We start from the raw sequence: 49,020 nt of genomic DNA on the forward strand, positions 1-49,020 counted from the left end.
CCCAGGGCCGTGCGTCGATGCCGAGCCCGGTGATGTCGCCGCCGCCACGGGTGCCGAGGTCGCGGTCATCTTCCGATTGCGCGGTGATTTTGAAGTCGATGCCGAAGCTGTCATCACTCATCTGCGCCGCCCAGGCGGAGCTGGCGCAAAGTACGCTCATGCCAAGGCCGAGGCTGCTGGCGATCCGGTTGAGGGTCATGCGAAAGTCCTTGCTCATGGGGTCTGCGCCTGCATTTCGCTGAGTTGCTGCAGGGTGATGCCGCGCACCTGGCGTTCCTCGTTGAGCATGCGGCGCGCACGCAACTGGTCGGTGGCCGGCAGGCGCAGTTCGATGTCATGGGCCAGTTCGGTGGTCTGCGGAGTGTCCTTGGCCAGGGCCAGCTGGCTGAACACGTAAGCGCTCGCCAGGTCCGGCTGAATGCCTTTGCCCTGGGAGAACATCTGCGCCAGGGTCTGGTCGGCATTGATCTGCCCGGCGCGCGCAGCACTGAGCAGATGGTCCAGGGCCTGCTGCGGGTAGATATCGCCCAGGTAACCGCGCAGGTAGATCTGCCCGAGGAAGTAGTTGGCGCTTGGCTCGCTCGGCGCGGCCTTGCGCAGGTGCTGTTCGGCCTTGTGCGGGTCTTGCGGCACCAGCTTGCCTTCATAGTACAGGCGCCCGAGCAGCAGTTCGGCGCGGGGCAGGGCGGCGGCGCGGCCGTTGTCCAGGTAGGTCATCATCTGCTCGATGTCGCCCAGTGCCGGGTAGTCGTAGAGCAGGCGCGCCAGGCTGACCCAGGCCGCCGGGTAGTTCGGTGCGATGGCTTCGAGCATTTCCTGGGCCTTGCCTTCGTTGGGCGTGCCCAGCTCGGCATCGGCGAGCACCTGGGCCACGGCGTCGACCCGTTGGGCCGGCAGTGCGCCGCTGTGGTAGCCGTTCATCAAGCGCTCCAGCAGAGCCTGCTGGCGTTCGCTATCGGCCTGTTTCTGGTACACGGTGGCCAGCTCGACGTAGCAGACATCGGCCTGGGCGAGCATGTTCTGACAGATCTGCTCGATCTCGCCGAGGTGCTGGTCGTAGGTGCCCTGGGTGCGGTAGTAGAGGATCTGCGCCAGGTCCGCGTCGGCGTGACCCTGCTGGCGCCAGGTAGCAATTTGGCTCTGCACGTTCATACCGGGAAAGTCCTGTGGATACTGCAGATAGAGCAGTGTCAGCGGCATCAGGGTGCCCGGCTCGCCAGCCGTGAAGGCTTGGTCGAGCAGGCTGGCCGCCTCACGGCGTTCCTCGCTGCTGGCGCCCGGTTTGCGCGCCAGCAGCTTGCCCAGGCGCGCTTTGGCGCGCGGCGAGCTGTCCATGGCCTGGCGGTAGGTGCGTTCGGCAGCGGCCAGGTCCTCTGGCGTGCCATTGGCCAGTTGCAGATCGGCCAGGCCAATCTGCGCGTTGACGTAGCCCAGCTCGGCAAGCTGGCGGTAATGCTGCTCGGCAGTCTGGGTATCGCCACGCTTGAGCGCTTCGGCAGCCAGGCGCTGGTCCGGCAGACCGGCGCAGCCGCCCAGGCCGACTGCCAGCGCAAGCGCTAGCAGGGGCAGGGCAGGGCCACGCGGGGCTAGGCGGGAGTCGAAAATCGGCACGGTAGCCTCCTCACAAACCAGCCGCGACGGCTTTGTCGATCATCCAGTCGAACGACGGGCCGGCATCCAGGGTGACTTCCACCGGCAGGCTGGCCAGGGAGCTGGGCAGGGGCTGGTCCGGTTCGATGATCACGCGGATGTCGCTGGCCAGGCCGTTGTCATGCAGGGTGCTGCTGACAATGGTGCCCTGACGCACCTGCTCGTCACCGGCCACCCAGAAGGTCGCGCGGGTGCCGGGGCGTGCTTGTTCAAGCTTGCGGTAGGGGAAGCTGGCGAGGATGGTGGCCTTGGTGTCCTGGGGTACCAATTCGAAGATCACATCGCCCTTGCTGGCGAACTGACCATCGGCCACCAGTTGGCGCGAAACCTTGCAGTTGCAGGGGCTGGTCAGGGTGCCTTTGACCTGCTTGCCGAACAGCGTCTCGATATTGGCCGGCTCGAGCTGTTCATCGCTCAGGTGGCCTTTGAGCATTTCCAGCATGGAGGCCGAGAAGGACGCCAGTGGGGCGCCTTTGTCGACGCTGGCATCCGGGCCGATCAGGCTTTGTACCGTGCCCTCACGCGGCATGGTCACTTGCAGGCTGGGCACGTTGACCTGGGCGGACTTGGCGTGGGTAACGAAGTACAGGCCGTACACCGACTTGAAGATAAAGCCGAATGCCGCCAGGCCGACGAGAAACACCGCCAGGCTGAAGCTAACGGCGCGCAGGCGGCCGAGGGCGTTCATGCCATTGCCCGCGCCACCTTGTTTGCGTGCCTTGGTGAAGTTCTCGCGCTGCAGGGTGTTGAGCAGGTCGCCGACGCTGACCAGCTCACCGCCCAGGTAGGCGCTGATCAGGTAGCGCAGGGTGGCTTGCTCGCGGGGTTTGAGGTTGTGGAACTGGCAACCGATACGCGCCTGGGCGTTGTCGACGCTCTGCACCTGGAATTCCACATCGATGCCCAGATCGAGGCTGTCGAGCTGAAACTGCAGGCGGCCTTTGTGATGCTCGCCGACCGTGACCGGCACTTTGCCGGTGCTGAAGCTGAAACCACCGGCCGAGATGTCGAGGATGCGCGCTTCCACCCGTTCGCGGTTGGCCGCCGTGTAGCGCAGCACCGCCGGTAGTTTTACGCGGGCGTGCTGGCGCTGGGCTTCGGATTCATGAACCACATTGATGTTCTGGGCTGTACTCATGCTTGCAAATTTCCTATTCGAAAGTTCCGATCACACCAACACCAGAAGGGTGGCGATAAACACGCTGGCAGCAGAAAAGGTCATGGCGCGCGAGGACCAACTGTTGAACCACAGCTGGAAGCTGCGCAGTCCACGGTCGAGCTTGGTGTTCTGGCGGGTCCAGGACTGCTGGTCGAGGCGGAAGAACACGTAGATCTTCACCAGCGCGCCGACGATCTGGTTGTAATAGAGGATGGCCGGGTAGGCCGGGCCAATCGGGTGGCCGCTGAAGCTCAGCAGCAGGGTCAGCAGCAACCGTGTGGTACCGATCCACAGCAGGTAGATCAGCAGGTAGACGATGCTGTACTTGATGCTGGCGATGATCGCCACGGCCAGGCCCAGCAGGCATGTCCACATCGACACGCGCTGGTCGAACAGCACCACGCTGGTGAACAACCCCAAACGGCCCATACCCAGGCGCAGGGCGCGCGAGTTCTGCCGCAGGTTGTTGCCGTACCAGCGGAACATCAGCTTGCGACTGGCCTTGATGAAACTCTTCTCCGGCGGGTGCTCGACCGTGTTGATCGCCGCATCCGGCACGTAGAAGGTGTCGTAGCCCAGGCGCATCAGGCTGTACCAGCTGGACTTGTCGTCGCCGGTGAGGAACTGGAAGCGCCCCAGGCGCCAATGGTCCAGGTGGTCGCTCTCCACGTCGCGGATGAACTCGGGGTCGGTGACCACCTTGGCGCGGAATACCGACATGCGCCCGGTCATGGTCAGCACGCGCTTGGACAGCGCCATCGAGCACATGTTGATGTGCCGTTGAGCAAAGCGCAGCTTGTGCCACTCGCTCATGATGTAGCTGCCGCGCACCTCGCAGAACTCGTTGGTGGTCAAGCCGCCGACGTTGCTGAACAGCTGGAACCAAGGCACGGTCTTCTTCACCACGCCTTCGGCCAGAACGGTGTCGCCATCGACTACGGCCACCACGCCGCGGTCATCGGGCAGGTGCCGGGAAATGGCGCGAAAGCCATAGGCCAGGCCGTCGCGCTTACCGGTACCGGGAATCCGCACGAAGTCCAACTTGACGTGCTCGGGCGGGTTCATGCGCGTCCACAGGTTCTTCACCAGCAACTCATCGGACAGCTCGACGATCGAGCACACCACGGTGGTCGGGAAGCCACACTCGATGGCCTCGCGGATCACCGAGCGGTAGACCTGAGCAGTGGTCAAAGCGTCGATGCGAAAGCTGGTCACCAGCAGGAACACATGAGAGGGGTCGGCGTCCTTGCCGAGTTTTTTTACCTTACGGCGGTAATAGGGGTACACCACGTACAAAAACAGCATGCCGCGCACAAAGTGCAGGGCACCCATGGAATAGCGCCAGATGCCGACCAGGCCGATGAGCAGGAGGAAATCCCTGGACTCGGGGTCGAACACGCTCCTGGGCAAGGCCAGGGCGAGGAGCATCAGCAGTGATAGGTAAAACAGCCATCCGGCGGCCTGATTGAGACCGGTCTTCAGCGTGTGCATAGGGTCCATCCGCATTCTGGGTTAGGCCCCGGCAGCCGCGCAGGCGTACCGGGGCAGGCAGTTAGGGTCTGTTGACGTTTCGTCGCACGCCGCGTTGCCGCGAAAAATCTCGCCAGGCAAGGCGGAGGACGCCGGTAATGGTGTTCCCTTGCCAAGTCCTCCAACACCGCATGGCGAGATTTTCCGCGCAACCCGAAGGGCCGGGCCCGTTTTAGCGCGATGCTGCGTTTCTCGATGGCTCATTTAGTTCACTAAACCTCGCATCTCGTGCCTTGCCTCGCGCTAAAACTGGCTCCGGCGCGGCCGCGACCGAAGCGTCAACAGACCCTCGCGTTACCAGCAAATGCCTTCACTGCCCTCGCGCGAGGCGGTGGGCATGAAACCGACCAGATCGACCACGTGTTTGCCGGCCAGGGCTTGCTGCGCCAGCGGCGCGAAGTCCTGATCGCCATTGCCCAGGATGATCACATCGGCCTCGCGTACCACGGCGTCGAAGTCGCTGTTGAGCAGCGAGGAGACGTGCGGGATCTTCGACTCGATGTACTCCTTGTTCGCTCCGTAGACACGGGCATACTCGACGTTGCGGTCGTAAATGCTCAGGTCGTAACCCTTGCCGATGAGCATTTCTGCCAGCTCCACCAGCGGGCTTTCGCGCAGGTCATCGGTGCCGGCCTTGAAGCTCAGACCGAGCAGGGCAACTTTGCGCTTGTCGTAGCTGGTGATGATGTCGAAGGCGTTCTGCACCTGGATGCTGTTGCTGCGCATCAGCGAACCAATCAGCGGGGCATCGACATCCAGGCTGCCAGCGCGGTACGACAGGGCGCGCACATCCTTGGGCAGGCAGGAGCCACCGAAGGCGAAGCCGGGCTTCATGTAGTACTTGGACAGGTTGAGCTTGTGGTCCTGGCAGATCACATCCATCACCTCACGGCCATCGACGCCGCAGGCCTTGGCGATGTTGCCGATCTCGTTGGCGAAGGTGACCTTGGTCGCGTGCCAGACGTTGCAGGTGTACTTGATCATCTCGGCGACATCGATGCCCTTGCGGATCACCGGCGCGTCGAGCTCGCTGTAGATGCTTTCCAGCAGGTCGCCGGAGGCGCTGTCGAGTTCGCCGATCACGGTCATCGGTGGGAAATCGTAGTCCTTGATGGCGGTGCTTTCGCGCAGGAACTCGGGGTTGACGGCCACGCCGAAGTCGACGCCGGCCTTCTTCCCGGAGCTGGCTTCGAGGATCGGGATCACCACGTTTTTAGCGGTGCCTGGCAGTACGGTGCTGCGTACCACCACGGTGTGACGGCCCGGCTTGTCGCGCATGGCTTCGCCGATTTCACGGCACACGCCTTCGATGTACTCCAGGCCCAGGTCGCCGTTCTTCTTGCTGGGCGTACCCACGCAGATGAACGATACCTCGGTGTCGCGTACCGCATCGGCGACATCGGTGGTGCCGCGCAGGCGGCCGGTGTCCAGACCTTTTTGCAGAAGTTCTTCCAGGCCAGGTTCGACAATCGGCGATTTGCCCGTGTTGATCAGGTCGATCTTGGTCGTCGAGACATCCACGCCGACCACGTCATGGCCACGCGCCGACAAACAACCGGCGCAGACGGCACCCACATAACCCAAACCAAAGATGCTGATACGCATCACAATCACCTCGTCCATTTAACGCAATTAAAAGTGGCTATAAACGGCCACCACTGAGTGTCCATTCACGTCTGTAAGAAACAGCGTGGTGAATGAAGCAGGCATACAAGATTAAGTGACTCCCCATCATCAGGAAGTCCAGCGGGCTTATAGTTGAAACATGCCCTTGAAGTTGTCGCGCATAGCAATGCCACTTGGGCGCGCGCTTGAGAAGTTTGCAGTGTCTATGACGGTTTAACGCTCTCCTTACTTTCGCAGACACAGGTGTCGAGTAATACGCTGCCGTGAACAATTAAGTCCATAAATGGCGGCAGTTTGGTATCACGCAGACATCAGCGTGAGGAAGTATTACGCGGAAGTAAGAGTGTGTAGATTTTTGGTTAGTTCCTACCGTTCGTCCCCTTTCGTAACGATTGGAAATATGCAAAGTGCCATGATGGCCAGCATAATGCTGGCACTTTTGCAGAGTTCTGGAAGTGCCGGGCGGCAAGGTGGGAGTGCTGACGTGCAGGCTATCCGCGGGGGTTATAAAGATTGTTGGACAATTAAAGCCTGGGCTCGGCCCGTTGCGGGCCGAGTTCTGCAAGTTGCAAGTTTGTGATCTATTTGGCAGGTCGTGCCGGTATTAAATTGAACCGCGCGTTGATCAAGTCGAAATACCCCGCTGCGGACTGTGGTTAATCCGTCAATTGCTCACGAAGAAATACCAAATTATTGGCGTCAGAATTTTGTTGGGAGTAATAGTAACCATCCAGATTGAAGTCTTTGAGACCCTGAGGATCTTGCAGTCTTTCTTTGATGACATAACGCGCCATTAGCCCGCGTGCCTTCTTGGCATAGAAACTGATGATCTTGTACTGACCATTTTTCAGATCACGAAACTCGGTATTGATGAGGCGCGCATTCAATATCTTGCGCTTGACCGCAGCGAAGTATTCGTTAGAAGCGAGATTGAGCAGAACATCATCGCCCTGGGCCTGCAGGGCGGCGTTCAGCCAGCCGCTGATATGCTCACCCCAGAACGCATACAAGTCCTTGCCGCGCGGATTGGCCAGCTTGGTGCCCATCTCGAGGCGATAAGGCTGCATGAGGTCCAGCGGGCGCAGCACGCCATACAGGCCCGAGAGCATGCGCAGATGGCGCTGGGCAAAGTCGAAGTCAGCTTCGTTGAAGTCATCGGCGTTGAGGCCGGTGTACACGTCACCTTTGAAGGCCAGCAGGGCCTGCTTGGCATTGTCAGGTGTGAAGGGCTCGCTCCAGCTGCCGAAACGGGCCGCATTGAGTCCCGCAAGTTTGTCGGAGAGGTGCATCAGCTCGGCGATCTGTGCCGGGCTGAAGTCACGCAGCTGATCGATCAGCTCGTGCGAGTGGGTCAGGTGTTCGGGCAGGGTGTAGCGCGTGGTGGCCGGTGCGCTGTCGTAGTCGAGGGTCTTGGCCGGGGAAATCACCATCAGCATGGAGGCTGCTCCTGAAAGTCAGGCGGCGATTCTAGAAGCTCCCCTTAGACAAGGCCACCTATCAGCCCAATAGTGAGGGCAGAGCGCCTTGCTGAATGAGCCCGCAGGGGTAATCCAGAAAGGCGCTTCAGGCCTGGCTTGTGAGCGAATTCAGTTGCGCCCAGGCAGCATGGCGCGCAGCACGCCGTCGCGGTGTACATGGTGGTGCCACAGGGCCATGCCGGCATGGCCGAGGATCATGGCGAACAGCAGATACTGGGCGGTTACGTGAAAGAGCTTGGCCAGTTCGCGCACGCTGTCACTGACCGCGACTGGGCCTATTTCCACCAGCCAGAACAGGTCCAGCGGACGCTTGCCGAACAGAATGCCGGTCAGCGGCATTAGCACCAGCAGAAGATAGAGCAGGGCATGGCCGGCCTTGGCCGCGCGCTGTTGCAGGGCGCTGTGGGCACCAAGCAGATTGGGTGCGCCCTGACGTGCGCGCACCAGCAGGCGCAGCACGGTCAGCACCAGTACGGTAATGCCGAGCGACTTGTGCAGAGTAAATACTCCGCCTGTGCCGCCCAGCAGTGGGCCAAACAAATCACTGCCGTAGGGCAGGGCGATGATGATGAGTACCAGAAGTGCACTAAGCCAGTGCAGGGCGATTTGAGCGGGGCTGTAGCGTGTAGGTGTCACGGCAAAGGTCCTTTTAGGTTTAGTTATCAGTGAGGGTGCAGGTCGTTAGGGTCTGTTCCCGTTTCGTCGCAAGCCCGCGAATGAAACGGGAACAGACCCTAGTAGCGAGCACCGCGCCTCGACAGCAAGGTGTCGACTCACCGGGCTGGACGGTTTGTACAAGAAACAGGCCAGGGGTTCACCGCCGGCTGCGGTTGCCAGGATAAAAAGCGTTGCGGGGTTTTTCGAGAGTGGACAAGTGCAGCGGTAGGACTTCGGACTCTAACGGCGCCTGACGGGGACGCCAAGGGCTATTTGTCGCAGGTGCAAATAAAGTCCTAAATAAACAAAAGGTCTTTTGCCTGTCATGAAAATTGGCGTATTAAACAAACAAGACCGCCGAAACCTGCAGACAGGTGGCGGCCATTGGCCTCCACCTTTTCTGCATCTTCACGAGCCTGGCTCGTGCGACTCGGCGGCCCCGCGCCACAGACTTTCAGGTCTGTCGCTTGGCTCCCAGCAGAAGGTGACCGAGTATGGATGACAACGGACGCTTCAAGCCCACCGCCCCGACCCTGTATGCACTCGACACCAACGTCCTGATTCATGACCCCAATGCGTTGCTGAACTTTCAAGAGCATCACGTCGCCATCCCCATGACCGTGCTGGAGGAGCTGGACAAGCTCAAGACGGGCAAGCAGGGCGTTGCCGCCGAGTGCCGGCAGGCGATCCGCCTGATCGACAAGATTCTCGGTCAGGCGACTCCGGAGGAAGTGGAGCATGGCGTGCCGATCCAGCGTGATAAAAGCGGCCCCTGCGGTTTCCTCTCCATCCTTATGAGCAAGAGTGCGGCGCCAGTGACCTGGTTGCCCGAAGACCTCAACGACAACAAGATCATCAACCAGTTGGTCGAGCTGAAGTCGCGTCGCCCGGGCACCTCCGTGGTGCTGGTGACCAAGGACATCAACATGCGCCTGAAGGCGCGCGGCTGTGGCCTGGATTCGGAGGATTACCATACCGACCAACTGGTCGATGACGTTTCGCTGCTTTCCAAGGGCTACCACAGCATGACGGGGGCGTTCTGGGACCGCGTGAGCAAGGTCGAGACGCGTCAGGAGCGTGGGCGGACCTGGCATCGCGTGCAACTGACCGACAACCTGCCGGCGGTGCACGTCAACGAGTTCATCGTCGACGAGCAGGGCTTTGTGGGCTGGATCAAGGCGATCCGCGAAGACGAGTTGGTTATCCTCGATCTGCACCAGGAGCCGCTGATGCATCAGGAGGCCTGGGGGCTCAAGCCACGCGATATCTACCAGGCGTTGGCGCTGTATGCGCTGCTCGACCCGGACATCCACCTGGTCAACCTGTCCGGCGCTGCCGGTTCTGGCAAAACCATCCTGGCTCTGGCGGCTGCCATCGAGCAGACCATGGTCACCAAGCGCTACCGGCGCATCATCGCCACCCGCAGCGTGCAGGGCCTGGATCAGGAGATCGGCTTTTTGCCCGGCACCGAAGCCGAGAAGATGGAGCCCTGGCTCGGTGCGATTACCGACAACCTCGAAGCCCTGCACATGGACGACGAGAATACCCATGGCAGCGTCGATTACATCCTGCAGAAGGTGCCATTGCAGTTCAAATCACTGAATTACATCCGTGGGCGCAGCTTCCAGCAGAGCCTGATCCTGATCGACGAATGCCAGAACCTGACCCCGCACCAGATGAAGACCATCATCACCCGTGCCGGCACTGGCTCCAAGGTAGTGTGCCTGGGCAACCTGGCGCAGATCGACACCCCTTACCTGTCGGCTCCGAGTTCGGGGCTGACCTACCTGACTGAACGCTTCAAGGACTTCCCCCACGGCGTGCACATCACCTTGCAGGGCGTACCGCGCTCGATCCTGGCGGAATACGCGGAAACCCATATGTAGTACCCCAGGGCTGCTTGCAGCTGCCAAGGCCTGTCCTTGGGTTTACAATCGGCGGATTCCCATCAGGAGTCCGCCCGTGCTGACCCATCTCGATTCTCAAGGCCGTGCCAACATGGTCGACGTCAGTGACAAGGCGTCGACTGTGCGCGAGGCCACCGCCGAAGCGCGTGTGCGCATGCTTCCCGCCACCCTCAGCATGATCGTTGCCGGCGGCCACCCCAAGGGCGACGTCTTCGCTGTGGCGCGTATCGCGGGCATTCAGGCAGCGAAGAAGACCAGCGACCTGATTCCCCTGTGCCACCCGCTGATGCTTACCAGCGTCAAAGTCGAGTTGCAGGCCGAAGGCGAGGACGTCGTGCACATCACCGCCCGCTGCAAGCTCAGCGGCCAGACCGGGGTGGAGATGGAAGCGTTGACCGCGGCCAGCGTTGCGGCCCTGACCCTGTACGACATGTGCAAGGCCGTCGACCGCGGCATGGTCATCGAAAGCGTGCGCCTGCTGGAGAAAGTGGGCGGTAAGAGTGGCCATTTCGTTGCGCAGGTGTCGGCATGATTCGCGTGCAGTATTTCGCCCGCTACCGTGAAGTGCTGGGCCTGGATGGCGAGCAGGTCAGTGACGAATTCGCCAGCCTCGATGAGCTGCGCCAGCATCTGCTGGGCCGTGGTGGCGTCTGGGAGGTACTGGCTGAGCAAAACCTGATGTGCGCGCGTAATCAGGAGCTGTGCAGCCTGGCCGAGCCGCTGCAACCGGGTGACGAGGTGGCGTTTTTCCCCACCGTAACCGGCGGCTGAATGGGCTACATACAGGTGGGCAGTTGCAGGGCCATGTAGCTTCGCGATAAAGCTTTTTATCTATATTCCATACGAGCATCTACATGAGCATTCGCGTCCAGTCCCAACCCTTCGACCCTGGCGTCGAGTTGAACGCCCTGCACGCCGCCAACCTGGGCGTGGGCGCGGTGGTCAGTTTTGTCGGGTATGTGCGGGACTTCAATGAAGGACGCGAGGTCGGCGGGATGTTTCTCGAGCATTTTCCTGGCATGACGGAAAAGGCCTTGGGCAAGATCGTCGAGCAAGCACAGCAGCGCTGGCCTTTGCTGGGTATTGGCGTTATTCACCGGATTGGCCGTCTGGAGCCTGGCGAGCCAATCGTCTTCGTCGGTGTCAGCAGTGCGCACCGTCAGGCCGCTTTCGATGCCTGCAATTTCGTTATGGATTACCTGAAGACCCGCGCCCCCTTCTGGAAAAAAGAAGACACCGCCGACGGCCCGCGCTGGGTCGAGGGGCGGGCCAGTGATCAGGATGCCGCCCGCCGCTGGTGATGCAGCGTTGCCTGGAGCCGGCGCCACGCCGACGGATTTAGCTAAAGCCCAGGTAGAGGCGAAACATAAGCGGGGCGAACATCGACACCAGGCCCAGGCTGGTCAGCCACAGACTCCAGTCGTGTTCGCGCTGACTGAAGCCGATGGCCAGCAGGATGAACCCGCTGACCAGTAAGGCGATCATGATGTGCACTTCGTCCATGGCCAGCTCCTCGCACTGATGGCTTATTGTGCCTTCAGTCTAGTCGCCAGGACGGATCAGTGATTGATCATGGTCAATACATGTCGGTGATGGGCGCAGGATACCGCTGCGCCCGGCTGGTGCCGGGCGAGCGGTGGGCTCAGTGCTTGCGGGGAACGGGCTTGAGCAGGGAGTCAGGTGGCATTTCGCAAGCGATCTTGCGACCGACCAGGGCTTCGATACCCGGCAGGGCGTAGGCATCGTCCTCGCCCGCGAAGCTGATCGAGGTACCACTGGTGCCGGCACGGCCGGTGCGACCAATGCGGTGCACGTAGTCGTCCGGGTCTTCCGGCAGGGTGAAGTTGATCACGTGACTGATGGCGTCGACATGGATGCCACGGCCGGCCACATCGGTGGCGACCAGAACGCGAATCTGGCCTTCGCGAAAGCCTTCGAGCACCTTGATGCGCTTGTGCTGGGGCACGTCGCCGGACATCTGCGCCGCGCTGATGCCGTCACGGGTGAGCTTCTCTTCGATACGCCGCACTTCGTCCTTGCGGTTGGCGAAGACCATGACCCGGGTCCAGTCATTTTGTGCGATCAGGTTATAGAGCAGCTTGTACTTGTCGCTGCCGGCCACGGCATAGACATGCTGCTCAACGGTTTCGCTGGCGACGTTCTCAGGCTCGATCTCGACGATCGCCGGGTCCGTGGTCCATTGCTTGGCCAGGTTCATCACGTCTTCGGTAAAGGTCGCGGAGAACAGCAGGGTCTGGCGTTCGCTCTTGGGTGGGGTCTGGCGGATGATCTGGCGGACCTGGGGGATAAAGCCCATGTCGAGCATACGGTCGGCTTCGTCCAGCACCATCACCTCGACCATATCCAGGTGCACCTCGCCGCGCTGGTTGAAGTCCAGCAGACGGCCGGGGGTGGCCACGAGGATGTCGCAGTAGCGCGACTCGAGCAGCTTGAGCTGTTTGTCGAAGTCCATGCCACCGACAAACTGCATGACGTTGAGGCCGGTGTATTTGGTCAGGTCGGCGGCGTCCTTGGCAATCTGTACCACCAGCTCGCGGGTCGGCGCGATGATCAGGGCGCGCGGTTCGCCCATGTAGCGTTCCCGGGGTGGAGGGGTCTGCAGCAGCTGGCTGATGATCGAGATCAGGAATGCAGCGGTCTTGCCGGTGCCGGTCTGTGCGCGGCCGATGGCGTCCTGGCCCTTGAGGGTGTGGCCCAATACCTGCGCCTGGATCGGCGTGCAGTACGGAAAGCCCAGGTCGTGGATGGCGTGCATCAGGGACGGCGCCAACTTGAAGTCGTGGAAGCGGGTCTTGCCTTCGGCTGGCTCGACCTTGAAGTCATCCAGGGTCCAGGTGTCGACAGGCTTGCTGGCGCGTGGGCGACGTGGCTTGTCCTGGTTACGCGGTGGCGTACTGGCCTCGACAGGCGCGTTGGCCGCTTCCGCAGCGGGTCGGGGCGGCACTGCAGGTGCGGTGCGGCTGGCATCGGGTGTAGGGGGCGCAATGGGTGTAGCAGGCTGGCTGACTGGGCTGGGCTGCTCGCCCTCGGCTTTGCCGAACATTTTTTTGAGTGCTTTGAGCACGGTCATCTCGTCAATTGGCTAAGGAGTGAACGACGGCCAGTGTAAAGCAAGAACGCGGCGCGGCGAAGTGCCGCGGCCGCGGGTGACCAGCATCGATAAAGTTATCTTGATAGATGCACCCAGAGGGCGCCTTTGACCGCTAGCAGACGCAGTTGCGGCCCTGTTGCTTGGCCCGGTAGAGCGCGGCATCGGCGCGGGCGATCAGGCTTTGCAGGCTGTCCTTGGGTGCCATCAGCGCCAGGCCGATCGACATGGTGACACCTGGCAGCATGCCCACAGGTGAATAGAAGGAGCTGACCTGCTCGAGTGACTGGCGCAGGCGTTCGCCAATGGCCCGCGACTGCTCTTCGTCGACCCCCGGCAGCATGATCACGAATTCCTCGCCACCGAAGCGCACCAGGCTGTCCTGGGGGCGCAGTTGTTTGCGCAGGGTGTGGGCGACCAGGCACAGGGCATAGTCCCCAGCCAGGTGTCCGTGTTGGTCGTTGTAGGCTTTGAAGTGATCGACATCCAGCATCAGCAGGCCCATCGGGCTGGCATTGAAAGAGCAGCGTGTGCTTTCGCGCTCGTAGGCGTGTTCCAGCCAGCGTCGGTTGAAGGCGCCCGTAAGCGTATCGACATTGGCATGTTGCTCACTGCTCTGGATCAGCCGATTGCCCTGGCGTACCCGCTCGCAGAGCAGGGCCAGTAGGTTCTGCATCATTTGCGGTGACTGATGGAACAGGTTGATCAGCGACTCGCGGTGCAGGCGCAGCACCTGGCTCGGGACCGTGGCCACGACATAGGCAGAGGGGTGCTCGTTATCGATAAAGCTGATTTCGCCAGCGCAATCGCCCACTTCCAGGGTGCTCACCGGTGGGTTGTCGAGCGACCCCAGGTACACCTTGAACTGCCCCTTGAGCAGCAGATAGAGGTACTGGTTGCGGTTGAACGGTGACAGCAGGACTTCCCCAGCCTGTAGATCGCAGGCGCGAAATTCCTTAAGCAGCTGGGCAATGCTGCTGGTGGCGAAATTATTGAACAACCGCAGCTCGCGCAGCTGCTGCAGGTCGGCTTGCCAGGATGCGCTTCTCATCGTGACGGGTCGAACCATTGTTCGCTGCAAAGTATGGGCATCGCTAACGCTCCCTGTCGGTGGGCGAAACCAGAGATGACAGTATTCCTGCGCTCTAGGACTGGCAATGAATTGTAAAAGCTCTGCCGACAGGCGGTCTTGCTCAGTCTTGTGCGCGGCGTCACAAGCCCGCCAGACGAGGGGTTCAGGCTGTGCGCTGGGTGTGGTCGGGCGCGCCTGGGGCAGTGGCGCGCCGATGGGCGGGTCAGCTCAGGCGTGCCTGCAGCCAGGTGGCGATATCGCCGATTTCCGCTGGCAGTACCTCGTGGGCCATTGGGTAATCCTGCCATTCCACGCTTACGCCGCGCTGGCTCAGCCAGTCGTAGGCGGCGCGGCCCATGGCGGGTAGCACTACATCGTCTTGGCTGCCGTGCAGGCAATAGACCGGGATTGTCCGGCGCGCCGGCTCAAGCGTCAGCGCGGGATCGAATGTTGGGCCATAGGTAGAGAGCGCCAGAACACCACCGAGAGGGCCGTTCCAGCGCAGGAAAGCGGTGTGCAGCACCACCGCACCGCCTTGGGAGAAACCCGCCAGGATGATGCGTGATGGATCTATGCCGCTGTCTCGCTGCGCTTCGATCAGGTCCATGACCTGCTGCGCCGAGGTCTCGAGCTGATCCTGGTTGATCGCCCGAGCCGGGCTCATGGCGAGAATGTCGTACCAGCTTGGCATGGCCCAGCCGCCATTGATGGTGACCGCTTGCGTCGGTGCCTGAGGCAGTACGAAGCGGGTGCTCGGCAAGATGGCCTGCAGCGCTTCGGCAACCGGCAGGAAGTCATAACGGTCAGCGCCGAGGCCGTGCAACCAGATGACGCACGCATCGGCGGGCAGTGTGGGCTGAAGAATCAAGGGTTCGCTCATGAGGGGCTCCTGCTTGGTGCGCGCGCTCTTATTTGGTGCGCTGCGCAAAAAATGTCATGGTCAATCTGTGAAGAAGATGTCGCAAGGCTACAAGTTTTGCTCTTGACCTGCCCGTATGGTGCTAGCGGCAGGTGCGATGGTATGGCCTTTGCTATGACCTACCTGACTGATGTCGTAGTCCCGATAAGGTAACACTTATGCCGAGTCGGGCTCGGAGCAGACGGGAAGCCAATTTGATGGGGTTTTCCAACAGGTTTGCCAGGCCTCGGCCTGGTAATTGGCAAATTGCTAACCGTCTCAGGCCCATTCGACCAATGGGCGGGCAGAGAGGCTATAGCCGACACAGAATTCGGCAACTAGACTCTCGCCGAGGTTCGACCCCGGTCACCCACGTTGCTGCCTGCGTGTGTGACTCGCCCCACGAGGGCACGGTGGCGAGCTGAGACTCCAACACAACAAAAGCAACTGGAGGTTTTTGATGAAGATGGTGAAATCCACCCTGGCAATTCTCACAACCGCAACCGTTCTCGGTGTAAGCGGCTTCGCGCAAGCGGGCGCTACGCTGGACGCGGTACAGAAGAAAGGCTTTGTACAGTGCGGGATCAGTGATGGTCTGCCTGGCTTCTCCTACGCCGATGAAAAAGGCAACTACATGGGCCTCGACGTCGATGTATGCCGTGCCGTGGCAGCGGCCGTTTTCGGCGACGCGACCAAGGTCAAATACAGCCCGCTGACCGCTAAAGAGCGCTTCACCGCGCTGCAGTCCGGCGAAGTCGACATCCTGTCGCGCAACACCACCTGGACCAGCTCGCGTGATGCGGCCCTGGGCCTGAACTTCACCGGCACCAACTACTACGACGGCCAGGGCTTCCTGGTGAACAAGAAGCTGGGCGTATCCAGCGCCAAGGAACTGGATGGCGCAACCGTCTGCATCCAGGCCGGTACCACCACCGAACTGAACCTCTCCGACTACTTCCGTGCCAACGGCCTGAAGTACACCCCCATCACTTACGATACCTCCGACGAATCGGCCAAATCGGTTGAAGCCGGCCGTTGCGACGTGCTGACCTCTGACCAGTCGCAGCTGTACGCACAGCGTATCAAGCTGGCCAACCCGGACGACTACGTCGTGCTGCCGGAAGTCATCTCCAAGGAGCCACTGGGCCCGGTCGTGCGCCAGGGTGACGAAGAGTGGTTCGACATCGTGCGCTGGACCCTGTTCGCCATGGTCAACGCTGAAGAGCTGGGCATCACCTCGGCTAACGTCGAAGAAATGGCCAAGTCGACCAAGAACCCGGACATCGCTCGTCTGCTCGGTGCTGAAGGCGAGTTCGGCAAGGACCTGAAACTGCCGAAGGACTGGGCAGTGCATATCGTCAAGCAAGTGGGTAACTACGGCGAAAGCTTCGACCGCAACGTCGGTTCTGGTAGCGAGCTGAAAATCGAACGTGGCCTCAACGCCCTGTGGAACAAAGGTGGTCTGCAATACGCACCGCCAGTGCGCTGACCGTCTGTGCTGATGCCTCGTCCTGAGGCATCACTCGTGTTCTGATGAAGTGAACCTCATGCCCGCGCGAGCGGGCATGAGTGTTCAAAGAGGGCTCCTATGCAAACCACTGCAAACACCTCGCGTCCCGGCGGCTCGGTCTGGACCGATCCGAAGGTGCGTGCCTGGGTCTTTCAGATAATTGCCGTCATCGCCATCGTGGCGCTCGGCTGGTTTCTGTTCGACAACACCCAGACCAACCTTGAGAAACGCGGCATCACCTCGGGTTTCTCCTTTCTTAATAACAGTGCCGGTTTCGGCATTGCCCAGCACCTGATCGACTACACCGAAAGCGACTCCTACGGGCGTGTGTTCCTGGTGGGTTTGCTCAATACCCTGCTGGTGTCGGTTATCGGTATCGTGCTGGCGACCTTGCTGGGCTTCCTGCTGGGGGTGGCGCGGCTGTCACCGAACTGGCTGGTGCGCAAGCTGGCCACCGTGTACATCGAGATCTTCCGCAACATTCCGCCGCTGCTGCAGATCCTGTTCTGGTACTTCGCGGTGATGCTGACCCTGCCAGGGCCGCGTCAGAGCCACGCGGTGCTCGAGAGCTTCTTCCTCAACAGCCGTGGCCTGTACATGCCGGCACCCGTACCGACCGATGCCTTCTCGGTCTTTCTGGGCGCTGTTGTGGTAGCGATTATCGGCTCGATCCTGTTCGCCCGCTGGTCGAGAGCGCGCTTCGAGGCGACCGGTAAGCTGTTCCCGATCTCCCTTGGCGTTATCCCGCTGCTGATCGTGCTGCCGGCCCTGGCCGTGCTGATCGCCGGTAACCCGGTGAGCTGGAGCGTTCCTGAGCTGACGGGGTTCAACTTCCGCGGCGGCTGGGTGCTGATCCCGGAGCTGATGGCCCTGACCCTGGCGCTGACCATCTATACCGCTGCCTTTATCGCTGAAAACGTGCGTTCGGGTATTCAGGCCGTCAACCACGGCCAGACCGAAGCTGCGCGCTCTCTCGGCCTGCCGGGTGGCAAGACCCTGCGTCTGGTGATCATCCCGCAGGCCATGCGCGTGATCATCCCGCCGCTGACCAGCCAATACCTGAACCTGGCGAAGAACTCGTCCCTGGCCGCCGGTATCGGTTACCCGGACATGGTTTCGCTGTTCGCCGGTACGGTACTCAACCAGACCGGGCAAGCCATCGAGGTGATTGCCATCACCATGAGCGTCTACCTGGCCATCAGCATCAGCATTTCCATGTTGATGAACTGGTACAACAAGCGCATTGCGCTGATCGAGCGGTAAGGAGCAGCCATGCAGACCCATACGTTCAAACCTGATCTACCGCCACCCGCGCTCAGCGTTGGTGTGGTCGGTTGGCTGCGCGCCAACCTGTTTTCCAGCTGGTTCAATAGCCTGCTGACGCTGTTCGCGGCTTACCTGGTGTGGCTGATTCTGCCGCCGCTGATCCAGTGGGCGTTTATTAACGCTGACTGGGTGGGTGAGACCCGTGCCGACTGCACCAGTGGCGGCGCGTGCTGGGTGTTTATTCAGCAGCGCTTTGGCCAGTTCATGTACGGCTTCTACCCGAGCGAGTTGCGCTGGCGTGTCGACCTGACCCTGTGGCTGGCGATCATCGGCGCTGCGCCGCTGTTCATCCCGCAGATGGTGCGCAAAGGCCTGTATGGCCTGGCATTTTTGGTGGTCTACCCGGTTGTGGCCTATTGGCTGCTGCACGGCGGCAGCTTCGGCCTGGAAGTGGTGCCGACCAGCCGTTGGGGCGGCCTGATGCTGACCCTGGTGATCGCTGCCGTCGGTATTGCCGGTGCTTTGCCGCTGGGGGTGTTGCTGGCCCTCGGGCGGCGTTCGGACATGCCGGCGATCCGCGTGATCTGCGTAACCTTCATCGAGTTCTGGCGCGGCGTACCGCTGATCACCGTGCTGTTCATGTCTTCGGTGATGCTGCCGCTGTTCCTGCCCGAAGGCATGAGCTTCGACAAGCTGATGCGCGCGCTGATCGGGGTGATCCTGTTCCAGTCGGCCTACATCGCCGAAGTGGTCCGCGGTGGCCTGCAAGCGATCCCCAAGGGTCAGTACGAGGCGGCTGCCGCCATGGGCCTGGGCTACTGGCGGATGATGGGCCTGGTGATTTTGCCGCAGGCCATGAAGCTGGTCATTCCGGGCATCGTCAACACCTTCATTTCGTTGTTCAAGGACACCAGCCTGGTGATCATCATCGGTCTGTTCGACCTGCTCAACAGCATCAAACAAGCCACCACCGACCCCGCCTGGCTGGGCATGGCCACTGAAGGCTATGTGTTCGCCGCGTTGGTTTTCTGGATTTTCTGTTTCGGTATGTCCCGCTACTCCGTACACCTGGAGCGCAAGCTGGACACTGGCCACAAGCGTTAGGAGCGACCTCATGAGTGAAGCAATCAAACAACCCGCGGTCACCGACGGCATGATCCAGATGCAGGGCGTGCACAAATGGTACGGCCAGTTCCATGTGCTCAAGGACATCAACCTGGACGTCAAGCAGGGCGAGCGCATCGTCCTGTGCGGCCCGTCCGGTTCCGGCAAGTCGACCACCATTCGTTGCCTCAATCGCCTGGAAGAACACCAGCAGGGGCGTATCGTGGTCGATGGCACCGAGCTGACCCACGACCTCAAGCAGATCGAGGCCGTGCGCCGTGAAGTGGGCATGGTGTTCCAGCACTTCAACCTGTTCCCGCACCTGACCGTGCTGCAGAACTGCACCCTGGCGCCGATGTGGGTGCGCAAGATGCCCAAGCGCAAGGCCGAAGAAATTGCCATGCACTTCCTTGAGCGTGTGCGCATCCCGGAGCAGGCCAACAAGTACCCCGGTCAGCTTTCCGGCGGCCAGCAACAGCGTGTAGCGATTGCTCGCGCACTGTGCATGAAGCCCAAGGTGATGCTGTTCGACGAACCGACCTCGGCCCTCGACCCGGAAATGGTCAAGGAAGTACTGGATACCATGATCGGCCTGGCCGAAGACGGCATGACCATGCTCTGCGTGACCCACGAGATGGGCTTTGCCCGCACCGTGGCAAACCGGGTGATCTTCATGGACAAAGGTGAGATCGTCGAACAGAACGAGCCTAATGCCTTCTTCAGCAATCCGCAGAACGAGCGCACCAAGCTGTTCCTCAGCCAGATCATTCATTGATCCGCTTGTTCGCATAGCGCAAAGGCTGTACGAAAACGCCGCGCCCCCTAATGGGATCGCGGCGTTTTTCGTTGGGTTGCAGTTGGACGCCGTAGGGTGCGCTGCGCGCACCGGCAATTATTGGTGCGCGCGGCACACCCTACCTATTGCGCAGACGGCGGCGAAAGGCGCCGGGCGTTTCGCCGCAGACCTGCTTGAAGCGTTTGGCGAAGGTTGCGCGGTCGGCGTAACCGAGCTGCTCGGCAATCTGCTCCAATGATCGGCTTGGGTCACGCAGCGCCTGGCGGGCCCGCTCGATGCGCGCGTGATGCAGGTAGGTGTTGGGCGGCATGCCGGTTGTTTCACGAAAGCGCCGCAGCAGGGTACGTGGTGAGCAATGGGCCTGTTGGGCCAGGTGCTTGAGGTCGAGCGGTTGGTGCAGGTGCTGTTGCAGCCAGCCCAGCACCGCCGCCATGCCAGGGGCTGGTTCCGGGTGTGCCGGTAGCAGCGGGGCGAAACGTGTCTGGCTGCCGCGTTCGCGGTCCAGCACCAGGGTTGCCGCGACTCGGTCGGCCAGCTCTTCGCTGGCAAAGTGGGCGATCAGGTGCAGGCACAGGTCCATACCGGCGTGGGCGCCGCCGGAGGTGAAGATGGGACCGTCCTCGCAATACAGCGCATCAATCTGCAGATGTGCTCGCGGTATGCGTTGGCGAAACGCATCGGCCAGCGCCCAGTGCGTGGTGGCCCGTCGGCCATCCAGTACACCGGCGGCGCCGAGCAGAAAGGCGGCGCTGCACAGGCTGCCAAGTGCCTGTCGGGCAGGGCGCTGGGCCAGCCAGGGGAGCAGGGCGGCATTGCGCGTCTGGGTCGCCTGCAGATCGCTGCCGGTCGCCGGCAGTAGCAGTAGATCGGCGCGCTCGGCCAGGCGTAGATCGCCATCGACCTGGATATGGGCAAAGCCAAGCTGCAGTGGCCGGCCATCCTGGCTCACGCGCAGCACCTCGAACACTCGGCGACCGGCCAGGCGGTTAGCCAGGGTGAAGGCGTCCATGGCCATGCTCAGGCTTGAGCATAGGGTGTCGGGGCAGAGCAGCAAGGCAACGGTTGGCATAGCGATGTCGTTAAAGGTGAGTGGCGATTATGGACACAAAGTTGTCGTTATCGCCAGCTGGCGCACAGGCAAGGTGGCGCCGATACTGAACGCGTTAACTCAGTGGAATGACCCCTATGGCCCATGCCAACGCCGAAACCCTTACGCGCTTTTATCAGGCTTTTCAGCGCCTCGATGCTGACACCATGGCCGCCTGTTACGCACCTGATGCGGTGTTCAGTGACCCGGCCTTTCCCGCCCTGCGCGGTGCTGAAATTGCGGACATGTGGCGCATGCTGAGCAGCCGCGCCCAGGACTTCTCCCTGCAATTTGAAGGGATCGAAGCCGACGATCGGCAGGGCCGAGCGAGCTGGACTGCAAGCTACCTGTTCAGCAAGACCGGTCGGCCGGTGATCAATGTCATTGATGCGCACTTCACCTTCCGCGATGGGCTGATCGTCACCCACCGTGATCATTTCGATCTGTGGCGCTGGTCTCGTCAGGCGCTTGGGTTGAAGGGCCTGCTGCTCGGCTGGACGCCGTTGGTGCGCGCTGCCATTCAGCGTCAGGCGGCAGCTTCGTTGGCCTATTACCGTGACAGCCGATGAGACTTGGCTGCAGATAGTCGACTCGGGGAGGCGCAAGACGGAACGCAGTGATAGGCTTGTGGGTCAGAACCTATTAATGCAGATCGGATGAAACCCGTTCGTCCGACCGCCCGCCGCCGAGAGCAAGCTGTGACCCAAATGATACTGACCATGAACAAGGCCCGTGCCTGGGGCGTCCACGCCGTCACCGCCAGTGGCGTGATCCTCGGCCTGCTCGCGTTGCTCGCCGTGATCGATGGCAACCCCAAGCAGTGTCTGCTGTGGCTGGGCATGGCGCTGCTGGTCGATGGCCTGGATGGCACCCTGGCGCGGCGTTATGACGTCAAGGGTGTGCTGCCGCACTTCGATGGCTCGACCCTGGATCTGGTGATCGATTACCTCACCTACGTATTTATCCCGGCGATCTTCGTTTACCGCTTTATCCCGCTGCCTGAATACACCCTGCTGCTGTCGGTTGGCTTGATTCTGCTGTCCTCGCTGTTCTGCTTCTGCAACGTCAACATGAAGAGCAAGGACAACTACTTCGTCGGCTTCCCCGCTGCCTGGAACGTGGTGGTTGTGTACTTCTATCTGCTCGACTTCGGCCCCTGGCTGACCTTCGGCACCATCCTGCTGTTGTCCGCCCTGACCCTGACCCGTATGAAGTTCCTGCACCCGTTCCGGGTCAAGGAGCTGATGCCGCTGAATATCGGCGTGACCATGGTCTGGATGCTCGCCTGCGCGGCGCTGATTGTGCAGTTCCCACAACAATCGCTGGCTCTGACGGTGCTCTGGCTGGCCGCTTCGGCCTACTTCGTCGGTATCTGCGTGTGGCGCACTGCGCGTGAATGGCTCGCCTGAGCCGCTAAGCGCGACAGCACTGCCCGCTGCCGATGCCGTCTCACTCGCCGCCGAGGTGAGTGCCGAGAAACCCTGGTTCGTCTACCTGGTGCGCGCGCAGAACGGCGCACTGTATTGCGGGATCAGTGATGACCCGCAGCGGCGCTTCCTCCAACATCAGCGGGGCAAGGGCGCGCGCTTTTTCTATTCCAGCCCGGCCATGGCCCTGGTGTATGTCGAAGCCTGTGCCGGCAAAGGCGAGGCGTTGCGCCGTGAGCGGGCGATCAAGCGCCTGGGCAAACCCGCCAAAGAAGCGCTTATTCCGGCCAGTGATACGCTGCTATCAGGCTGAGCCGGTGGGCGCGTGTGGGGGAGCCAGGTAAGCTGGTGTTTTCCTTGCTGCGGAGCCCACCATGCATGAGTTGATCCTGCACCATTACCCCACCTCGCCGTTTGCCGAAAAGGCGCGTCTGCTGTTGGGCTTCAAGCAGCTGTCGTGGCGCTCGGTGACCATCCCGCCGATCATGCCCAAGCCAGACCTCACCGCGCTGACCGGTGGCTACCGCAAGACCCCAGTGCTGCAAGTGGGCGCCGATATCTATTGCGACACCGCGCTGATCGCCCGTCGCCTGGAAGCCGAAAAGGCCACCCCAACGCTGTTCCCCGAAGGCCAGGCTTTCAATGTCGCCAGTTTCGCCCAGTGGGCCGATTCGGTGGTGTTTCTGCACGCGGTGAGCCTGGTGTTCCAGCCAGAGTCTATCGCCGCGCGCTTTGGCAAGGCACCGCCGGAATTTCTCAAAAGCTTTATCGCCGACCGCTCGACGCTGTTCAACGGTGGCCTGGCCACTCGTCTGCCGGCTGAGATCGCGCGTCACCAGTGGCCTGCGCTGATGGCGCGTTTGCAGCAGCAATTGGCGACCCAGAGCGGTGACTACCTGTTCGGTGAGCCGTCGCTGGCCGACTTCGCCATGGCCCACCCGCTGTGGTTTCTGCGCGGCACGCCGGTGACCGCGCCGCTGGTTGATGACTACCCGGACGTTGCCGCCTGGCTGGCCCGAGTGCTGGGGTTTGGCCATGGCTCGGCGAGTGAAATGAGCGGCGAAGACGCGGTCAGCGTGGCCCGCGAGGCGACCCCCGCGGCGCTGCCGGAGGAAGCCTTCAGCGACCCGAACGGTTTCAGCGCCGGTCAGGCGGTGGCGATTTCCGCTGTCGATTACGGCGTGGATGCGGTGGAGGGTGAGCTGCTGTTCGCCGGCACCGAGTCGCTGATCCTGCGCCGCGAAGACCCGCGAGCCGGCACCGTGCATGTGCATTTCCCGCGTATGGGCTTTCGTATCGAAGCGCGTTAATCGCTACGCTATCAAGCTCGCGGCTAAAGCCCCTCCCACAGACTGTATAACCCTGGGAGGGGCTTCAGCCGCGACAGCAGTAGGGTGAATGACGCTCTTTTCATCCACCATCGTTTTCGCCGCTTGGTGGACGGGTGAGGCGTCGTCCACCCTACTACCGCCAGCGTTAACGCTGATCCGGCAGCAGGAAGTTGCCGGTTTGCCCGCCTTCGAGCGTAGGGGTTTCGGCTTCATCCTTCAGATCCACGCCCGAGAGCTGGCGGCGGCAGGCTTCGCGCATCAGGTACATCAGGCGAAAGGTCGCCATGCCGTAGCTCAGGCCTTCCAGACGCACGTTGGAGATGCAGTTGCGGTAGGCGTCGTTTAGCCCAACGCGCGGCGCGTAGGTGAAGTACAGGCCCAGGCTGTCGGGTGAGCTGAGGCCGGGGCGTTCGCCGATCAGAATCACCGTCATCTTCGCGCCCAGGCGCTCGCCGACCTCGTCTGCCACGGCGACGCGGCCTTGTTCCACCAATGAAATCGGCGCCAGGCTCCAGCCTTCGGCGGTCACCTGTTCGAGCAGGCGTTCGAGAAACGGCAGGCTGTGGCGGTGTACGGCGAGCGACGACAAACCGTCGGCGATGACGATGGCCAGGTCCTTGCCGGTGCCATGTTGCGCCGCGTAGGTATCGAGCTGGGCGCCAGAGTCGGCGTGCAGGCGGCGGCCCAGATCCGGGCGCTGTAGATAGGTGTGGCGATCTTCGGCTGCGCTGCGCAGGTGCAGGGTGTCGAGGCCGCGTTGTTGCAGGGCGTCGCTCAGGGGCTTGGCGTCGAAGGGCAGGTGCACCGCATCACGGGCCTGGGCATGGGCAAACTGAAAATCCAGCTGCGCACGGGTCGGCAGGCTGGTGCCGGCGCGGCCCAGGGCGATGCGCGCGGGGGTCAACTGGCGCAGCTGCTGCCAGGGGTTCTCGGTGGCGGGTGGCCGTTCGGACATGGGAGCCTCGTTACGCAAACGTGAGCGGGTCAGTTGAGGTGAGCCAGGGCCTGGCGGAACGCTGCGGGCAGCTCATCGCCCAGGCGCAGTTGGCCGCCTTGCTGGTGCAGGATGTTCATGCGTTGCAACCAGCCCTCGAACTCCGGCGCGGTGCGCAGGCCGAGCACCTGGCGCGCGTAGAGTGCGTCGTGGAAGGAGGTGGTCTGGTAGTTGAGCATCACGTCGTCGGAGCCGGGAATGCCCATGATGAAGTTGATGCCGGCGGTGCCGAGCAGCGTCAGCAGGGTGTCCATGTCGTCCTGATCGGCTTCGGCATGGTTGGTGTAGCAGATGTCGCAGCCCATGGGCACACCGAGCAGCTTGCCGCAGAAGTGATCCTCCAGGCCGGCGCGGATGATCTGCTTGCCGTTGTACAGGTACTCCGGGCCGATAAAGCCGACCACGGTGTTGACCAGAAACGGGTTGAAGTGGCGGGCTACGCCGTAGGCGCGGGTTTCGCAGGTTTGCTGGTCGACGCCATGGTGGGCATTGGCCGACAGCGCGCTGCCCTGGCCGGTCTCGAAATACATCAGGTTGTTGCCCTGGGTGCCGCGCTTGAGGCTCAGGCCGGCTTCGTAGCCTTCCTGCAAAATCTTCAGGCTAACGCCGAAACTGGCGTTGGCCGCCTCTGTGCCGGCAATCGACTGGAACACCAGGTCCAGCGGCGCACCGCGCTCGATGGCAGCGATGGAACTGGTGACGTGGGTCAGCACGCAGGATTGGGTGGGGATCTCGTAGCGCTGGATGATCGCATCAAGCATCTCCAGCAAGGCGGTGATCGAACCCATGCTGTCGGTGGCCGGGTTGATGCCGATCATGGCATCGCCGTTGCCATACAGCAGGCCATCGAGAATGCTCGCGGCGATGCCGGCCGGGTCGTCGGTCGGGTGGTTGGGTTGCAGCCGCGTGGACATGCGCCCGCGCAGGCCTTGGGTGTTGCGAAAGCGGGTGACCACACGGATTTTCTGCGCCACCAGGACCAGGTCCTGAATGCGCATGATCTTCGACACCGCCGCGGCCATTTCCGGCGTCAGCCCGGGCGCCAGGTGGCGCAGGCTGGTTTCATCGGCTGCCTCGCCGAGCAACCAGTCGCGCAGCCCACCGACGGTCAGGTGGCTGACCGGAGCGAAGGCGGCGGCATCATGGCTGTCGATGATCAGACGGGTGACTTCATCCTGCTCGTAGGGAATCACCACCTCCTGCAAGAAGTGCTTGAGCGGCACATCGGCCAGGGCCATCTGCGCGGCGGCGCGTTCGGCATCGCTGCTGGCCGCCACGCCCGCCAGAAAGTCACCTGAGCGCGCCGGTGTGGCCTTGGCCATCAGCTCGCGCAGGCTGTCGAAGCGCCAGGTCTGGCCAGCGATGGTGTGGGCAAATTGAGCCATCAGTCATTCTCCTGTGGCGGCCACCACCGGGGTGGCCGCTTGGGGCAAATCAGCGCAGCGAACGCTCGGCGGCCTGGATCGCAGCGAACTCTTCCTCAGGTGTGCCCGAGACCAGGTGGTGACGGCTGTACAGGGCGAAGTAGGCAATGAACAGCGCATAGATGATGGCTGCACCGATCACCACCCGTGGGTCGACCAAAAAGCCCGCCACCAGTGCTACCGCCGCCAGTACCAGGGCCACGCTCGAAGTTGCTACACCACCAGGGGTGCGATAGGGGCGCGGCATGTCCGGACGACGCACGCGCAGGGTGATGTGCGCAGCCATCATCAACACATAAGACAGCGTTGCACCGAATACCGCCACCAGAATCAGCAGGTCACCCTGGCCACTCAGTGACAAACCAAAGCCGATAATGCCAGGCACGATTAATGCCATAACCGGCGCCTTGTTGCGGTTGGTCAGTGACAGGCTGCGGGGCAGGTAGCCGGCGCGCGACAGGGCGAAGATCTGCCGCGAGTAGGCGTAGATGATCGAGAAGAAGCTGGCAATCAAGCCTGCCAAGCCCACCAGGTTGACGAACTGGCTCATCCAGGTAGAGCCGCCGTAAACCTTGACCAGCGATTCCACCAGCGGGTTACCGGATGCGACCAGCGATTGCGCACCGGCTGCACCAGGACCGACCAGCAGGATCAGCCCGGCGAACGCCAGCAGCACCAGCATGGCGCCGATCAGGCCGCGTGGCAGGTCGCGCTGTGGGTCTTTGCTTTCTTCGGCGGCCAGCGGTACGCCTTCAACCGCGAGGAAGAACCAGATGGCGTAGGGCAGCGCGGCCCAGATGCCGAGGTAGCCGAACGGCAGGAAGGCGCTGGCGCCCGTGGCCTCGCTGGCGGGGATGTCGAACAGATTGGCGACCTGGAAATGCGGCGCCATGGCGACGATATAGACGCCCAGGGCAATGGCTGCGACGGCCGTGATGGCGAACATCAGCTTCAGCGCTTCACCGGCGCCGAGAATATGGATGCCGATAAACACCACATAGAACACCAGGTAGATGATCCAGCCACCGATACCGAACAGCGACTCGCAATAGGCACCGATAAAACAGGCGATGGCCGCCGGCGCGATGGCGTATTCGATCAGAATCGCCGTGCCGGTGAGGAAACCGCCCCAGGGGCCGAAGGCCGTGCGGGTGAAGCCGTAGCCACCGCCGGCGGTGGGGATCATCGAGGACAGTTCGGCCAGGGAGAAGCACATGCACAGGTACATGGTCGCCATCAGCAGCGTGGCGATAAACATGCCGCCCCAGCCGCCTTGCGCCAGGCCGAAGTTCCAGCCGGCGTAGTCGCCGGAAATCACATAGGCCACGCCGAGGCCTATCAGCAGAATCCAGCCGGCTGCGCCTTGCTTGAGTTGCCGGTTGGCAAAGTACTCGGCGTTGACCGTCTCAGTTGCCACACCGGCCTGGGCGGGTGTGGTCAGTGTCTCTTTGGACATTCAAGTCTCCTTCACGCCCCACTGCGGTGCAGTGAGGCGCTGCGTTAAGGGGGTGGCTATCGATGGCAGATCAGAAGAAGCCCAGCGGGTTGATGTCGTAGCTGATCAGCAGATTCTTGGTCTGCTGATAGTGGTCGAGCATCATCTTGTGGGTCTCACGCCCGACCCCGGACTTTTTGTAGCCGCCAAAGGCAGCGTGCGCCGGGTACAGGTGGTAACAGTTGGTCCACACGCGACCGGCCTTGATCGCCCGGCCCATGCGGTAGGCGCGGTTGATGTCGCGGGTCCACAGGCCGGCGCCGAGGCCGAACTCGGTGTCGTTGGCAATCGCCAGGGCTTCGGCTTCGTCCTTGAAGGTGGTGATGCCGACCACCGGGCCAAAGATCTCTTCCTGGAACACGCGCATCTTGTTGTTGCCCTTGAGCAGGGTCGGCTGGATGTAATAACCGCTGGCCAGGTCGCCTTGCAGGCGCTCGGCCGCGCCGCCGGTGAGCAGCTCGGCGCCTTCCTGCTGGGCGATTTCCAGGTAGCTGAGGATCTTGTCGTACTGCTGCTCGGAGGCCTGGGCGCCGACCATGGTTTCGGTGTCCAGCGGGTTGCCGCGCTTGATCACCTTGATCTTCTTCATCACCTCGACCATGAAGGCGTCGTAGATCGACTCCTGCACCAGCGCCCGCGACGGGCAGGTGCACACCTCGCCCTGGTTGAAGAACGCCAGCACCAGGCCTTCGGCGGCTTTTTCGATAAACTCCGGCTCGGCGTTCATGATGTCTTCGAAGAAGATGTTCGGCGATTTGCCGCCCAGCTCCACGGTCGACGGAATGATGTTCTCGGCAGCGCACTTGAGAATGTGCGAGCCCACCGGGGTGGAGCCGGTAAAGGCAATCTTGGCAATGCGCTTGCTGGTGGCCAGGGCCTCACCGGCTTCGCGGCCGTAGCCTTGCACCACGTTGAGCACGCCCGGCGGCAGCAAGTCGCCAATCAGCTCCATCAGCACGGTGATCGACAGCGGGGTCTGCTCGGCGGGCTTGAGCACGATGCAGTTGCCGGCGGCCAGGGCTGGGGCGAGTTTCCAGGCGGCCATCAGCAGTGGGAAGTTCCACGGGATGATCTGCCCGACCACACCCAACGGCTCGTGGAAGTGATAGGCGGCGGTGTGTTCGTCGATCTCGGCGGCGCTGCCTTCCTGGGCGCGGATGCAGCCGGCGTAGTAACGGAAGTGGTCAGCGGCCAGGGGCACGTCGGCGTTGAGGGTTTCGCGCACGGCCTTGCCGTTGTCCCAGGTTTCGGCCACGGCCAGCAGTTCGAGGTTGGCTTCGATACGGTCGGCGATTTTCAGCAGCACCATGGCGCGGTTCTGCACGCTGGTCTTGCCCCAGGCATCGGCGGCCGCGTGGGCGGCGTCGAGGGCGAGGTCGATATCCGCGGCATCGGAACGCGGGAATTCGCCGATCACCGAGGCATCCACCGGGCTGGTGTTGGTGAAGTACTGGCCACCCACTGGGGCGACGAACTCACCGTTGATGTAGTTGCCATAGCGCGGCTTGAGGGTGACGACAGCGCCTGCGGTACCTGGTTTGGCATAGATCATACGAATTCTCCCAGCGACAGTTTTTGTAGTTGTAGGGTGAGCCGGTATAGGCACGGGACTCAGCCGAAGCATGAGCCGAATTCATCTGGCCGACTTGACGCTGGGCGAGGTGGGCTGTCCTGCAAAGTCAAATTTCGCACCTGGCTATCGCCGCGCGGCGATGGGTCGAATAGCGCGCTGTTTCGGTGCGAGTGTTTCCGAATGACTCGTTTTAGGGCTCTCACAAAACGGGCATCGCGGGCCAAGGCGGTGCATGGGCCTGCTTATGGCGCAAGATAGGGCGGCGTGCTTCTTGCTTCGTGTCATGGATTGTTACGAAGGGGGCACCCATGAGCTTCGTTATCGCACCGCCCAATGCCTCGGGCGGTCTGTCATCCCTGGCCGGCGGGCAATCCAATACCGGTGTGTTGGCCGCCGCGGCCAGTGGCCTGTGCAGTTTTATTGAAAAGCATGGCGGTGACCCGGACCGTGTTCTCGGGGTGTCCGGTATCGACCCGGAATCGCTGCGCCACCCAACCCTGAGCCTGGCGCTGCCCAATTATTGCCAGGTGCTTGAGGAAGCGTCGCGCCAGTCCGGCTGCGACAATTTCGGCCTGTATTACGGGCAGCAGTTCAAGCCCCAGGCGTTGGGCCTGCTCGGTTATATCGGGCTGTGCTCAGCGACCGTCGAGCAGGCGCTGATCAACTTCGCGCGGGCCTTTCCCCTGCATCAGCGCAACAGCCTGATTCGCCTGGTGGACGAGGGCGAGTGCTACCGCTTCGATTATCAGGTGCGCCATGGCGCCATCCTCTGCCGCCGTCAGGACGCCGAGTTGACCCTGGGCATGGTGCTTAATCTGGTCCGTCATGTACTGGGCCACCAATGGGCGCCGCGCGCCGTGCACTTCGAGCCCCCGCGCCCGGAGCACTGGCAGGACCACTGCAAACTCTTCGATGCACCGGTGTATTTCGAGCAACCGTTCAACTCGCTGGTGATCCCCAAACGCGGCCTGAATCGCGCCATGCCGCAGAGCGATCCGGTGTTGCTGCTGGTCATGCAGGACTCCCTCAGCCAGCTCAGCAGCCTGAGCGGTCGCGGCGAGCGTGGCGTGGTCGATGAGGTGCGTGAGCAGATTCGCCAGCAACTGCTGCTGGGCGAGCCGGTGCTGGAACAGGCCGCCGAGCAACTGGGCATGAGCAGCTGGTCCCTACAGCGCAGGCTGCGCGAGGAGGGACTGAACTTCTCCACAGTGGTGGACAAGTTGCGCTGCGAGCTGGCAACCCATTATCTGCGCCAGCACCAGCTGCCCATTTCCAACCTGGCGCCGTTGCTCGGCTATTCAGAAGTCAGCGCCTTCTCGCGCGCCTTTCGCCGCTGGTTCGGCGTCAGCCCCCGACAGTGGCGACATGACAGCGATGGCGTGGGCCGTCCGCAGCGCACGCACTGAGGCGCTTACGGCGGCGATGCCGCTTGAGTAGGAGCGAAGGGGGCGCCTAGTCTTTATTCGCGATAAATCTTGAAAGCGCTGAAAGCATCGCGGCTAAAGCCCCTCCTACGCGACCTAGCCTTACGCTCTGCGTCCGTTGTAGCGAGACGCGGAGCGTCTCTGGCTGCATGCCCACGGGGGCGGTTCGACGTGGGGACGATCAAAGCCCTTGGCGTACTCAGTCCTTGCGGCGTTTGAGCTGATCGGTCAGCTGGGTTGGCAGGTTGCGAATGGTCAGGGTGTCTGACGCCTCGTCGTATTCGACCTTCGAGCCCAGCAGGTGTGCCTCGAAGCTGATCGACAGACCCTCGGCGCGGCCGGTGAAGCGGCGGAACTGGTTGAGGGTGCGCTTATCCGCGGGGATTTCCGGCGACAGGCCGTAATCCTTGTTGCGGATATGCTCGTAGAAGGCCCGTGGGCGTTCTTCGTCTATCAGCCCTGAAAGTTCTTCCAGGCCCATGGGTTCGCCCATTTTTGCCTGGCTGCTGGCGTAATCGACCAGGGTCTTGGTCTTCTCGCGGGCCGACTCCTCCGGCAGGTCCTCGCTCTCCACGAAATCGCTGAACGCCTTGAGCAGGGTGCGGGTTTCGCCCGGGCCGTCGACGCCTTCCTGGCAGCCGATAAAGTCGCGGAAGTACTCCGAGACCTTCTTGCCATTCTTGCCTTTGATAAAGGAGATGTACTGCTTGGAGGTGGCGTTGTTGCGCCACTCGGAGATGTTGATCCGTGCGGCCAGGTGCAGCTGGCCGAGGTCCAGGTGCTTGGCCGGAGTCACGTCCAGCGCATCGTTCACCGCCACGCCGTCGCTATGGTGCAGCAGGGCGATGGCCAGGTAATCGGTCATGCCTTGCTGGTAATGGGCGAACAGCACATGGCCGCCGGTGGACAGGTTGGATTCTTCCATCAGCTTCTGCAGCTGCTCCACGGCCTTACGGCTAAAGGTGGCGAAGTCCTGACCTTCGTCCAGGTAGTGCTTCAACCAGCCACTAAACGGGTACGCCCCGGATTCCTCATGGAAAAACCCCCAGGCCTTGCCCTGCTTGGCGTTATAGCTCTCGTTGAGGTCGGCAAGCATGTTCTCGATGGCCTGCGACGCCGCCAGTTCGGTATCACGGGCGTGCAGCACGGCAGGCGTGCCGTCGGGCTTCTTGTCGATCAGGTGGACGATGCAGTGGCGGATCGGCATGGCGGTCTCGGGGGCAAGTCAAACAGGGGCGCAGTTTACCCGAAGCGGGTGATGGATTCCGGGGCTGGGCGTGGATCTATCCGTGAAAAGCGCTGGAGATCATGAAGCAGGTCGCGGCTAAAGCCCCTCCCACGGGCGTTCGTGATACCCGTGGGAGAGGCTTTAGCCGCGATGAGTTTTTACTGTCGCCGTTGCTGCAGCGTGCGCAGCCGTTCGATCACATAGCGCAGGTGCATGTGCAGCTCGTACCACTCGTTGGATTAGGACAGCGGCACGTCGATCTTGGCCAGCTCGTCTTTCAGCCTCTCGGCAAACTGGCAGTAGGCGCTGCTCTGGGTGCCGGTCGCCAGGCTGGCACTCATATGAGTACGCGGGGCATGCAGGCATCCTAATGGCTGCGATGGGGCGAATAGAACGCACAACGCGAGGCACTTGGCAGGTCGTTTATCAACGGCCTGTTAACCCTGACGGTAGGGCGGCGGTGTGTTGCACAGGCGGGCGACCAGCTCAGGTAGCGCACGCATGTCATCGAACACCTGCTCAACGCCAAGCTGTCGCAGCACCTCGCCATGCTCGGGCGGAATATGGCTGGCACCGAGAAAGCCCAACACACGCATGCCTGCGGTCAGCGCTGCCGTGGCGCCCGTGGTGCTGTCCTCGATCACCAGGCAGCGCGCAGGCTCGACGCCCGCGCTTTGCGCTGCCAGCAGATACACATCCGGCGCCGGTTTGGGCCGCGCCACCTGCTCGGCGGTGAATAGCCCTCGGTTGACCCGCTCCGTCAGCGCGCAGCGGCGCAACGCGCGCTCCACCGCCGCAAGATGACTGTTGGACGCCACCGCCAGAGGCAGCTCGATGGCCATCAGTGCCTCCCGCGCGCCGGGGATCACCGCCACCTCGTCACGCAACAGCGCCTCGGTACGCGCCTGCAACTCGGCGCGAAAGGCCTCGGGCAACTGCACGTCAAAGTGCCGCTCAACCCGCGCGAGAATATCGCGCCCCTGCAAGCCGAAGGTGCCGGCCAGCACCTGCAGCACCTCATCCTTGGGAAAGCGCAGGATCAGCGCCTCATGCAGCACACGTTCGGCGATGATTTCGCTGTCGATCAACACGCCGTCGCAGTCACTGATCAACAGGTCGATATGGGCGTTGGCTGGGCTGGGCATTGCACCTCCTGGGCAGAATTTCATCGGCAGTCTAACGCAGCTAAATGAGCGGGCAGGCTACCGCGCGCGGGTTTGCCTGCCAGCGGCGGACAAAACAAGGTCGGCGCCTGAACCGACGAGTGCCCCCCCCGTATGCGCATTCTCCACACTTCCGATTGGCACCTGGGCCAGCACTTTATGGGTAAGACGCGCCAGGCCGAACATCAGGCCTTCTGTGCCAGGTTGCTTGAACAAGTGGAGCCACTACCAGCGCTGCCGGTGGCCAAGCGGGCATGCATGGGCGGTGGTGGGGCGACAAAGTAGAAGAGGGCAGCGATCAAGGCGGCTACTACGGACACGATCCTCAGGTCGGTCAACAACCTGATCTTTAGGCCGCGCAGGGTTCTTCGCGGTGCAGTTCCTTGGCCGTGCTCTGAGTGCTTAAAGATTAACCGTCCGGCGCCTTTTTCGCCTGTTGCCCCTGTGCACCTGCGTCGTGCGGGGTTGTACTCGGCACCCGATTTAGAGCGGAAACGAAGCGTCAGACAGCTTTATAAGCTTCTGGAACGCGTTTTTCAGGGTTTCCCTATAGCGAATTCGTCTTTATGGGCAATGAAGGCATTGTGATATCAATATTCTGGCGTCAATAAAACGAATAACAACCGACCGTTGCCCCATGACGGTTTAATCTGTTCCGCGGTCTGTCAGGGATGCTCTTCCGTGGTTTCGCTCTAACCCGGCTGTAGCGGGTTGAACGTAGGAAGGTGGCCTATGCCCCGAACCCTGCTCTATGTAGCGGTAGCCCTGCTTGCCTCAGGTGCCACGCTTGCATTTTTACTGCACGAGCCTTCACCGGCCAACGTCGCTGTTCTTCCTTCTGGTCCGTTACCTCCAGCCCTGGCTGCTCCAGCGCCGGCCACTGGTTTGCTGCCCTCCAAACCGTTGGTTGCCGCAGCGGGTATGGTCGCGAGCACGCCACGCAAAGACGTAACGGTACAAGCAGCTGCACCGGCTGACGACGTGATTGAGCTTTGGGACAGCCGTTCGCTGGTGCCCGAGCAGCAAGACGAAATGACCCTGTACCGCACCCATATGCCGGTTTCCGCCCTGGGCTCTCTGGCCGTCGGCAAGACCCTGCAACTGGCCGTGCCTGGTCGTAAAAAACCGCTACGCGCCACGTTGGACGAGACCCACAACACCGGTGCCGCAGTTTGGATCGGGTCGGTGCAAGGGGGGCAGCCGGAAGACTCGCTGATCGTCGTGCGCGGGCAATTGGAGACCCATATCACCCTGGCGACCCGCGATAAGACCCTGTCGTTTGTGGTGGACAACGCCACCGGCAGCACGCTGATGACCGACCAGAACGAGCTGCTGATGCGTGCCACCCCGGACGCCCTTGTTACACCTGAATCCACGCCGTTGCAGCCGCTGCCACCGCCAACCCGCGGCTGAGCGCTACAGGATTAGAAACCATGCAAAAACTATTCGTCTGCCTGGCCATGCTCTTGCTGGCCCCGTTGACTCAAGCTGCCACCGAACCGCGCACCGTCGATCTGCTGGTGCTCTACACCAAAGAGGCGCAAGCCCTGCCTAATGGGCGTGACATTGACGCGCGCATCGCCAGCTACATCGAATTTGCCAACAACGCGTTCAAAAAGAGCAACGTCAATCTGCGTCTGCGTTTGGTCAACCGGCAACTGCTGAGCTGGGCCAGCTACCCGACCATATCCGGCAAAGATTTGTCTGCGTTCGCCGCCGACCCACGGGTACAGCAACTGCGTGAAACCTACGGCGCCGACGTGGTGCAACTGATCAGCCGTACCCAAGTGGGCCAGGGCTATGGTGTGTGCGGCATTGGCTACGTGCTCTCCGGGCCGAAGAACGGCGGTACGTTCCTGAATGGCGCCTGGGCCAGTGCCTACGGCATCACCGGCGTGGATTGCAGCCTGAGCACCATGGCTCACGAGATCGGTCACAATCTGGGGCTGCGTCACTCGTACGAGCAGGACCAAACCGAGGGTTACTACACCTACCTGGCCCGCGGCATTCACCAAGGTACCTATGAATGGGGCCGCGGCTACGGTGTGCAGGGTCGTTTCGCGACCATCATGGCCTACCCCCAGGTGTTTAATGCGTCGGTGCAGGCGCCGTTGTTTTCCAGCCCAGCCCTGGTCGACAGTACCTGTGCCAACCAGGCGTGTGGCCGTGCCAGCTCTGCTGACGCCGCTCGTGCGCTAAACGACATGGCCGCACAGATCGCCGCACTGCGTCCGACTAAAGTGCCCGAAACGGTCAACCCCACCAGTAAACCGACCACGCCCACTAAACCAACCACACCAACCCCGCCCGTAAAGCCGCCGGTTACGGCTTGGTGCGATAAACCTGCACTCAAAAGCCTGGTAGCTAATGGTGAGTTCCGCACCTTGGATGGATGGAAAACCCTGCTTAATGTGGCCAAGCTGAGCCAACTGAACGTCGGCAAAAACTGCCGTGATGACGCGTTGCAATTCGCCCTGCCGGCTGGCCGCGACGATATGCTCGCCACCTCTGTCGGCGCGCTCAATGTTGGCGCCACCTACCGCTTGAAAGCCAAGGTCATGCTCAAGGGCACCAACGTGCGCGGCAACCTGTACCTGGGCATGGTCCATGAGGGAAACGCCGGTATCAGCTACAGCAACGCCAACGGCGTGATCAAGTCGGTGACCAGCAGCGAGTTCACGCCCATCGACATGACCTTTATCTACCAGCCGCCACCCAGCGTCATCCGTAACACCTACCTGGGCCTATTAAGCATCAACCGTTTGGGTGTGCTACTGGATGAAGTCCAGCTCAGCGAAGTGACGCCCACCACCGCGATCACGCCGGTTACGCCAGCGGCATTCAGTTGGACGTTCGACAGCGCGATCGGGGAATGGAGCGGCTTCTACGGCAGCAATCGGCTCACCGCGCTGGCGAAGACCGGTAAGTCGCTGGAGGTTTACGCGCGTAAGGCCAATGGCACTGGCGCTAGCCTGTTGCTAGCCGGCAAGGTGCAGCCAGGCTTGTCGTATCGCTTTAGCGCTGACGTGATGGTAAGCCGTACTGCCAGCGTCGCTGCGCTGTCGTATGCCTACCTCTACCTTGAAGACACGTCCGGCAATGCGCGTACGCTGTCACTAGGTATGGTGAATACCAAGGGCGGCGTTTGGAGCAAGTTGCAGCAGAGCTTCCAGGTGCCGACCGGTACTTATCGACGCATGGAACTGCTGCTGCTTGGTACTCGCCCAGACCAATCGCTGTACCTGGATAACATCAAACTTAACCGGCTCTAGCCGAAAAAAAACCTGGTGCCCGTGGTTGGGGCGCCAGGTTTTTTGCCTTCGGTTAATGCGCCGAATAGGGTGAAGTCTGCGCGCGACGGCTGCGAATATAGTCCAGCGCCGCCAAGGCCAGCAGCAGGCCCACGGCGTACCAGGCGTCGTTACCCAGGGCGATCATCACCAGGGCACAGAGCAGCGCGCTAAACGCCGCCACCCACCGCCACATCCCTTTTAACAGCACCCAACCAGCGGCCATGCTGAACAGATAAATCAGCACAAAGTTGCCATTGGCGTAACGGATGAGTTGGTCCACCGACAGTTGCATCACCGCTGCCAAGCTAGCGCACAGGGCGCAGATAATCACGACCAGCAACAAGGCGCGAGCCGGCACACCGTGATGGTTGCGCTGGGCCAGCGGGCGCGGCAATTTGCCTTCATCGGCCAGGCTCCAGATCAACCTCGCAAAGCCCTGTAAATAGACATTCATCGAAGCAAAGCAGGCCAAGTAGCCGATCAGCGCACTGAGCCAAAGGGCCTTGGCGCCGAACAGTTGGTCGAGCATACGCGGCAGGGACGCGGCATCGGTCTGCACATCGCCGTAGGCATGAAAGCTCAACACCGCCAGCGAACAGGCCCAATACACCAGCCCAGCGAGCAACACGCCGAGCAGCAGGGCGAGGGGAAAATCACGTTTCGGGTGTTTGAATTCTTCGCCCATATGGGTAAAGGCCTCGATGCCGACAAAGCACCAGAACATCACCCCCAGCGCCGCCGGCAGCAGGTGCCAGGAGCCGCTGATTGTGGGCAATAACGGCTGTTTGCTGCTGGGTAGATCGCCAAACCACCAGATCAGCGCGATGGTGCCGATAATCGCCACGGCGATAGCGCCCTGGATCAAGCCAGAAGCCTTGGCCGGGCGTTGGCCAAGTAACAGGATCGCCGCCAGGGTGGCCAGTTGAATAATCAGAGCTTGTCCGTGGCTGAGGGTGAACAGCGCCTGCCAGAAGCCGCTGGCGATACTCAGCGCTGCCGGCAAACCCACCGGCAGCACGGCGAGGAATAGCCATGCACTGATGCGCTCCATACGTGAGCCAAAGGCACGGCCAATCAGGTGCGGTGCGCCACCGGCATGGGGGAAGTGGCGGCCCAGTTGGGCAAAGGTAAACGCCACCGGCAGTACCAGGGTGATCAGTAACATCCAGGCCCATAACGAAGCCTCGCCCGCTGCAGTTGCTGCTAGTGCTGGGATGACGAAAATTCCGGTGCCAAGCAGTGAGGTACTCAGCAGGCCAATCCCTTGCAGCAGGCCCAGTTCCTGGTTCAGACGACTCATGTTGTATGCTCTGGTGATTTGCCGACTATGGTAAGGCGCAGCCCTGTAAAGCACTGCTGTTGAAGCGTCGGCGTTACCCAGCAAAGTGACGGTATTAGCCGTCGAATTACCTCGGATCTACTCGCAGGCTGCAGCGCTTCGGCTAAACGGCGTTGAAAACTGCCTCGGAATGCTCATTTACAACACGTAAACTGCGCTTCCTCGGCTTCTTTGCCACCGTTTATCGCTAGCTAGCCTCTGAGCAGATCCTTATTGTCGAGAAAGCCCCGTGGACAAGTTTGATCAGCAGATACTCGCCCTGTTGCGTGCCGATGCGCGCTTACCTGTCAGCCAGATTGCGCGCGAGGTTAATCTGTCGCGTTCGGCGGTCAGTGAACGGATTCGTCAGCTGGAAGAGGCTGGTGTGATCAGTGGCTATCATGCTCACGTCGCAATGCCGGGCGAAGCGGCGATCAAGGTCTATCTGGAGCTGTTCTATAGCGGTGGGCGTTGCGAGCACTACGTCGAGTTAATGCAGGTATTCCCGGAAGTACGCCGTTGCAGCGGAATCAGCGGCGAGACTGACATGCTGGTGTATATCGAAGCGCCATCAATGCTGCGTTTCAGCGAAGTGCGCGGTGAGATCGAGAACTTCCCCGGCATGCAGAAGGTGAAGACCCATATGGTGGTCAAGGATTGGCAGTTTTGACTCAGCCCATACGCATTCTGCACACCTCCGACTGGCACCTCGGCCAGCACTTTATGGGCAAGACTCGCCAGGCCGAGCACCAAGCCTTTTGTACCTGGCTGATCGAGCAGGTGCGCGAGCAGGCGATCGATGCCGTGCTGATCGCCGGTGATATTTTCGACACCGGCGCGCCGCCCAGTTATGCCCGTGAGCAGTACAACCGCTTTATCGTCGAGCTGCGCGCCAGCGGCTGTGCACTGGTGGTGCTGGGTGGCAACCATGATTCGGTGGCCATGCTCGGTGAAAGCAAAACGCTGCTGGCGCAGCTCGGCACCCGCGTGATTCCCGGTGTGTGTGAGCAGCTTGAGGAGCAACTGCTGGTGCTGCATACGCGTGATGGCGCGCCGGGGGCGATTCTTTGCGGCATCCCCTTTATTCGTCCGCGCGATGTGTTGCTCAGCCAGGCCGGGCAGAGCGCCCAGGATAAGCAGCTGTCTTTGCAGCAGGCTATTCAGAAGCACTACCAGAATTTGTATGCCCTGGCGGTCGCCAAACGCGCCGAGTTGGGCGCCGAGCTGCCGATTATCGCCACGGGGCATCTGACCACCGTCGGCGCCAGTGCCAGCGACTCGGTACGGGAAATCTACGTCGGCAGCCTCGAAGCCTTCCCCACCAATGCCTTTCCGCCAGCTGCCTACATCGCCCTGGGGCATATCCACCGGCCGCAGAAAGTCGCGGGGCTGGAGCACATCCGCTACAGCGGCTCACCCATCGCCCTGAGCTTCGACGAGGCCAAACAGCAAAAAGAAGTGCTGCTGCTGGAGTTTGCCGCCAGCACGCTGCAGTCCGTCACACCGCTGGCCGTGCCCTGCTTTCAACCCCTGGCCAGCCTGCGCGGCTCGCTCAAGGAGCTGGCCGCGAGCATCGCCACCCAAGCCAGCCTGGGCACACCTGAACGGCCCGTGTGGCTGGAAATCCAGGTCAGCACCGACGACTACCTCAACGACCTGCAAAGCCATATCAACACGCTCTGCGAAGGGCTGCCCGTTGAAGTGCTGCGCATCCGCCGAGAGCGCGGCACCAGCGCCGCCAACCTCGCCAGCAGCGCCCGCGAAACCCTGGATGAACTGACCGCCGAAGACGTCTTCACCCGCCGCCTGCAACTCGAACAGCTGGACGATGCCGACACTCAGCGCTTGCAAGGGCTTTATCGGGAAGTGCTGGAGGGGTTGGACAGGATTTAGGCTGAGGCGAAGTACGCAGCCTGATTCATCCCAGTAAACCGCCCGCGGAACCCGGATTACGCCTATGGCTAATCCAGGCTACGGTGTAATTGCCAGTTGCCAGCATGCTGTCGGGTTGGTGTATAACATGCCAAACACCCCACAGATGGCCTGTAACCTGCGGCCTAGACAGAGGTAGTGAGGGAGGGCAGGAATGTTATACACCACGCCCGTTCGGGGAGTTATACACCAGTTGGTGTCTATTTATAGTTAGATTTTTATGCCAACCCAGAAGAAACTTGATTCGTATAAAGGCAAATTATCTGCATCAGAAATTGCAGCCGGCATGAACGCAGCCAACGCAAACGCCATGCGTTTAGCTAACGATGCTCAGAAGCTGCTGGAGACAGGAAGCTTTCCAACTGCGGCATCGCTCGCAGCCCTATCGATTGAGGAGTCCGGAAAGGTTTCAATCCTACGCCAACTCTCAACGGCCAGTACCGCAGAAGAAATCAAAGCAAGTTGGAAAAACTATCGCTCTCATACCAGCAAGAATGCCCAGTGGTTACTTCCTGAGCTTGCAATAAAAGGGGCAAGGAAACTAGAAGACCTTCGCCCTCTCTTCGATGAAGGAGCAGAGCATCCCTTCATCCTTGATCAGCTAAAGCAATTAGGTTTTTATACGGATTGCCTAGGGAATAAAAACTGGTCAATACCTAGTATTGTCGTCAACGAAGAGCTCTCCAAATCACTTGTTCAAACAGCAAAACTCCTTGCAGGCAAGAGGGAAGTTACTACAAAAGAAATTGAGTTATGGATTGAACATGTCGGCAAAGCTTCGAAAAACGACTTCAATGCCATGAAAAAGGCCTTGATCACATGGTATGCAGCAATGCAGGATGCTGGGCTCAAAGAAGGCGGGGTCAATTCAATGAAAAATTTTATTGAAAACGGCGTAGCATTCCCAAAAATCTAACAAGTGGTTCAAATCACTCGCTTCGCTCGCTGGGACGGGCTAAAGCCCGCCCCTTAACCAAACGTTATGCACCTTCGGAGTAACACCGTGAAAATCCTGAAGGAACAGAACATCTGCGAATGGAAGAATGTTACCCCTCAGAAACCAGAGAGCGGGTCAAAACTTGGAATCGCATTAAGTACCATAGGGCAGTTACCCATTAACGGGCTAAGGCATAAACCAGAAAATGGTACTAACGGCTGGTACATCTGGTGTGGCACCGAGCTGCCTGACGCTGACGATTTCTTTTCTCCGTTGCATATAGAGCACATCGACAGCTATCTTCCAGAGGTGGCAGGCTACCTTGATCTACCTGCCGGCTACCGCTTTCTTATCGACGGCAATAATTTTGAAGACGTATGGTTTGACTCCGAGTTGCTCAATGCATAACAACTGGTTCAAATCGCTCGCTCCGCTCGCTGGGACGGGCTAAACCCGCCCCTTAACCAAACGTTAGGGAAAACGGAAACCATGACCAGCACAAGTACCTTTATCTCTGATCAGCAACACAAAGAAAATTTGGAATTGCAGCTTTCCATGTCACCGCAGACGCTCGAACAGCTATATGAGTATGGAGTATCTAGCTCGCAAAGCCTGAAACTCGAATATTTCTATTACACCAATGAACAGAATAAGGCTTTATCACTTTCCGAACCTCTAGTAAGCCTTGGCTATACATCAGAATTCCGCCAACTCGAAGACGCCCCCGGAATTTATCTCATTACAGGCTGGAGCACTCCAGTCCAAGCAACGAGCGATAAAATCAATGAATGGACAGCTTACATGTGCTCTTTGGGCTTCAAACATGACTGCGAGTTTGATGGCTGGGGCACTAACCCTGAGCAGTAAACCCTAACAATTGGTTCAAATCGTTCGCTTCGCTCACTGGGACGGGCTAAAGCCCGCCCCTTAACCAAACGTTATGCATATGAATGAATACACCACCACAATGACAATGCTTGCACCTGAGCTGTTAATCCTTGCAGCAGGATTTTCTTTGCTTGGTATTGCATCGTTGATATTTGCAATCAGGCAACGCTCAGCTATTGCCTTTTTATCATTCGCGCTATTCATGCTCTGCGCCATTATAAAACTCACAAAATTCTCAATAATGGCGTTCATTCCAATGCAATGCCCTAATGGCCAGTGCAATCCAACAGAATTCAACCAGCAAATTCTAAATTTCTCGTCACTAATAGAACCTTATTTATTCCTAGCAGCTGCCACTTGCACAATCATTTACATGACCAAAAATAAAGGCATAAACCGTGTGTAAATGCATAACAATTGGTTCAAACCGTTCGCTTCGCTCACTGGGGCGGGCTAAAGCCCGCCCCTTAACCAAACGTTAGGGAGCCCATGGGTACAATCCGAACACTCACATACTCGATCATCGCATCGATAACTGTATTTTTACTCAACAACTTACTTACTGTGCTATTTCTTCCAAGCTTGAGAGATTACATCAATATGGCCTCATCACTAGGGTTTAGCCTAATTGTCTGGGGCGCTCCCGCGCTAGCTGTCTCTCTATTCACAGCGAAGGCATACCCAGCAAACGCTACCATAAAAGCAATATCAATTGCATTCTTTACATGCGCGCTAATATTTTCAACAACAGAAGTAGTAAATTACGCACCAGAAGCACCAGCAAGCATGCTATCTAACCTTATCTATCTACTTCCGTTCATTTCGGTTGCAGCGGCAGTAATGCTAGGTTTTTACTTTGGGCTTAAGCGAACGATCCCTAACTAGTGATTCAAGCCGTTCGCTTCGCTCACTGGGACGGGCTAAAGCCCGCCCCCTTAAGAAAACGTTAGAGGCTACTCACATACATCGAGGCCAACAACCATGAAATACGAAGACCAGAAAATTTCAGAAGTTGTTCTAGCACTGCTTGGAGTGTTTGAGTTTGAGAACGGCAGGGTATGGAAGAGAATTGAATTCAGCGTCATGGACGAACTATTTGAAAAAGGCTATATCACTGACCCCAAAGGCAAATCTGAGTCTGTTTACTTAACAGAAGAAGGTTTGCAACTGGCTAAAGAGCTTGCTAAAAAGCACTTCTCAGCACAAGAGTAGCCTCTAACAATTGTATATGGACTCTCCCCACAAGTAGTGAGCAAAGCTTTTCTTCTGCACCTGTCGTCAGCGCGGTTGCATGCGTATATCCGGCCTGTGATGGGCGCTTGGCCCTGGCCATTCTGTAGTTCGCGCAGCGGGGGCCAAGCGTTCAATCGATCACGCAGATCATGATTGTTATCGACCTTATTCCGCTGCAGGACTCGCCTGTTCCGACAGTGCTGCTGCTCACCACAACCACATGAAAACCATCACACCTCTCTGACTACTCCCGACGTCAGGCGGGCTTGATGCTTTGCCCGAATAACCCCTTGGTTTTGAACCGTGCTGCGTGACCGGCTCTGAGGCCGGTCGTATGCGGTGTGGCGTTTGTGAACGCGATGGGTTGCTGAGCTGGAGGGCGGGTGGTGTCGTGAGTTATCGCGAATGAATTCGCTCCTACAGGTTGGTCAACGTTTGGTGGGCTCTCTGGTCATCTACGCGCCCTCATCTTTGCCGCTGCGCATTAACCTGAACTATCGGTCACCTCCGGCAATCCCCTCCTATGACCCGTCAGCGCGAGCCTGGCGAAGCGGCGCGCATGGTGCGCGCGCAGCGGCCAGGGGCGCCCAGCGATCAGGAGTTGTCATGACTGCCACTACGCACTATCACTACCGCAGTACCCCCAATCCACTACACGCGGTGTTACTGGCCGGTACGGTGCCGCTGTTTCTTGGCGCGCTATTGAGCGACTTTGCCTACTTTCGCACCTACCAGATTCAGTGGAGTAACTTTGCCTCCTGGCTGATTGCCGGTGGGCTGGTGTTTTGTGGTTTGGCGCTGTTGTTTGCGTTGGTCAATCTGCTGCGCGCCGGGCAGAAACGCGGCCGGCCGCTGACCTACTTTTTGTTGCTGTTGGCGACTTGGGCGTTGGGTTTTCTTAATGCTCTGGAGCATGCCAAGGACGCCTGGGCGGTGATGCCGGTTGGCCTTGCGCTGTCGGTGGTGGTTGCCGTGCTGGCGGTGGTGGCGACCGGCCTTGGCCTGAGCAACCTGCGCAATGGAGGTGAAGTATGAAGTCTGTTAGCGCATTGACTGCCCTGAGCCTGGCAGTGCTGTTGAGTGGTTGTGGCGGCGACGAGCCTGATCGCGCCCAACTGTTGGGTGCTGACCCCAAATTGCCTGAACCTGAGCGTGGCCTGTTGCCCAGCATGAAGATCGCCGAGCCGGCGGACTGGGGCGATGAGCTGCCGACCGTGCCGGAGAATTTCACCATCACCGCGATTGCCACCGACTTGCAGATCCCGCGGCAGACGTTGGTCCTGCCCAATGGCGACATCCTGGTGGCGGAAGGGCGCGGCGGTAATGCGGCGAAGCTCAAGCCCAAGGATGTGATTGCCGGGTATATCAAGGCCCAGGGCAATACCTCGGTCGACAGCGGCAATCGTCTGACCCTGTTGCGCGATGCCGACGGCGACGGCACCTACGAGCTGAAAACCGTGTTCGCCGACAACCTCAACGCGCCCTACGGCCTGGCCCTGGCCGATGGAAAGTTGTACGTGGCCAATCAGGATGCGCTGGTGCGCTTTGATTACACCGAGGGCCAGACCGAGGCCAGCGGCGAGCCGACCAAGGTCACCGACCTGCCGTCAGAGATCAACCACCACTGGACCAAGGCGCTGACCGTCAGCCCGGACGGGCGCTACCTGTATGTCGGCATCGGCTCCAACAGCAACATCACCGAGCGCGGCATGGAGGCCGAGGTCGACCGTGCCCTGGTCTGGCAAATCGATGCCGAAACCGGCGCCCATAAGCCCTATGCCACGGGGTTGCGCAACCCTACAGCGCTGGCGATTCAGCCCGGCAGCGGTCAGTTGTGGACGGTTGTCAACGAGCGAGACGAGCTGGGCGAGGACCTGGTGCCCGATTACCTGACCTCGGTGCAGGAGGGGGGCTTCTATGGCTGGCCCTACAGTTACTGGGGGCAGAACGTCGACACCCGAGTGAAACCGCAAAACCCGGAGAAGGTCGCCGCGGCGATCAAGCCGGACTACAGCCTGGGCGCCCATGTCGCGGCGCTTGGCCTGGACTTCTCCACGGCGGCCATGGGCGAGCAGTTCGCCGAGGGCGTATTCGTCGGTGAGCACGGCAGCTGGAACCGCAAGAATCCGGTGGGTTACAAGGTCAGCTTCGTGCCGTTCAGCAATGGCCGTCCCTCCGGCCCGCCGGTGGACTTCGTCACTGGCTTTCGCTCTGCCGACGGCAAGACCCGTGGCCGCCCGGTGGGGGTGACGGTCGACCCGCGTGGTGCGCTGATCGTGGCGGACGATTTGTCCAACACGGTGTGGCGGGTGGTGCGCACGCAGTAAGCCATCTTAGGTGGACGATTGCGCGAAGGTGTCGCTACGCATGCCTTCACGGCTTGTTATGGGCTATGTCCCTTGGATGTTGCATAGGGACGAGCGGCACGAATCGCCGAGTAGGGTGCGCCGCGTGTTCAGCCAGCGGCGGTGCGCACGCCGCACCCTACGGCTCCACCCTTACAAGCCTGCGAGCAACTTGCCAGCCAGCGCGTGCAACTGGTGTTGCTCGGCTGCGCTGAGGCCGCCGAGGACGCGCTGCAGGTTGGCGACGTGGGCGGCGAGCATGCCGTCGATCAGCTCGAAGCCGGCAGGCGTCAGGGCGACCAATACGCCGCGGCGGTCGCTGGGGTGTTTGCGACGTTCGATCAGGCCGACCTTTTCCAGGCGGTCGATGCGGCTGGTCATGCCGCCGGATGAAATCATCGCGCTCTCGTACAACGCCGTGGGCATCAGGGCGTAGGGTTCGCCTGCGCGGCGCAGGGTGGCGAGCAGGTCGAATTCGCCTGCCTGCAGGCCATGCGCGGTGAAGAACGGCAACAGGTGATCACGGCTGAGGACCTGTGTCAGTTCACTCAGGCGGCCAATCACCGCCATGGCGAACCCGTCCAGGTCGGGACGGTGCTGTTGCCACTGTTGTGCGGCCAGTGTTGCGCGGTCTTGCATATCGCCCTCAATTTATCTTGCTATCAAGATACTTTTCCAAAAGAATGTCGCCATCGTAACGTATCCCCAGTATGGAGACAGCCCATGCCCTCATTAAACCGCCGCCCGGTGTTGGCGTTAACGCTCTTGCTGATTATCGGTGCGCTGATGGGGCTGACCAGCAACCTGGTGAAGCTGGCCGTCGGCGCCGGCTGGTCGCCGCTGGCCTTCCTGTTGTGGAGTCTGCTCGGTGCCAGCCTGCTGCTTCTGTTGCTGACCCGCCTGCGTGACAATATGCCGGGGCTGGCGCCGCGTTTGCAGCGTTACTACCTGGCCTCGGGTCTGCTGAGCATCGCGTTGCCCAATGCGCTGTTGTTCAGCGCCATTCCCCATGTCGGCGCCGGCTTCGCGTCGATGTGTTTGGCTTTCCCGCCGCTGATCACCTACCTGCTGGCGCTGGCCTTACGCATGGAGGCGATGAGCCGCGTGCGCCTGCTGGGCATCTGCATCGGCCTGGGCGGCAGCCTGCTGCTGGCCCTGGATAAACTGCACAGCGGCGACAGCCCGTTGGCCTGGGTGCTGATCACCTTGTGCGTGCCGCTGTTCCTCGCTGTGGGCAATATCTACCGTTCGCTCTGCTGGCCGCCGGGTGCCAGCCCGCTGTCACTGGCGCCGGGCATGCTGCTCGGCGGCGCCTTGTTGATTGTGCCACTGGGGTTGTTCGGCATGGAGCTGCGGCCGACCTTCGGCAGTGCGTGGGCCTTGACCCTGTTGCTGCTGCAGACGGCGCTGTTCGCCATCCTTTACGCCCTGTACTTCGTCCTGCAGAAGCTGGCCGGGGCGGTATTTCTCAGCCAGATCGGCTCGGTGGCGGCGATTCTTGGCGCCGCCATAGCCATCACCTTGCTGGATGAGCGCGGCAGCCTGTGGATGCTGTTGGCCGCGCTGTGCATTGTCGGCGGGGTGCTGCTGGTGGCCTGGCGTGGCGCCCAGGAGTCGCGACCATGAAGCGCGAGACGCTGTTGCTGCTGGCGATTGTGCTGCTGGGTCTGAACTTGCGTCCGGTCCTGGCGGCCATCGGCCCGCTGCTTGACCGTATCCAGGCCGACAGCGGCCTTGGTCATCTCGGCGCCAGTTTACTGACCAGCCTGCCGGTGGTGGTCATGGGCCTGGGGGCACTGGCGGGCGGCCAGTTGAGCCGGCGTCTGGGCGAGCGGGCCGGGATCTTCTGCGGCCTGCTGCTGATTGCCCTGGCCTGTGGTTGGCGCGGGCTGATGCCCGATAGCCTGTCGCTGATCGCCAGCGCTTTGCTGGCTGGCGCCGGCATTGCCTTTGTCCAGGCGTTGTTGCCGGGGCTGATCAAGGCGCGCTATGCAGCTGACAGTGGTCGCCTGATCGGTTTTTACAGTTGCGCAATCATGGCCGGCGCGGCCCTGAGTGCGGCCCTCACGCCCTGGTTTGCGGCCTGGCTGAGCTGGCCGCTGGCGCTGTCTGTGTGGGCATGGCCGGCATTCGCTGCCGCCGGTTTGTGGTGGCGCACCGCGCCGATCGACCTCGTACCGCCGCAGGCTGCGGGCAGCAGACTGAACCTGTGGCGTTCACCGCGTGCCTGGTTGTTGATAACGTTTTTCGGCCTGGGTACCGGGGGCTACACCCTGGTGCTGGCCTGGCTGCCGCCGTACTACACGGCCCTGGGCTGGAGCGCTCAGGCCAGCGGTCTGCTGCTGGCGGCCCTGACCCTGTGCGAGGTTGTCGCCGGGTTGCTGGTCTCCAGCCTGTTGCCGCGTTTTACCGATCGGCGGGTATTGCTGGCGGTGGTACTCAGCGCCTTGCTGGCGGGCCTGCTGTGTCTGCTGTGGGCACCTCTGGCGTTAGCTGGGCTGAGCTGCTTGTTGCTGGGCGTGGGTATCGGGGCGTTGTTCCCGCTGTCACTGGTGGTCGCCCAGGATCACCTCGACGACCCACGGCAGACCGGTGATTTGCTGGCCTTCGTGCAGGGCGGCGGTTACCTGATCGCCGCCTGCGCGCCCTTGCTTGCCGGCCTGTTGCGGCTGTACGCCGATGACCTGCGCCTGAGTTGGTTGGCCATGGCCGTGGTGACGCTGGGGCTGATGGTGATGGCGGTGCGCTTCAAACCGGGCAGTGGGCATTTTCATCTGCACCGGGCTGCGCTTAGCTAAGGGCGTGCGCCGTAGAAGTTGCCCCGCGCTGCTGTTGGCAGTGTGGGGCAGGGTGGCTAGGTTACTGGGGCTTACGCGCTATACAGCGGGTAATCCACGTAGCCTTCAGCATTGCCGCCATACATGGTGGCGGGGTTCAGTGGGTTCAGCGGCCAGTCATTGGCGATGCGCGCCGGCAGGTCCGGGTTGGCGATAAACGGGCGACCAAAGGCAACCAGGTCGGCCATGCCAGAGTCCAGCAGTTGCGCGCCGCTTTGCGCGGTGTAGCGCCCGGCATAGATGATTGCCCCGCTAAAGGTGGCACGCACATCACGGCGGAAGGCTTCGGGCATGGGCGGTGCGTTGTCCCAGTCGGCTTCGGCGATGGACAGGTAGGCGATGCCGGCATTCTCCAGCACCTTGATCGCTTCGATATAGGTGGCGTGCGGGTCTTCTTCGACCAGGCCCAGGTAGGTGCGCGCTTCATCGGTGCTGGTGAACAGCGGGGCGAAACGCACACCGACTTTTTCTTTGCCGATGCACTCGGCCACGCCGGCGACGATCTCGCGCAGAAAACGCAGGCGGTTGTGCAACGAGCCGCCGTACTGGTCGTCGCGGTGGTTGCTGTGCGCGGAGATAAACTGGTTGACCAAGTAGCCGTTGGCGCAATGCAGTTCGACACCGTCGAAGCCCGCCTCCATGGCATTGCGCGCGGCCTGGATATATAGCTGCACCAGCTCCTCAACCTCGGCGGTGCTCAAGGCGCGAGGTGCGGAGGGCGGCACCAGCTCGCCGGTGCCTGGTCCGGTTTCGATAAATACGCTGACGCGGTCGGTGGCAATCGCCGAGGCCGAAACCGGTGCAGCGCCGTCGGGTTGCAGCGCGGTGTGGGACACACGGCCCACGTGCCAGAGCTGGGCGAAGATCACCCCGTCCTTGGCGTGCACGGCCTCGGTCACCTTGCGCCAGCCGGCAATCTGCTCGGCCGTATGGATGCCCGGTGTCCAGGCATAACCCTGGCCGCGCGGCTCGATTTGCGTGCCCTCGGTTACCAGCAAGCCGGCGCCAGCGCGCTGCTGGTAGTACTCGGCCATCAGCTCGTTGGCCACGTTGCCGGGCTGGCTGCTGCGCTGGCGGGTGAGCGGGGGCAGCATGATTCGGTTCTTGAGCGTATGGCGGCCGAGGGTGACGGGGGTGAAGAAGCTGCTATTTTCCATGGGGACTGCCTGTGTGGGTAAATGTTTGAAGGTTAAATTAGACCGGTCGACTATTTGTTGGGTAAAAATTAAAGCTGTGCCTCACCGCGTAGCCTGGGTCGAGCGAAGCGACACCTGGGGCATCCATACCCGGGTATCGCGGAGCTCAACCCAGGCTACCGGCTGTGTGCAC

At 61.0% G+C, this 49,020-nt stretch carries 47 protein-coding genes (1 of these 47 cut by a window edge); 26 read left to right on the forward strand and 21 right to left on the reverse strand.

Annotation, left to right across the window (positions count from 1 at the left end):
- The 7 genes from BMW49_RS07195 to BMW49_RS07225 all read right to left on the reverse strand — a co-directional run.
- On the reverse strand, positions 1–199 hold the 5' portion of the coding sequence (locus BMW49_RS07195) for an alginate export family protein (protein WP_069520055.1). The gene continues 1,253 nt to the left of window position 1, outside the view; 199 of the gene's 1,452 nt are visible here — the first part of the coding sequence; its start codon is at positions 197–199; its stop codon lies off the left edge, out of view.
- Positions 200–213: 14 nt separating this feature from the next.
- Complete coding sequence (gene algK, locus BMW49_RS07200; protein ID WP_279627080.1) at positions 214–1,611, reverse strand: alginate biosynthesis TPR repeat lipoprotein AlgK; 1,398 nt, start codon at positions 1,609–1,611, stop codon at positions 214–216.
- A 10-nt stretch (positions 1,612–1,621) separates the two neighbouring features.
- Entirely contained in the window at positions 1,622–2,788 is a 1,167-nt protein-coding gene (locus tag BMW49_RS07205) for an alginate biosynthesis protein Alg44 (protein ID WP_069520032.1), read from the reverse strand.
- 30 nt (positions 2,789–2,818) lie between these two features.
- Positions 2,819–4,300, reverse strand: a complete 1,482-nt coding sequence (gene alg8, locus BMW49_RS07210) for a mannuronan synthase (protein ID WP_069520033.1) — start codon at positions 4,298–4,300, stop codon at positions 2,819–2,821.
- 333 nt (positions 4,301–4,633) lie between these two features.
- Complete coding sequence (locus BMW49_RS07215) at positions 4,634–5,944, reverse strand: nucleotide sugar dehydrogenase (RefSeq protein ID WP_069520057.1); 1,311 nt, start codon at positions 5,942–5,944, stop codon at positions 4,634–4,636.
- A gap of 677 nt (positions 5,945–6,621) precedes the next feature.
- Positions 6,622–7,401 carry a peroxide stress protein YaaA gene (gene yaaA / locus BMW49_RS07220; RefSeq protein ID WP_069520034.1) on the reverse strand — a complete coding sequence of 260 codons (780 nt, stop codon included), beginning with the start codon at positions 7,399–7,401 and terminating at the stop codon, positions 6,622–6,624.
- Positions 7,402–7,551: 150 nt separating this feature from the next.
- Positions 7,552–8,079: a cytochrome b gene (locus BMW49_RS07225; RefSeq protein WP_069520035.1), complete on the reverse strand. Its 528-nt coding sequence runs from the start codon at positions 8,077–8,079 to the stop codon at positions 7,552–7,554.
- Positions 8,080–8,594: 515 nt separating this feature from the next.
- On the opposite strand from BMW49_RS07225, the gene BMW49_RS07230 reads away from it, so the two are divergent.
- The 4 genes from BMW49_RS07230 to moaE all read left to right on the forward strand — a co-directional run bounded on the left by BMW49_RS07230 (position 8,595) and on the right by moaE (position 11,308).
- Entirely contained in the window at positions 8,595–9,986 is a 1,392-nt protein-coding gene (locus BMW49_RS07230; RefSeq protein ID WP_069520036.1) for a PhoH family protein, read from the forward strand.
- Positions 9,987–10,062: 76 nt separating this feature from the next.
- The gene (moaC, locus tag BMW49_RS07235; RefSeq protein WP_069520037.1) at positions 10,063–10,539 is read left to right on the forward strand and encodes a cyclic pyranopterin monophosphate synthase MoaC; all 477 of its coding nucleotides are present in this window, start codon (positions 10,063–10,065) and stop codon (positions 10,537–10,539) included.
- A complete protein-coding gene (locus BMW49_RS07240; RefSeq protein WP_069520038.1) occupies positions 10,536–10,778 on the forward strand; it encodes a MoaD/ThiS family protein in 243 nt (80 codons plus the stop codon). Before moaC ends, BMW49_RS07240 begins: the two co-directional genes overlap by 4 nt.
- An 83-nt stretch (positions 10,779–10,861) precedes the next feature.
- Positions 10,862–11,308: a molybdopterin synthase catalytic subunit MoaE gene (moaE, locus tag BMW49_RS07245; RefSeq protein WP_069520039.1), complete on the forward strand. Its 447-nt coding sequence runs from the start codon at positions 10,862–10,864 to the stop codon at positions 11,306–11,308.
- A 37-nt stretch (positions 11,309–11,345) separates the two neighbouring features.
- On the opposite strand, the gene BMW49_RS24780 is transcribed toward moaE, so the two are convergent.
- The 4 genes from BMW49_RS24780 to BMW49_RS07260 all read right to left on the reverse strand — a co-directional run bounded on the left by BMW49_RS24780 (position 11,346) and on the right by BMW49_RS07260 (position 15,068).
- A complete protein-coding gene (locus BMW49_RS24780; protein ID WP_167362786.1) occupies positions 11,346–11,510 on the reverse strand; it encodes a hypothetical protein in 165 nt (54 codons plus the stop codon).
- A 139-nt stretch (positions 11,511–11,649) separates the two neighbouring features.
- Positions 11,650–13,092: an ATP-dependent RNA helicase RhlB gene (gene rhlB, locus BMW49_RS07250; RefSeq protein ID WP_069520058.1), complete on the reverse strand. Its 1,443-nt coding sequence runs from the start codon at positions 13,090–13,092 to the stop codon at positions 11,650–11,652.
- Between the two features lie 139 nt (positions 13,093–13,231).
- Positions 13,232–14,167 (reverse strand): GGDEF domain-containing protein, encoded by a 936-nt coding sequence (locus BMW49_RS07255; RefSeq protein WP_069520040.1) that lies wholly within the window; start codon positions 14,165–14,167, stop codon positions 13,232–13,234.
- Between the two features lie 244 nt (positions 14,168–14,411).
- Positions 14,412–15,068, reverse strand: coding sequence for an alpha/beta hydrolase (locus tag BMW49_RS07260; protein WP_069520041.1), 657 nt, complete (start codon positions 15,066–15,068; stop codon positions 14,412–14,414).
- A 478-nt stretch (positions 15,069–15,546) separates the two neighbouring features.
- Here BMW49_RS07260 and BMW49_RS07265 point away from each other — a divergent pair, with 478 nt between their 5' ends.
- The 4 genes from BMW49_RS07265 (at position 15,547) to BMW49_RS07280 (ending at position 19,741) form a co-directional block, all read left to right on the forward strand.
- Positions 15,547–16,575 (forward strand): amino acid ABC transporter substrate-binding protein, encoded by a 1,029-nt coding sequence (locus tag BMW49_RS07265; protein ID WP_069520042.1) that lies wholly within the window; start codon positions 15,547–15,549, stop codon positions 16,573–16,575.
- Positions 16,576–16,674: 99 nt separating this feature from the next.
- Positions 16,675–17,859: an amino acid ABC transporter permease gene (locus BMW49_RS07270; protein ID WP_069520043.1), complete on the forward strand. Its 1,185-nt coding sequence runs from the start codon at positions 16,675–16,677 to the stop codon at positions 17,857–17,859.
- A 9-nt stretch (positions 17,860–17,868) separates the two neighbouring features.
- Positions 17,869–18,966 (forward strand): amino acid ABC transporter permease, encoded by a 1,098-nt coding sequence (locus tag BMW49_RS07275; RefSeq protein WP_069520044.1) that lies wholly within the window; start codon positions 17,869–17,871, stop codon positions 18,964–18,966.
- Between the two features lie 10 nt (positions 18,967–18,976).
- On the forward strand, positions 18,977–19,741 hold the full coding sequence (locus tag BMW49_RS07280; protein WP_069520045.1) for an amino acid ABC transporter ATP-binding protein: 765 nt from the start codon (positions 18,977–18,979) through the stop codon (positions 19,739–19,741).
- A gap of 139 nt (positions 19,742–19,880) precedes the next feature.
- On the opposite strand, the gene BMW49_RS07285 is transcribed toward BMW49_RS07280, so the two are convergent.
- Entirely contained in the window at positions 19,881–20,831 is a 951-nt protein-coding gene (locus tag BMW49_RS07285; protein ID WP_069520046.1) for a GlxA family transcriptional regulator, read from the reverse strand.
- Positions 20,832–20,947: 116 nt separating this feature from the next.
- Between BMW49_RS07285 and BMW49_RS07290 the strand changes: the two genes are divergently transcribed.
- From BMW49_RS07290 to BMW49_RS07305, 4 genes are all read left to right on the forward strand, one after another.
- Positions 20,948–21,418 (forward strand): nuclear transport factor 2 family protein, encoded by a 471-nt coding sequence (locus tag BMW49_RS07290; protein ID WP_069520047.1) that lies wholly within the window; start codon positions 20,948–20,950, stop codon positions 21,416–21,418.
- Positions 21,419–21,568: 150 nt separating this feature from the next.
- Positions 21,569–22,258 carry a phosphatidylcholine synthase gene (gene pcsA / locus BMW49_RS07295; RefSeq protein WP_371850883.1) on the forward strand — a complete coding sequence of 230 codons (690 nt, stop codon included), beginning with the start codon at positions 21,569–21,571 and terminating at the stop codon, positions 22,256–22,258.
- A 19-nt stretch (positions 22,259–22,277) separates the two neighbouring features.
- The gene (locus BMW49_RS07300) at positions 22,278–22,589 is read left to right on the forward strand and encodes a GIY-YIG nuclease family protein (protein WP_371850884.1); all 312 of its coding nucleotides are present in this window, start codon (positions 22,278–22,280) and stop codon (positions 22,587–22,589) included.
- Between the two features lie 61 nt (positions 22,590–22,650).
- Positions 22,651–23,586, forward strand: coding sequence for a glutathione S-transferase family protein (locus tag BMW49_RS07305; RefSeq protein ID WP_069520048.1), 936 nt, complete (start codon positions 22,651–22,653; stop codon positions 23,584–23,586).
- Positions 23,587–23,752: 166 nt separating this feature from the next.
- Here the strand turns inward: BMW49_RS07305 and eutC are convergent, their stop codons facing one another.
- The 4 genes from eutC to exaC form a co-directional block, all read right to left on the reverse strand.
- Positions 23,753–24,562, reverse strand: a complete 810-nt coding sequence (gene eutC / locus BMW49_RS07310) for an ethanolamine ammonia-lyase subunit EutC (protein WP_069520049.1) — start codon at positions 24,560–24,562, stop codon at positions 23,753–23,755.
- Between the two features lie 29 nt (positions 24,563–24,591).
- A complete protein-coding gene (locus BMW49_RS07315) occupies positions 24,592–25,986 on the reverse strand; it encodes an ethanolamine ammonia-lyase subunit EutB (RefSeq protein WP_069520050.1) in 1,395 nt (464 codons plus the stop codon).
- 49 nt (positions 25,987–26,035) lie between these two features.
- The gene (eat, locus tag BMW49_RS07320; protein WP_069520051.1) at positions 26,036–27,481 is read right to left on the reverse strand and encodes an ethanolamine permease; all 1,446 of its coding nucleotides are present in this window, start codon (positions 27,479–27,481) and stop codon (positions 26,036–26,038) included.
- A gap of 70 nt (positions 27,482–27,551) precedes the next feature.
- Positions 27,552–29,072, reverse strand: a complete 1,521-nt coding sequence (exaC, locus tag BMW49_RS07325; protein ID WP_090390890.1) for an acetaldehyde dehydrogenase ExaC — start codon at positions 29,070–29,072, stop codon at positions 27,552–27,554.
- 329 nt (positions 29,073–29,401) lie between these two features.
- Here exaC and qhpR point away from each other — a divergent pair, with 329 nt between their 5' ends.
- Positions 29,402–30,499 carry an AraC-like transcriptional regulator QhpR gene (qhpR, locus tag BMW49_RS07330; protein WP_069517779.1) on the forward strand — a complete coding sequence of 366 codons (1,098 nt, stop codon included), beginning with the start codon at positions 29,402–29,404 and terminating at the stop codon, positions 30,497–30,499.
- 217 nt (positions 30,500–30,716) lie between these two features.
- Here the strand turns inward: qhpR and yejK are convergent, their stop codons facing one another.
- Both yejK and BMW49_RS07345 read right to left on the reverse strand, forming a co-directional pair.
- Positions 30,717–31,724, reverse strand: a complete 1,008-nt coding sequence (yejK, locus tag BMW49_RS07335) for a nucleoid-associated protein YejK (RefSeq protein ID WP_069517777.1) — start codon at positions 31,722–31,724, stop codon at positions 30,717–30,719.
- Positions 31,725–32,182: 458 nt separating this feature from the next.
- Complete coding sequence (locus BMW49_RS07345; protein ID WP_069517775.1) at positions 32,183–32,890, reverse strand: HAD-IA family hydrolase; 708 nt, start codon at positions 32,888–32,890, stop codon at positions 32,183–32,185.
- A gap of 750 nt (positions 32,891–33,640) precedes the next feature.
- Between BMW49_RS07345 and bamI the strand changes: the two genes are divergently transcribed.
- Positions 33,641–34,321, forward strand: coding sequence for a biofilm-associated metzincin protease inhibitor BamI (gene bamI, locus BMW49_RS07355; RefSeq protein ID WP_139133807.1), 681 nt, complete (start codon positions 33,641–33,643; stop codon positions 34,319–34,321).
- A 20-nt stretch (positions 34,322–34,341) separates the two neighbouring features.
- A complete protein-coding gene (mep72, locus tag BMW49_RS07360) occupies positions 34,342–36,180 on the forward strand; it encodes a biofilm-associated metzincin protease Mep72 (RefSeq protein WP_069517771.1) in 1,839 nt (612 codons plus the stop codon).
- A 52-nt stretch (positions 36,181–36,232) separates the two neighbouring features.
- Here the strand turns inward: mep72 and yjeH are convergent, their stop codons facing one another.
- The gene (gene yjeH / locus BMW49_RS07365; RefSeq protein ID WP_069517769.1) at positions 36,233–37,501 is read right to left on the reverse strand and encodes an L-methionine/branched-chain amino acid transporter; all 1,269 of its coding nucleotides are present in this window, start codon (positions 37,499–37,501) and stop codon (positions 36,233–36,235) included.
- A 268-nt stretch (positions 37,502–37,769) separates the two neighbouring features.
- On the opposite strand from yjeH, the gene BMW49_RS07370 reads away from it, so the two are divergent.
- The 9 genes from BMW49_RS07370 to BMW49_RS07405 all read left to right on the forward strand — a co-directional run bounded on the left by BMW49_RS07370 (position 37,770) and on the right by BMW49_RS07405 (position 44,836).
- A complete protein-coding gene (locus BMW49_RS07370) occupies positions 37,770–38,189 on the forward strand; it encodes an Lrp/AsnC family transcriptional regulator (RefSeq protein WP_069517767.1) in 420 nt (139 codons plus the stop codon).
- Between the two features lie 8 nt (positions 38,190–38,197).
- Positions 38,198–39,412 (forward strand): exonuclease subunit SbcD, encoded by a 1,215-nt coding sequence (gene sbcD, locus BMW49_RS07375; protein ID WP_069517796.1) that lies wholly within the window; start codon positions 38,198–38,200, stop codon positions 39,410–39,412.
- Between the two features lie 259 nt (positions 39,413–39,671).
- Entirely contained in the window at positions 39,672–40,367 is a 696-nt protein-coding gene (locus tag BMW49_RS07380) for an AbiV family abortive infection protein (protein WP_069517765.1), read from the forward strand.
- Positions 40,368–40,454: 87 nt separating this feature from the next.
- Positions 40,455–40,796: an immunity protein Imm33 domain-containing protein gene (locus tag BMW49_RS07385; RefSeq protein WP_244168317.1), complete on the forward strand. Its 342-nt coding sequence runs from the start codon at positions 40,455–40,457 to the stop codon at positions 40,794–40,796.
- Between the two features lie 81 nt (positions 40,797–40,877).
- Positions 40,878–41,255 (forward strand): ribonuclease E inhibitor RraB, encoded by a 378-nt coding sequence (locus tag BMW49_RS07390; protein ID WP_069517761.1) that lies wholly within the window; start codon positions 40,878–40,880, stop codon positions 41,253–41,255.
- A gap of 79 nt (positions 41,256–41,334) precedes the next feature.
- Positions 41,335–41,682: a hypothetical protein gene (locus tag BMW49_RS24475; RefSeq protein ID WP_139133806.1), complete on the forward strand. Its 348-nt coding sequence runs from the start codon at positions 41,335–41,337 to the stop codon at positions 41,680–41,682.
- A gap of 575 nt (positions 41,683–42,257) precedes the next feature.
- Positions 42,258–42,488 carry a DUF6429 family protein gene (locus BMW49_RS07395; RefSeq protein WP_069517759.1) on the forward strand — a complete coding sequence of 77 codons (231 nt, stop codon included), beginning with the start codon at positions 42,258–42,260 and terminating at the stop codon, positions 42,486–42,488.
- A 627-nt stretch (positions 42,489–43,115) separates the two neighbouring features.
- A complete protein-coding gene (locus BMW49_RS07400) occupies positions 43,116–43,544 on the forward strand; it encodes a DUF2231 domain-containing protein (protein ID WP_069517756.1) in 429 nt (142 codons plus the stop codon).
- A complete protein-coding gene (locus BMW49_RS07405) occupies positions 43,541–44,836 on the forward strand; it encodes a PQQ-dependent sugar dehydrogenase (protein ID WP_069517754.1) in 1,296 nt (431 codons plus the stop codon). The genes BMW49_RS07400 and BMW49_RS07405 overlap by 4 nt, the downstream gene beginning before the upstream one ends.
- 171 nt (positions 44,837–45,007) lie before the next feature.
- Here BMW49_RS07405 and BMW49_RS07410 read toward each other — a convergent pair whose 3' ends face one another.
- Entirely contained in the window at positions 45,008–45,493 is a 486-nt protein-coding gene (locus BMW49_RS07410; RefSeq protein WP_069517752.1) for a MarR family winged helix-turn-helix transcriptional regulator, read from the reverse strand.
- Between the two features lie 84 nt (positions 45,494–45,577).
- Here BMW49_RS07410 and BMW49_RS07415 point away from each other — a divergent pair, with 84 nt between their 5' ends.
- Together BMW49_RS07415 and BMW49_RS07420 are read left to right on the forward strand one after the other, a co-directional pair.
- Positions 45,578–46,480, forward strand: coding sequence for a DMT family transporter (locus BMW49_RS07415; RefSeq protein ID WP_069517750.1), 903 nt, complete (start codon positions 45,578–45,580; stop codon positions 46,478–46,480).
- Positions 46,477–47,652, forward strand: a complete 1,176-nt coding sequence (locus BMW49_RS07420; RefSeq protein ID WP_069517748.1) for a cyanate transporter — start codon at positions 46,477–46,479, stop codon at positions 47,650–47,652. Before BMW49_RS07415 ends, BMW49_RS07420 begins: the two co-directional genes overlap by 4 nt.
- A 71-nt stretch (positions 47,653–47,723) precedes the next feature.
- On the opposite strand, the gene BMW49_RS07425 is transcribed toward BMW49_RS07420, so the two are convergent.
- On the reverse strand, positions 47,724–48,848 hold the full coding sequence (locus BMW49_RS07425) for an alkene reductase (RefSeq protein ID WP_069517746.1): 1,125 nt from the start codon (positions 48,846–48,848) through the stop codon (positions 47,724–47,726).
- Positions 48,849–49,020 lie beyond the last annotated feature (172 nt).

Origin of the sequence: Pseudomonas cuatrocienegasensis (genome assembly GCF_900110925.1) — a bacterium.
In the GTDB taxonomy this organism is placed as follows: domain Bacteria; phylum Pseudomonadota; class Gammaproteobacteria; order Pseudomonadales; family Pseudomonadaceae; genus Aquipseudomonas; species Aquipseudomonas cuatrocienegasensis.

What these genes read in the sequence shown, in the direction of transcription:
- BMW49_RS07215 (WP_069520057.1), bottom strand. Translation starts at nt 5,944, where the DNA reads ATGCGTATCAGCATCTTTGGTTTGGGTTATGTGGGTGCCGTCTGCGCC.
- BMW49_RS07380 (WP_069517765.1), top strand. Translation starts at nt 39,672, where the DNA reads ATGCCAACCCAGAAGAAACTTGATTCGTATAAAGGCAAATTATCTGCA.
- BMW49_RS07290 (WP_069520047.1), top strand. Translation starts at nt 20,948, where the DNA reads ATGGCCCATGCCAACGCCGAAACCCTTACGCGCTTTTATCAGGCTTTT.
- BMW49_RS07230 (WP_069520036.1), top strand. Translation starts at nt 8,595, where the DNA reads ATGGATGACAACGGACGCTTCAAGCCCACCGCCCCGACCCTGTATGCA.
- BMW49_RS07240 (WP_069520038.1), top strand. Translation starts at nt 10,536, where the DNA reads ATGATTCGCGTGCAGTATTTCGCCCGCTACCGTGAAGTGCTGGGCCTG.
- mep72 (WP_069517771.1), top strand. Translation starts at nt 34,342, where the DNA reads ATGCAAAAACTATTCGTCTGCCTGGCCATGCTCTTGCTGGCCCCGTTG.
- pcsA (WP_371850883.1), top strand. Translation starts at nt 21,569, where the DNA reads ATGAACAAGGCCCGTGCCTGGGGCGTCCACGCCGTCACCGCCAGTGGC.
- BMW49_RS07410 (WP_069517752.1), bottom strand. Translation starts at nt 45,493, where the DNA reads ATGCAAGACCGCGCAACACTGGCCGCACAACAGTGGCAACAGCACCGT.
- yejK (WP_069517777.1), bottom strand. Translation starts at nt 31,724, where the DNA reads ATGCCGATCCGCCACTGCATCGTCCACCTGATCGACAAGAAGCCCGAC.
- yjeH (WP_069517769.1), bottom strand. Translation starts at nt 37,501, where the DNA reads ATGAGTCGTCTGAACCAGGAACTGGGCCTGCTGCAAGGGATTGGCCTG.
- BMW49_RS07280 (WP_069520045.1), top strand. Translation starts at nt 18,977, where the DNA reads ATGAGTGAAGCAATCAAACAACCCGCGGTCACCGACGGCATGATCCAG.
- BMW49_RS07270 (WP_069520043.1), top strand. Translation starts at nt 16,675, where the DNA reads ATGCAAACCACTGCAAACACCTCGCGTCCCGGCGGCTCGGTCTGGACC.
- BMW49_RS07255 (WP_069520040.1), bottom strand. Translation starts at nt 14,167, where the DNA reads ATGAGAAGCGCATCCTGGCAAGCCGACCTGCAGCAGCTGCGCGAGCTG.
- BMW49_RS07315 (WP_069520050.1), bottom strand. Translation starts at nt 25,986, where the DNA reads ATGGCTCAATTTGCCCACACCATCGCTGGCCAGACCTGGCGCTTCGAC.
- BMW49_RS24780 (WP_167362786.1), bottom strand. Translation starts at nt 11,510, where the DNA reads ATGGACGAAGTGCACATCATGATCGCCTTACTGGTCAGCGGGTTCATC.
- BMW49_RS07415 (WP_069517750.1), top strand. Translation starts at nt 45,578, where the DNA reads ATGCCCTCATTAAACCGCCGCCCGGTGTTGGCGTTAACGCTCTTGCTG.
- BMW49_RS07395 (WP_069517759.1), top strand. Translation starts at nt 42,258, where the DNA reads ATGAAATACGAAGACCAGAAAATTTCAGAAGTTGTTCTAGCACTGCTT.
- BMW49_RS07405 (WP_069517754.1), top strand. Translation starts at nt 43,541, where the DNA reads ATGAAGTCTGTTAGCGCATTGACTGCCCTGAGCCTGGCAGTGCTGTTG.
- BMW49_RS07345 (WP_069517775.1), bottom strand. Translation starts at nt 32,890, where the DNA reads ATGCCCAGCCCAGCCAACGCCCATATCGACCTGTTGATCAGTGACTGC.
- yaaA (WP_069520034.1), bottom strand. Translation starts at nt 7,401, where the DNA reads ATGCTGATGGTGATTTCCCCGGCCAAGACCCTCGACTACGACAGCGCA.
- exaC (WP_090390890.1), bottom strand. Translation starts at nt 29,072, where the DNA reads ATGATCTATGCCAAACCAGGTACCGCAGGCGCTGTCGTCACCCTCAAG.
- BMW49_RS24475 (WP_139133806.1), top strand. Translation starts at nt 41,335, where the DNA reads ATGAATGAATACACCACCACAATGACAATGCTTGCACCTGAGCTGTTA.
- BMW49_RS07390 (WP_069517761.1), top strand. Translation starts at nt 40,878, where the DNA reads ATGACCAGCACAAGTACCTTTATCTCTGATCAGCAACACAAAGAAAAT.
- eutC (WP_069520049.1), bottom strand. Translation starts at nt 24,562, where the DNA reads ATGTCCGAACGGCCACCCGCCACCGAGAACCCCTGGCAGCAGCTGCGC.
- BMW49_RS07425 (WP_069517746.1), bottom strand. Translation starts at nt 48,848, where the DNA reads ATGGAAAATAGCAGCTTCTTCACCCCCGTCACCCTCGGCCGCCATACG.
- BMW49_RS07285 (WP_069520046.1), bottom strand. Translation starts at nt 20,831, where the DNA reads ATGCCAACCGTTGCCTTGCTGCTCTGCCCCGACACCCTATGCTCAAGC.
- alg8 (WP_069520033.1), bottom strand. Translation starts at nt 4,300, where the DNA reads ATGCACACGCTGAAGACCGGTCTCAATCAGGCCGCCGGATGGCTGTTT.
- qhpR (WP_069517779.1), top strand. Translation starts at nt 29,402, where the DNA reads ATGAGCTTCGTTATCGCACCGCCCAATGCCTCGGGCGGTCTGTCATCC.
- BMW49_RS07275 (WP_069520044.1), top strand. Translation starts at nt 17,869, where the DNA reads ATGCAGACCCATACGTTCAAACCTGATCTACCGCCACCCGCGCTCAGC.
- eat (WP_069520051.1), bottom strand. Translation starts at nt 27,481, where the DNA reads ATGTCCAAAGAGACACTGACCACACCCGCCCAGGCCGGTGTGGCAACT.
- BMW49_RS07420 (WP_069517748.1), top strand. Translation starts at nt 46,477, where the DNA reads ATGAAGCGCGAGACGCTGTTGCTGCTGGCGATTGTGCTGCTGGGTCTG.
- bamI (WP_139133807.1), top strand. Translation starts at nt 33,641, where the DNA reads ATGCCCCGAACCCTGCTCTATGTAGCGGTAGCCCTGCTTGCCTCAGGT.
- BMW49_RS07305 (WP_069520048.1), top strand. Translation starts at nt 22,651, where the DNA reads ATGCATGAGTTGATCCTGCACCATTACCCCACCTCGCCGTTTGCCGAA.
- BMW49_RS07260 (WP_069520041.1), bottom strand. Translation starts at nt 15,068, where the DNA reads ATGAGCGAACCCTTGATTCTTCAGCCCACACTGCCCGCCGATGCGTGC.
- BMW49_RS07400 (WP_069517756.1), top strand. Translation starts at nt 43,116, where the DNA reads ATGACTGCCACTACGCACTATCACTACCGCAGTACCCCCAATCCACTA.
- BMW49_RS07265 (WP_069520042.1), top strand. Translation starts at nt 15,547, where the DNA reads ATGAAGATGGTGAAATCCACCCTGGCAATTCTCACAACCGCAACCGTT.
- BMW49_RS07205 (WP_069520032.1), bottom strand. Translation starts at nt 2,788, where the DNA reads ATGAGTACAGCCCAGAACATCAATGTGGTTCATGAATCCGAAGCCCAG.
- moaE (WP_069520039.1), top strand. Translation starts at nt 10,862, where the DNA reads ATGAGCATTCGCGTCCAGTCCCAACCCTTCGACCCTGGCGTCGAGTTG.